The following is a 57033-nucleotide window of genomic DNA, read 5'->3' as shown; positions in this document are numbered from 1 at the left end:
AACTGGTCCGGGAGGCGCGCGCGGCGGGCGTCTACGTCCTGCTCGACACCAGCGGGGAGCCGCTGCGCCGCGGCCTTGCCGCCCGCCCCGACCTGATCAAGCCCAACGCGGCCGAGCTGGCCGGGCTGACCGGCTTCTCCGAGCCCGCCCGCGCGGCCCACGACGCCAGGCGGCGGGGCGCCCGCGGGGTGGCCGCGTCGCTCGGCGCCGACGGGATGCTCGCGGTCACCGAGGACGGCGCCTGGCGGGCCCTGCCGCCGGGCCGGCTGGCGGGCAACCCCACCGGCGCCGGCGACTCGGCGGTCGCCGGGCTGCTGTCCGGGCACGTGGAGGGGCTGCCGTGGCCGGACCGGCTGGCCCGCGCGGTCGCCCTGTCGGCGGCGACCGTGCTGGCACCGGCCGCCGGGGAGTACGACGAGGCCGGGTACGGGGAGCTGCTGCCGAAGGTGGAGGTCGTCCCGGCGGGGTAGGCGGCCGAGGCGGGCGGCCGGGCCGGGAGCGCCGGCCCCGCGGAGCGGTCCGCCTACTTCGTGACCGTGCCCTCCTTGAGCCACACCTGGTCGAGGTTGGCCCCGCAGTTGCTGTCGGCCGGGGTGCAGGACAGCGTCAGGACGTTGGCGCCCTTCTTCAGGTTCACGTAGTTGAAGGTCGTCATGTTCCACGCCTTCGCCCAGTCGGTGGCGTTGCCGTAGTTCTTGAGCTTCACCGGGTCGGTGCGCGGCTTGCCGTTCACGCCGAGGGTGAGGGTGGCGTCGGGGCCGGCGTTCGCGTAGCTGACGAAGTACGTGTAGGCGTCGTCCTTCGGCACGACCACCGTCCAGCTCACCGTGGCGCCCTGGGTGCCCATGCTGTCGACGTAGGTGCCGCCCGACGCGTTCGCGCCCGGGTGCTCGGTGCTCTTCGCGGCGCCGCCGGTCAGCGCGAGCGTGGACGCGTCGACCTTCTTCGAGTCGAACGGCGCCGGGGTCGCGGACGGCGACGCGGACTGGCTCGGCGCGGTGCTCGCGCTGGTCGCGCCGGTCGGCTTGTCGTCGGCCTGCTTCTTCTTGTCGCCCGAGCTGTTGGTCATCGCGAACGCGATGCCGATCGCGACGGCGGCGACCACCGCGACGGCCGCGATCAGCAGGCCCCTGCGGTTCGGGGCGCCGGAGCCGTCCTGGCCGCCCGGCCCACCGGCCCTGCGGCCCCCGGGCGGGCCCTGCTGCGGGTCGTACGGCGGCGGGCCGGACTGCTGCGGCTGGCCCTGCGCCTGCGGGTACTGCGCGGTCGGGCCGCCGTACTGGCCCGCGTACTGCTGCCGGCCCTGGTCGTAGCCGTACGGCGCCTGGGGCGGGTAGCCGTAACCGCCGCCCTGCTGCTGGGGCGGGGCCTGCGGCGGGTAGCCGTAGCCACCGGTCGCCGGGCGCCGCTCACCGACCCGCTGCACCTGGTGGTACGAGGTGCGGGGCACGCCGGGCTGTCCGGCCGCCGGCTGGCCGCCGGCCGGGTCGGGCTGGTCGTCGCCCTCCGACCGGTAGAGATACGCGAACGGGTCGTCGTTCTCCGGCGTGCCGTCGTTTCCGGCAGTCATCCGCTGTCCACTCCCTCGACTGTGGTATGCCAGGCACCTTACCGGCCTCGGACGACACACCTCCCACGCTCTTCGACGCGTGGGCAGGTCGGTAAGGTTCCCCTGTGAGCAGCGCCACGGGTTCCGGCCGCCCCGATCCGGGTCCGGGCCCGGATCAGGACCGCGTGCCCGGGTGGCTGCCCTGGCGGGACGCGATGGAGCTGGCACTCTACGGCCCCGGTGGATTCTTCCGCCGGGAGCGGCCCGCCGACCACTTCCGCACCTCCGTGCACGCGTCCTCGCTGTTCGCCGGCGCCGTGGCGGAACTCCTCGCCCGGGTGGACACCGCGCTCGGCCACCCCGCGGAGCTGGACTTCGTCGACATGGCGGCGGGCTCGGGCGAACTCGCCGCCGGTGTGCTGGCCGCCCTCCCGCCGTCGCTCGCGGCCCGCGTGCGCGTGCACGCCGTCGAGCGCTCCGCCCGCCCGGCCGGGCTCGACCCCCGTGTCACCTGGACCGCCGAGCCTCCCGCGGGCGCGCGCGGCCTGCTGTTCGCCAACGAATGGCTCGACAACGTTCCCCTGCCGGTCGCCGCGCCCGGCCCCGACGACCACGCCCGCTACGTCGAGGTGCGGCGGGCGGACGGCGCGGAACGCCTGGGCGCCCGGGTGAGCGGTGCGGACGCGAGGTGGCTGGAGCGGTGGTGGCCGCTGGGCGCGGGCGGCGGGCCGGACCGGCGTGCGGAGATCGGCCGCGACCGTGAGGCGGCCTGGCGGCGGGCCGTCGCCGCGCTGGCCGCGGGCCTGGCGGTGGCGGTGGACTACGGCCACACCGCGGCGGCCCGCCCGGCGCTGGGCACCCTGACGGGGTATCGCGACGGCCGCCAGGCCGTCGCCGTGCCGGACGGCTCGATGGACCTGACCGCGCACGTGGCGATGGACGCGCTCCCGGGCACCCTGACCACGCAGCGCGAGGCACTGCACGCGCTGGGGGTGCGCGGGCAGCGGCCCCCGCTCGCCCTGGCCGCGCAGGACGCGCCCGCCTATCTGCGGGCGCTGGCCGCCGCCACGGAAGCGGCCGAGCTGACCGCGAAGGGCGGCCTCGGCGACTTCCTGTGGCTCGCCACGGCCGTCGGCGCGGGGTGCGCGGACCTGCTGCGGCCGCCGGCCGCGGACTGAGCGCCGCCCGGCCCGCCGACAGGCTTCCCTGCGCGGGTCGTTCACCCTTCCTCCCTTTCTCCTCCCCGCGTTCGTCCGCCCGGTCTGCAACCGCGCAGGGCGCGACCGTCGTGTCACCCAGGGACGCGGGACGGGTCAGCAGGGGCCAGGGGGAGGCGGGGGCATGGCCGGTATCGGCATCAGGCCGCTCGGCGAGGACGACCCGAGGCGGCTCGGACCGTACCGGCTGCTGTGGCGGCTGACCACCGGCGGCATGGGGCGGATCTACCTGGCCAGGCCCCAGCGGGAGGGCCCGCTCGTCGCGGTCAAGACGCTGCTCGCGGAGGGCGTGGTCAGCGAGCCCGACCGCAAGCGCTTCGCCCGCGAGGTGGATCTGGCCCGGCGGGTGGACAGCTCCTACACCGCCCGCCTGCTCGACGCCGACGCCCGGGCCGAACGGCCCTGGATGGCCATCGACTACGTGCCCGCGCCGTCGCTGGGCGACCTGGTCCGCGCGGCGGGCCCGCTGCCGCCCGAGGCGCTGCCCTGGCTGGCGGCCGGCACCGTACAGGCCCTGCTGGCCCTGCACGACAAGGGCGTCGTGCACCGCGACGTCAAACCCCAGAACATCCTGCTGCCGCTGACCGGGCCGCTGGTCATCGACTTCGGCATCTCGCACGCGATCGACAAGACCACCACCTCGCTGACGCTGGGCACCATCGACTACACCTCGCCCGAGCAGGCGCTCGGCCGGCGCTCCACCCAGGCGTCGGACGTGTTCTCGCTGGGTGCGACCCTCTTCCACCTCGCGGTCGGCCGCGCGCCCTACCCGGAGACCGACGACGGCCCGCTGCAACGGCTGGCCCGGGTGCAGGCCGGCACCCTCGACCTGTCCGGTCTGCCGCCGGCGCTGGCCCCGCTGATCCACCCGACCCTGGCCGCGGAACCCGAGGCGCGCCCCACCCTCGGCGAACTCCTGGTGCGCTTCATCGACGAGGCCGACCGGGCGCCCGCGGCGCGCGGCGCGCAGCACCGGCTGCCGGTGCGCTGGACGGCGCTGATCGACGCGTACGAGGCGCACGGTCGGGCGCTGGACCTGGACGAGGGCGGCGCCGTCGCGATGGCCGACGAGCACACCCGCCCGCTGCCGCCGCCGGCGCCCACCCTCGTGGACACCCGGGAGCGGGCGGCCCGCCGGGAGCGGGAGGAGCAGGCCCGCCAGGCGCGCGAGCAGCGGGAGCGGGAGCTGCGCGAACTGGCCGCGGCGACACGGGCGAAGGCGGCCGAGGCCGAGCGGCAGCGGCGGGCCGAACAGGAGGCGGCGGAAGCGGCGGCCGCCGCGGAGGCGGCCCGGAAGAAGGCCGAGCGCGAGAAGGCGGAACGCGAGAAGGCCGAGCGGCGCGGAGCGGAACAGCGCCGGGCGGAGCAGCGCAGAGCCGAGGAACTGGCCGCCGAGCGGCGCGCAGCCGAGCAGAAGAAGGCCGAGCAGCGCGCGGCCGAACGCCGTGCCGCCGCGGCCAAGTCGAAGCAGGGGGAGTCCGGCTGCATGCTGCTGGCGGCCGTCGTGCTCCTCGTCGCGCTGGTGGCCTGGCATCCGTGGACCGGCCACCACGGCTCGGGCTCGACCGCCGGCGCGACGGGCAACGCGTCGGCGAACGCGTTCTCGTCCGGCGGGAGCGGCCTCTCGTCCGACGACCCGAACACCGGCAACACCGGCGCCGCCTCGGACAGCACCGGCGGCGACGACGCCGGCACCGCGTCGGACGGCGGCTCGGACGACTCGGGCGGCTCCGTCGGCAGCTCGGACGGCACGGACGGCGACACCGTCCCGGACACGACGCCTCCCGCACCCACCACCACGACCCCGCCGCCCGATCCGACCGAAGAGGCGTTCAAGGCCGTGCCGGTCGGCGACTGCCTGCCGGTCTACGACACCGGCCGCGGCGGCAGCACCATCGCGTGGAGCGCCTCCGTCCCGCCGAGCCCGGTGTCCTGCTCGGGCCAGTGGGGCGGCCTGGTCCAGGTCACCAGCCGCACCAGCGGCAGCTGCCCGAGCGGTACCGGCAAGTCGTCGTGGAGCTACTACTCCGCGTCCTCGGGCGACACCACGCGGCTGTGCCTCACCCGCGTCTTCCTCCCGCACTACTGCCTGCTCGGCACGCAGTCCGGCGACTCCATCAGCATCGGCCCGATGACGGCCGTGGACTGCACCGCGAAGCAGGTCCCGGTGCCGTACAACCAGGTCATGTGGATATCGGGCGTCTACCGGGCCCCGTCGGGCGCCTCCGCGAACAACTGCGTGCAGGGGGCGAGCGACCGGACCCGGTACTGGGCCTGGCTGGTGAACGACGGCAGCACGCTGCTGTGCACGACGATCTACCAGTCCGGCTGAGCGGAGCGGAGTGCGCCGGAGCGGATCGGCGCGGACCTGAGCGGACCGGATGCCGTGCGCCGGATGCCGTGCGCCGGACGCCGTGCGTCAGCCGGCGAGTTCGCCGAGCCCGTCGAGCACCCTGCGCTCCACCTCCGGGTCGAGCCCCACCGGCTCGCGGTCCGGCCGCTGGGGCGCCACCCCGCCGATGCCCTCCAGCCAGCGCCAGGTGTCCGCGACGGTCTCCCCGACCGGACGGCAGCGCAGGCCCGCGCCCAGCGCCTTCCGCACGTCGCCGCGGTGCAGCGTGTCGTGCAGCTCGCCCGGCGGCAGCCACACCGGCAGGTCCGTCCACGGCTCGATCCCGGCCGCCTCGACCACCTCCGGCGCCACCCAGCGCAGCGCCGCGTCCGAGCCGGTCACCCGCGCGCACGTCTCCAGCAGCTCGCCCATCGTGGTGTGCCCGGACGGGCTGACCAGGTTGTACGGCCCGCCGAGGCCCGCGGCCAGCGCGTCGAGCGTCCAGCCGGCCAGGTCCCGTACGTCGATGTACTGCAGGGCCAAATCCCGCGGCCCGGGCGCCAGTACCTCACCGCCGCGGGCGATCCGCCGCAGCCACCACGGCAGCCGCCCGATGTTCTCGTACGGCCCCAGGATCAGCCCGGCCCGCACCAGCAGCGCCGCGTCGCCGTACGCCTCCTGCGCCGCGATCTCGCCGGCCCGCTTCACGTCGGCGTAGTCGTCGCCCTTGCCGTCGACCAGCGCGCCGTGCTCGTCCAGGCCCGCGCCCGCCGGATACGCGTACACCGACCGGCTCGACACGTATCCGTACCGGCCGACCCGACCGCCCAGCACCCGGACCGCGTCCCGCACCGCCGCCGGGTCCCCCGACCACGTGTCCACCACCGCGTCCCACTCCCCCGCGGCCAGTTCCCCCAACTCCCCCTTCGCCCGGTCCCCGCGCAGGCCCCGCGCTCCCGGCGGCACCTCCCGGTTTCCCCGGTTGAACACCGTCACCCCCCACCCGCGCTCCACCGCGTCCTCGACCACGGCCCGCCCGACGAACTCCGTCCCACCCAGCACAAGTAGTTCCATCCCCCCACCCTCCCTCCACCCCGGTCCCCGTCCCAGCGAATCCGCCGACGGCGTAGCCGGTCGGGCGGCCTGAGAGGATAGGGGCATGACGGAGACGACGGTCGGGGTCGGTGGGGCGGCCGAGAGCACGGACATGGTGCTGAACATCGGGCCTCAGCATCCCTCGACGCATGGGGTGCTGCGGTTGCGGCTCGTGTTGGACGGGGAGCGGATCAGGACCGCGGAGCCGATCGTCGGGTACATGCACCGCGGCGCGGAGAAGCTCTTCGAGGCGCGGGACTACCGGCAGATCATCATGCTGGCGAACCGGCACGACTGGCTGTCGGCGTTCTCCAACGAGCTGGGCGTGGTGCTCGCGGTCGAGCGGATGCTCGGCATGGAGGTGCCCGAGCGCGCCGTGTGGCTCCGGACGCTGCTGGCCGAGCTGAACCGGGTGCTGAACCACCTGATGTTCCTCGGGTCGTATCCGCTGGAGCTGGGCGGGATCACGCCGATCTTCTACGCGTTCACCGAGCGCGAGGAGTTGCAGCATGTGATGGAGGAGGTCTCCGGCGGCCGGATGCACTACATGTTCAACCGGGTCGGCGGCCTGAAGGAGGACCTGCCGAACGGCTGGACCGGGCGGGCGCGGGCCGCGGTGGCCGGCGTGCGGTCGCGGATGGGCCGCTTCGACGACCTGGTGGTCGGCAACGAGATCTTCCGCGGCCGCACCCGCGGCGTGGGGGTGCTGTCGGCGGCCGACGTGCACGCGTACGGGGTGAGCGGGCCGATCGCCCGCGCCTCCGGCGTCGACTTCGACCTGCGGCGCGACGAACCGTACCTCGGGTACGGGGAGTTGGGCGGCGTCCTGAAGGTGGCCACCCGGACCGAGGGCGACTGCCTGGCCCGGTTCGAGGTGCTGCTGGAGCAGACCCACAACGCGCTGGCGCTGGCCGACGCCTGCCTGGACCGGCTCGCCGAACTGCCGCCCGGCCCGGTCAACCAGCGCCTGCCGAAGGTCCTCAAGGCGCCCGAGGGCCACACCTACGCCTGGACCGAGAACCCGCTCGGCCTCAACGGCTACTACCTGGTGTCCAAGGGCGAGAAGACCCCGTACCGGCTGAAGCTGCGCTCGGCGTCGTTCAACAACATCCAGGCGCTGAACGTGCTGCTGCCGGGCACGCTGGTGGCCGACATGGTCGCGATCCTCGGCTCGATGTTCTTCGTCGTCGGCGACATCGACAAGTAGCCGGTGCCCGGGCGCCGTTGCCGCCGTCCCGGCGGAGGCGGCCAGCGGGCCTCGGCGGTCAGCGCGCGGCGCCCCGCAGGTCGCTGACGTCGAGCTGCTCGGTGTCGTCGTGGGCGGTGAGGTCGATCACCTCGGCCGCGGCCGGCTCGTGGTCGGGCGTGGCGGCCGGCGCGGAAGCGGACGCGGTGACGGCCTCGGACGCGGTGACGGCCTCGGGCGCGGCGGCGGGCTCGGGCGCGGCGGCCGGCGCGGGGATCGCGGCGGGCGCGGCGAGCGGCACCGGGGCGGCCGCGGGAAGCGACTTGTGGGTGCCGAAGAAGTCGAAGCCGCCGACCGCGCGATGGGCCTGGGCGGCGGTGGAGCGGCCCGGCTGGGCGTAGGGCAGGACGGCCGCCGCGGTGGCCGCGGGCACCAGGCGGTGCTCGCGGACCGGGAGCGCCTGCGACCCCGACGCGTGCTTGCCCTGCGGCTCGTCCGCGGCCGCGGCGTCCCGGCGCCGGGCGTCCTCGACGGTGCGCTGCGCCTGCTGGGTGGCGGAGTTGCGCGCGAGGTTGCGCAGCGCGTCCGCGGCCTTGAGGTAGGCGGCGGGGCCGACCGCGGCCACCCCGGTGCCCAGCGCGATCCGGGGCGCCGTGGCGCCCTCTCGCTGGAGCCGGCGCCGCGCCTCCAGGGCCCGGGCCCGCTCGCTCTCCGCGGTGGCGTAGCGCCGCAGCAGATCGGCGTGCTCCGAGCGCAGCCGCGCCAGCTCCGACCGCTTGCCGCGCAGCTTCTTCTCCAGCCGGCCGCGGATCTCCCTGGACTCCTCCAGGTCGGTCTCCAGCTCGGCCACCCGCTCGTCGGTCTTCCACTCGTCGCGGGTCCGCAGCGCGGTCAGCTCCGCCACCTCGCGCCCGGCCGAACGGTCCCAGGTCCGCGCGAGCAGCGCCCCGGCCACCGCGACGAGCGCGATCGCCACCGCGAGCACCCGCAGCAGCTCCGTATCACCGGCGAAGATTGATATGACGGCCAGTACGGCCGCGGTGCCTGCGACGGTCAGCGGCGGCATCATCCGGTGCAGCGGCTGGGAATGGCGGTGACGTCCACGGGGCATGGCCAGAAATTTAGCGTGCGCAAGGCTTCCGTGGGGGCCCGGGGCCCTAATTTTCGGGGGGTTTGGCCGTACCGTTGCGCACGTTCGTCACCCACCGCGCACGGTCGGACACGGCACGTGCGCACGGACATATTGGATCTTGGTCACCCGGGGCCTCACGCGTCAGGACCGCCGGTCGGGGGGTCACCGCGCGGGGTGCGCGCCCGGCGCGATCGGCGGGTGCGGAACGGTCGGACGGCCGTCCGGCGGGGTGACCGGCAGGCCCGCCGCGCGCCACGCCTGGAAGCCGCCGACGAGGTCGGTCGCGCGGTGCAGGCCGAGGTCGTGCAGGGAGGCGGCCGCCAGCGACGAGGCGTAACCCTCGTTGCAGAACACGATGACGGGCAGGTCGTGGCCGGTGGCGTGCGGGAGGCGGTGCGAGCCCTCCGGGTCGAGCCGCCACTCCAGTTCGTTGCGCTCCACGATGACCGCGCCGGGCACGGTGCCGTCGCGGTCGCGCAGCGCGCCGTAGCGGATGTCCACCAGCAGCGCGCCGCCGTCGCGGGCGGCCGCGGCGGCCTCGGCCGGGGAGAGCCGGGCCAACCGGGTGCGTATGGCGGCCAGATGGTCCGCTATCGAGCGGGGAACCCCGGAAGGACCGCCCTGTGCGCCGGTCATCCGTGTCACCACTCCTCGGGGCGCTCGACGAACTCCAGCCGCAGCGTGCTGTCCTTGCGGCTGTAGCGGCGCATCAGCGGCAGCGGCGGGTAGTACGCGTGCACGGACACCGCGTGGGTGGTCTCGGACACGTTCACCACCTGGTGCACGTGCTCGCGGCCGAACGCGCGGCCCTTGCCCTCGGGCAGGACGCGGCGCCGGTCCACGCCGTCGGCGAGTTCCAGCGACCGCCAGCCCTCGGTCGGCAGCGGCACCGCCAGCGAGTGCTCGGTCAACTCGCCCGCGGCGGTGACGAAGACGCCGTACGAGCCGCCGTGGTCGTGCCAGCCGGTCTCGGCGCCGGGCGGCCAGCCGATCAGCCACGCCTCGGCCCCGCCGGGTCCTTCCAGCCGCCGCCAGGTGCGGCCTTCGGCGTCCAGCGGGAGTTCGGCCACGACGGCGGCGTCGGCGGCGATCGAGCGGGCGAAGTCGAGGAGTTCGGCGGCGGTGGGCGCCGGGGACACGGCCGGCGCGGGGGCCTGAAGTCCCTCGGCGGGAGCCGCCGGAGCGGAAGTCACCGGAGCAGAAGTCGCCGGAGCGACGGCCGTGGAGCCGGCGGAGGACACGGGAGAGGCAGCGGGAACGGCGGACATGGGTACCACCCGAAGGGAGGAATGCGCGGACGACGCGCGGGCGAACGGTGGGCCGAGGGCGCGCGTCAGCGCGCGGCCGTACACACGCAGCCCGCGTACCGGAGGAGGTCGAGATGGACCCTCCGGTGCAGAAGCAGGCGCGTGCCGTTCACGGAACGGACTGAACCATCTCCGGCCCCGCCGGTCAAGTGCGCAGATCACAGCGGTTCGGCCGCCGCGCCGGTCGAACCGGGCGGCGGCCCGGCGCACGCGGCTCGCCCGCACGGGACCGGCTCACTGGATCAGCCCAGCCGATCCACCACGAGAGTCCGCGCCGGGTCCGCCCCGCCGGACCGCCGCCGAGGACTCCGCCCCGCCGGACCGCCTGCCGGGTCCGGCTCAGCGGGAGCGCTGCGCGGGCGTGCCGTGCTGCCGGTCGTCGTCCTCGGGAAGCCGGCAGACGCGTTCCAGGAACAGCGCCGCCGCCACCACCGCGATCCCGGCCAGCACCGCCAGCCCCGCGTAGATGGCCTGCTGCCGCCGGGGGTCCATGTCGAGCTTGTACATCACCAGGAAGATCCCGGTACCGCCGTACATCCCCACCACGAGGGACGCGACCAGCGCGCTGGCCTGCCCGAAGACGACCGCGCGGGCGGCGGCGAGCGGATCGACGCCCTTCGCGCCGGGCTGCCGCTCACGCTGGGCCCGCAGCCGGGACCTTATCGACAGCGCGGTGGCGAAGAGCGCGGCGGCGATCAGCGCGAGCACGACGGGCGCGGCGAGCGGCACCCCCGGCAGCGTCCCGAAGGTGTCCCACAACTTCGCCGCCGCCCACGACAGCACACCCGCGACCACGAAGATGCCGGCCAGCGTCCTGATCCGCAGGGTCCTCACCGGGTGTCCGCCTCCACGTCATTCCACACGTTCCGGTACGCGGATACGGGATTCGCGTACGTACTCGCCGAATATGCCGGCGCAGGTCCCAACGATTATTCGGGCAGCCGCAGTTCCACGTCGCCGCGCCGCCGTACGCCGCCGTCGCCGACCGCGGCCAGCAGTTCGGCGACCGGGCCGCGGCCGGGCAGCACGGCGGCCGGCTGCACGTCGTGCCACGGCACGAGGACGAAGGCCCGCTCGTGCGCCCGCGGGTGCGGAAGGGTCAGCACCGGGTCGTCGGACACGCAGGCGTCGTACGCCACGATGTCGACGTCGATGGTGCGCGGGCCCCAGTGCTCGGTGCGCACCCGCAGGTACGCCTCCTCGATGGCGTGGGCGCGCTCCAGCAGGGAGGCCGGCGGCAGCGTGGTGCGCACCACCACGACCGCGTTGAAGTACGCCGGCTGGCTGCCCTCGGGGACGCCCCACGGCTCGGTCTCGTACACCGGGGAGACTTCCTTGACCCGCACCCCCGGGGTGTCCTCCAGGGCGTCCACGGCGCCTTGCAGGGTCTCCAGGCGGTTGCCCAGGTTGCCGCCCAGCGCGATCACCGCGGTGCGCGGGTTCTGCAGGGTGCTGTCGGCGGCGTCGACCCGGGCGGTCACCTCGGCGGGCACGGGCTGCACGGTCGGATCGGCCACCCCGAACTCAGGGGCGTGTCCGGTGCTGTCGTCGGGATTCTCCGCACTCACGGGCGCCTCCGGGTGATCGTCACGGTCACGTCGTCGAACGGCACGGTGATCGGCGCGTCCGGCTTGTGCACGGTCACCTCCACCTCCTCCACCTGAGCGTGCCCCAGGCACGTGTCGGCAATGCGCTGGGCGAGGGTTTCGATGAGGTTGACCGGCTCGCCGGAGACGACGGCCGCGACCTGTTCGGCCAGCACACCGTAGTGCACGGTACGCGTCAGGTCGTCACCGGCCGCCGCCGCGGACGTGTCCAGGCCGAGCGCGAGATCGACCACGAAGGTCTGGCCGTCCGCCCGTTCGTGGTCGAACACGCCGTGGTTGCCGCGGATGCTCAGCCCGCGCAGTGTGACCCGGTCCACGCTGCTCACTCCTCCGTACCGTCGCCGGCGCCGCGCCGGCCGCGGCCGTCCTCGCCGCCGTCGTCGCCGTGGTCGCCGTCGTCCTTGCCGTCGTCGCCGTCATCGGCCTTGGTGGTGCCGTCGCCGGCCTCTTCGCCGTGCCCGTCGGTGTCGCCACCGTCGCCGTCGTCGTTGTCGCCGCCAGCGTTGTCGTTGGCGCCGTCGTCGTCGCCGTTGGCGCCGCCGTCCAGGTCCTCGTCGTCGGCCTTCGCGGCCTCCAGGACCTCGCCGAGCACGTCCTCTATGGCGGCGTCGACGTCGTCGGCCGCGATGTCGTCGTCCTCGTCGTCGTCATCCTCCTCCGCGAGCACCGGGGAGCCGTGGTGCGCCCACAGCCGCCAGCCCTCGGAGGTGCGCCGGAAGATGTTCGTGGCAACCACCAGGCCGCCGACCAGGGCGCCCGCGGAGCCGTCCTCCTCGGCGGGGCCACCGGTGAGGATGTTCTCGGTGCAGGTCACCAGCGCGGCGTCGCCGTCGACCGCGACCTCCACGTCGGTGAGGAAGAACTGGATGTACTCCGTGTTCGCCATGATCAGCGCGTACGAGCGCATCACCTCGCGCCGCCCGCGCAGCACCGGCCAGCCGGGGTGCACCGTCGAGACGGACTCCGCGAGCGGGCCGGTCAGCACGACCGCCTCCAGCTCGTCGAGGTTGGAGTGCTCGATCGCGTCGTAGAACGCCTGGTTGGCCCGCTCGACCGCGCGCGACTCCGCGGTACGCCCCGTCACGCCTGTCCCTCGGGGGTCTCGGCGACCGCGCCGGAGCCGGCGGCCTCGATGGCGCGGGCCACCCGTACCGCGTCGGCGCTCGCCCGCACCTCGTGCACCCGCACCGCCCACGCGCCCTCGCGCGCGGCGATCGCGGTCACCGCGGCGGTCGCCGCGTCCCGTTCCCTGGCCGGCGGCGGCGCGGCCTGCGCGGTCCCGGCCAGCACCCGGCCGAGGAACCGCTTGCGGGAGGCGGCGACCAGCAGCGGGCGGCCCAGCGCGGCCAGTTCGGGCAGGTGCGCGAGCAGCGTCAGGTCGTGCTCGGCGGTCTTCGCGAAGCCCAGGCCCGGGTCGACCACGATCCGTTCGGGCGCGATGCCGCCCTCCAGCGCCCGGGTCAGCCCGGTCCGCAGCTCGGCGAGCACCTCGCCGAGCACGTCGCCGTAGACCGCGCGGTTGTTCATGTCGATGCTGCGGCCGCGCCAGTGCATCACCACGAACGGCACCGCGGCCGACGCGACCACCGGGACCATCGCCGGGTCGGCCAGGCCGCCGCTGACGTCGTTGACCAGCCGGGCGCCGGCCGCGACCGCCTGCTCGGCGACGGACGCGCGCATCGTGTCCACGCTCACCAGCACCCCGGAGGCCGCCAGCTCGCGCACCACCGGGATCACCCGGCGCAGCTCCTCCGCTTCGTCCACCCGCGCCGCGCCGGGCCGGGTGGACTCCCCACCCACGTCGACCAGGTCAGCGCCCTGCGCGACCAGGTCCAGGCCGTGCTTCACCGCCAGTTCCGGATCGAACCACTGCCCGCCGTCGGAGAACGAGTCGGGCGTGACGTTCACCACACCCATGACGGCGCAGCGATCCCACCGCGGCAGTCCGACCGGTCCGCTCCGCGCCTGTGACGTACTCATGCGCCCAGCGTACGGGTCTGTCCCTACGCCGCCGACTCGCCTCCGGGCGCCGGGCCGGGCGCTATGCCACGAACTTCCGCTCGGGGGCGTCCTCCAGGGAGGCGTAGCCGGGCTTGTGGCGGTGGGCGGGGCGGGCGGCGCGGCCGGGCAGGAAGCGCTGGAGGGCGTCGGGCAGCGGCAGCGACAGGGTGACGAAGCCCTCGGCCTGCATGATGGCGAAGCCGATCCGGGGCAGGTCGCGCGAGTTGGGGAAGACCAGGAACCGCGGCACCCACTGGGGCTGGAACTTGGCGTTGAACTTGTACAGCGACTCGATCTGGAACCAGCGGGACAGGAACACCAGCAGCCCGCGCCATCCGCGCAGCACCGGCCCGGCGCCGATCCGCTCGCCGCGGGCCAGTGCCGAGCGGAACATCGCGAAGTTCAGCGAGACGTGCTTCACGCCCAGCTCGGGCGCCTTCTGCAGGGCGGCCACGATGAGGAGTTCGTTGAGCCCGGGGTCGGCGGCGCGGTCGCGCCGCATCAGCTCCAGGGACATGCCGTCCGCCCCCCAGGGCACGAAGTGCAGGACGGCCCGCAGGTCGCCGAGTTCGGGGTGCGCGGCGTCCGCCTCGCACTCCTTGTGGGCGGTGACGACCACGCAGTCCCCGTCGGTCTCCTCGCCGAACCGGCCGAGCGCCATGGAGAAGCCGCGCTCGGTGTCGGTGCCGCGCCAGGCGTCCGCGGCGAGCCGCACCCGCTGCTTCTCCTCCTCGGTCAGCTCGTGCACCCGCCGCACCCGGCAGACGTATCCGCACCGCTCGATCCGCTTGACCATCTGCCGTACGTTCCGCATCGCCCGCCCGGCCAGCGTGAAGTCCACGACGTCCACGATCGCCTCGTCGCCGAGTTCCAGGGCGTCCAGGCCGGTCTCCCGGGTCCACACCTCGCCGCCGGTCTCGCTGCACCCGACGACGGCGGGCAGCCAGGCGTGCGCGCGGGCGAGGTCCATGTAGGACTCGATGGCGCCGGGCCACGCCTCCACGTCACCGATCGGGTCGCCGCTGGCCAGCGCCACGCCGGAGACCACCCGGTAGCAGATCGCGGCCTTGCCGCTGGGCGAGAAGACCACGGACTTGTCGCGGCGCAGCGCGAAGTGGCCGAGGGAGTCGCGGGCGCCGTGCCGGGCGAGCAGGACCCGCAGCCGCTGCTCGTCGTCCTCGCTCAGCTCGGCGACCGGGCGGGCCGGCCGCAGCACCAGGTAGGCGGTGGAGCAGGCGATGAGCAGGCCGAGGCCGCCCAGCGAGTAGCCGACCACGTCGCCGACCCGGTCGCTGGTGTAGTGCACCGGGCCGGAGAAGCCGAAGAGCCCGTAGAGCACGTGCAGGCAGCGGTCGGTGATGCCGGGGTTGCCGCGCTCGGAGGCGGGGTGGGCGCTGGTGATGACCAGGCCGAGGCAGAACGCCAGCGTGCTGAGGCCGACCAGGTTCACCACGGCCCGCCAGCGGGTGCGCGGGTCGGAGAGCGCGGTGAACTCGCCGCGGTACCTGATCAGCAGGGTGAGCAGGCCCAGCGAGACCACGGCGCCGAAGATCGAGTGCCGGTAGACGATCTGGGTGGCGGCGCCGAGCGGCAGCAGCAGTACCGCCGCCCACCAGGCGCGCTGCTTGCCCCGCTTCAGGCCGTGCGCCAGCATCAGCAGCAGGATGCCGGTGACCACCGCCGTCGCCGCCGCGAGCGAGCTGACGGTGCCCGGGAAGACCGCGGCCAGCTCGTGCATCCGCCGGTTGCGGAAGGCGGGGAACACCGCGGAGACCACGTCGAGCAGGCCGATCACGGCCGCCGCCGTACCGAAGATCTTCGGTACGGACGAGGCGTGCGGCATCAGGCGGTGGTGCGTCATGCGGGCGCGGTCAGCGGACAAGGTGCTCACAGGTTCCGGTATGAGGGACGGTTGCGCCCACTAGGACGGAATCATCCGTCTACGGGTTGCGCGCGAGTCGTGTCAATCCGCGACGATCTCTCGGCCGGGCGCGCTCGACAGCCCGCCGGTACGACCGGAAACCTTCCCCCCGGGCTGCTTCCGGTTACCCGGGCAGATCCTTCAGCTGCGCCGGATGCCTGGCTGCCCCGGTTCCCCCGAGCAGCTACCCGCGGCCGATGATCAGGCTCATCGCCTCGGAGCGCGTCGCGGGGTCCCTCAGCTGGCCGCGCACCGCCGACGTGATGGTCTTCGCCCCGGGCTTGCGCACCCCGCGCATCGTCATGCACATGTGCTCGCACTCGATGACCACGATCACCCCGCGCGGCTCCAGTATCCGCATCATCGCGTCGGCGACCTGCGTGGTCAGCCGCTCCTGCACCTGCGGGCGCCGCGCGTACACGTCCACCAGCCGCGCCAGCTTCGACAGCCCGGTGATCTTCCCGCTGCTCGCCGGGATGTACCCGATGTGGGCGACGCCGACGAAGGGCACCAGGTGGTGCTCGCAGGAGGACATCACCTCGATGTCCTTGACCAGCACCATCTCGTCGTGACCGAGGTCGAAGGTGGTGGTCAGTACGTCCTCGGGCTGCTGCCACAGCCCGGCGAATATCTCCCGGTAGGCGCGGGCCACCCGGCTCGGGGTCTCGCGCAGGCCCTCCCGGTCGGGGTCCTCGCCCACCGCGTAGAGCAGCTCACGGATCGCGGCCTCGGCCCGCTTCTCGTCGAACTCGCCGGGGATCTGGTCGCCGTCGAGCGTCACGGGGTCGGTCATGGGCCTCGCTCCTCCTGCCGGCGCCACCTGGCCGGTGCCGCCTCGCCGGTGCCGCCTTGCTGATGCGTCTTGCTGCTGCCATCGCGGCCGGTAGGGAAACGCAGCCGGTCGAAAACACGGCCGCGGCCCCAAGGCTAGAACCCTGGGGCCGCGAATCGCATTCCGGACAGTGCCCGAAACGGGGTGGATCGGTGTGATGTTCAGCTCTCCGGGCGGTCTTCCGGCAGGTCGACCGGCTCGGTGGGCTTGGTGGTGGAGACCGGCGAGGGGCCGCTTCCGTTGATCGCCTGGGCGCCGTTGGTCAGTGCCAGCTCCTTCGGGGAGAGCACCGGCGGCCGGGTGGACGGGGTCCGGCGAGCCGAACCGGTCCAGGCCGGGCGCGGCGGACGCTTGACCACCGGGGCGAAGATCTCGGCGATCTCCTCCTTGTTGAGCGTCTCCCGCTCCAGCAGCGCGAGCACGAGGTTGTCGAGGACGTCGCGGTTCTCGACGAGGATCTCCCACGCCTCGTTGTGCGCCGTCTCGATCAGCTTCTTGACCTCCTCGTCGACCAGCCCGGCGACCTCTTCCGAGTAGTCGCGCTGGTGACCCATCTCACGACCGAGGAACGGCTCCGAGTCGCTGGTGCCGAACTTGATCGCGCCGAGCCGCTCGGTCATGCCGTACTGCGTGACCATGGCGCGGGCGGTGGTGGTGGCCTTGTCGATGTCGTCCGAGGCGCCGGTGGTCGGGTCGTGGAAGACCAGTTCCTCCGCCGCCCGGCCGCCCATCATGTAGGCGAGCTGGTCGAGCATCTCGTTGCGCGACGTGGAGTACTTGTCCTCGTCGGGCAGCACCATCGTGTAACCGAGGGCACGGCCGCGGGACAGGATGGTGATCTTGTGGACCGGGTCGGAGTTCGGTGAGGCCGCCGCGACCAGGGCGTGTCCGCCCTCGTGGTAAGCGGTGGTCTTCTTCTCCTTGTCCGACATGATCCGGGTGCGCTTCTGGGGGCCGGCCACCACACGGTCGATGGCCTCGTCCAGCACGCTGTTGTCGATCACCTTCTTGTCGCTGCGCGCGGTGAGCAGCGCCGCCTCGTTGAGCACGTTGCTCAGGTCGGCACCGGTGAAGCCGGGGGTGCGGCGGGCGACGGCCATGAGGTCGACGTCCGGCGCGATCGGCTTGCCCTTCTGGTGCACGGTGAGGATCTCCAGCCGGCCGTTGAGGTCCGGCGGGTCGACCGCGATCTGCCGGTCGAACCGGCCCGGGCGCAGCAGCGCCGGGTCGAGGATGTCCGGCCGGTTCGTCGCGGCGATGAGGATCACGCCGCCCTTGACGTCGAAGCCGTCCATCTCGACGAGCAGCTGGTTGAGGGTCTGCTCGCGCTCGTCGTGACCGCCGCCGAGGCCCGCACCGCGGTGCCGGCCGACAGCGTCGATCTCGTCGACGAAGACGATCGCCGGGGCGTTCGCCTTGGCCTGCTCGAACAGGTCGCGGACCCGGGAGGCGCCGACGCCGACGAACATCTCGACGAAGTCGGAACCCGAGATCGAGTAGAACGGCACGCCGGCCTCGCCGGCCACGGCTCGCGCCAGCAGCGTCTTACCGGTGCCGGGACGGCCGTAGAGCAGCACGCCCTTGGGGATCTTGGCGCCGACGGCCTGGAACTTCGCCGGCTCCTGCAGGAACTCCTTGATCTCCTGCAGTTCCTCCACCGCCTCGTCGCAGCCCGCGACGTCGGCGAAGGTGGTCTTGGGGGTGTCCTTGGTGATCAGCTTGGCCTTGGACTTCCCGAACTGCATGACGCGCGAACCGCCGCCCTGCATCTGGTTCATCAGGAAGAGGAAGACCACCACGATCAGGACGAAGGGCAGCAGCGACAGCAGGATGCTGACGAACGCGTTCTGCTTGGACGGCGAGACGGTGTAGCCGTCGGGCAGTGCGACGCCCTTGACCTGTCCGTCCTGGATCTTCTGCAGGTTTGCGGCGATCGAGGAGCCCTGGTTGCCGATGTAGCTGGCGCGGACCTTCGAGCTGCCCTTGATCTTGTAGCCGTCCTTGAGCTGGACCTTGATGGAGTTGTCGTCCCCAGTGGTCAGCTGTGCGGAACTGGCGTGGTTGGTGTTGATCGCGTGCAGTACCTGGCCTGTGTCGACTGTCTTGTAGCCGCCGCCGGAGCCGACGACTTCCATCAACACGACCACGGCAAGGACAGCCAGCACGATCCACATGACCGGCCCACGGAAATAGCGCTTCACGTCCATCCATGCGGGGCGTAAACGCCCCGTCCCTCCTGCCGCAGTGAGGCACAGCCGCTGGTGGGCGGCGTGTGCATCCGGTGTATGACCCGATCCTTCGGACGGTACCCCAGCATTGTGACCCGAGGTTGCCGCCGACCGTTAACAATCCGGCTTTCCCCTGCTCCAACGGCGGGAAACCGACAGGGGTTCCCCGGGCCGCCGTGAGGGTGGTCTCAGTGCGGCCTCAGCCCCCGTAGACGTGCGGTGCGAGGGTGCCGACGAACGGCAGGTTGCGGTACTTCTCGGAGTAGTCCAGGCCGTAACCGACCACGAACTCGTTGGGGATGTCGAAGCCAGTGTATTTGACATCGATGCGAACCTTCGCCGCCTCGGGCTTGCGCAGCAGCGTGCAGACCTCCAGGGAGGCCGGGCCGCGCGATCCGAGGTTGCTGATCAGCCAGGAGAGGGTCAGCCCGGAGTCGATGATGTCCTCGACGATCAGGACGTGCCGTCCGGCGATGTCGGTGTCGAGGTCCTTGAGGATGCGGACCACGCCGGAGGACTTGGTGCCGGCGCCGTAGGAGGACACCGCCATCCAGTCCATGGTCACGTTGCTCGACAGGGCTCGGGCCAGGTCGGCCATCACCATGACGGCGCCCTTGAGGACACCGACGATCAGCAGGTCCTTGCCCGCGTAGTCCCGATCGATCTCGGCGGCCAGCTCCCCCAGCTTCGCGTCGATGTCTGCCTTGGCGATGAGCACCTTCTCAAGGTCGGCGCCCATGTCGGTCTCGTTCACTACGCGGTACGTCCTCAGGTCTGCGGCTCTACGACGGCGAGAACACCAGTCTGCCATCCGCCCTTCGGACGGCGACGCCGCCCGGCAGGTTGAGCGCCTTCTGCCCGCGCCAACCCGTCACCAGGCGGTCCACCTCTTCGATGTGGCGGGCGAAGAGGAAGCCGGGCGGGGACCCGGCGGCCACCGCCGCTCTGCGCAGCACCCGGCGCCGGACCGCCGCGGGCAGCCGGTGCAGCCGCGCCACGTCGAGGCTGCCGTCGTCGCCGGCCACGTCGGCCTGCGCGTCGGCGGCCCACTGGTCGAGGGCGTCGGCGTCGTCGCGCGAGAGCTGGGCGGTACGGGCCAGCGCCTGCACGACGCCCTTGCCGAGCGACTTCTCCAGCACCGGCAGCGCTTCGTGCCGGACCCGGGAGCGGGTGTACGCGGGGTCGTGGTTGTGCGGGTCCTCCCACACGGTGATGCCCTGGGCGAGGCAGCCCTGGCGGACGGTGTCGCGGTCGAGCAGCAGGAACGGCCGGCGGTAGCGGCCGCCGGTGCCGGAGACCGCGGCCATGCCGGACAGCGAGCGGGTGCCGGAACCGCGGGCGAGGCCGAGCAGCACCGTCTCCGCCTGGTCGTCCCGGGTGTGGCCGAGCAACACCGCGGCGGCGCCGCGGCGTTCGGCGACGGTGTCCAGCGCGGCGTACCGCGCGTCGCGCGCGGCGGCCTCGGGGCCGACCCGGCGACCGGTGCCGGTGCCCGCGGTGCCGACGTACGCGCCGCCGTGCGCGGCCGTGGTGGACTGCCGGCCGACGGTCACGCCGATCGCGTCGACGGGGTCGAGGCCGAGGGCACGCAGCCGCTCCACGACCTCCTGGGCGCGGCGGGCCGAGCCGCTTTGCAGGCCGTGGTCGACGGTGACGGCGCCGGCACGCATGCCGAGCCGGGGCGCTTCGAAGGCGAGGGCGGCGGCCAGCGCCATCGAATCGGCGCCGCCGCTGCACGCGGCGAGTACGAGCGGGCCGGCGGCGCCCGCGGTGGCGGTGGACGGCGCGGCGGACGCGTCGGCGGAGGCTGCGAGCACGTCGTGCAGGACGCGGCGGACCGCCAGACGTATCGCCGCGACCGTGGGGTGGGGTCCCATGTCCGGTTCCCTCCTGGGGAGGCTGGGTGGGGCGGGCAGAGCGAGAAGCCCTGCGAGACAGGTTGACGCAGGGTATTCAGATGGTGACAGAAGCCCGGGCATAACCCGAGCATCGCACGCGGCACCCCACGCCAGCGGTCCCTCGGACGGGTGAACCGGGCGCAAAACCAGCGGCCGGACCACCCTCAGCGGGGCGGCACGGCCGGTACGGGTGAGGCGGAGGGTGCGAACGGCCACGGCTCGCGGAGGCGCGGCCGGGGCTCGCGCTCCTGCGAACGAGCCCGCCCGCGTCCACGGCGGTACGGTACGGCGCCCGGCTCAGCCGTCGGTGCGGCCGTGCACCCGCGCCACCCACTCCGCGGGTTTGGCGATCTCCGCCTTGGTGGGCAGCGTGTTCGGCGAGGTCCACACGCGGTTGAAGCCGTCCATGCCGACGTCCTTGACCACGCCGCGCACGAACCGCTCGCCGTCGCGGTACTGCCGAAGCTTCGCGTCCAGGCCCAGCAGCCGGCGCAGCGCCTGGTCGAGCCGGCCCGCGCCGCTGGCGCGGCGCTGCCCGAACTTCTCCCGGATCTCCGCGACGCTCGGCACCACCTCGGGGCCCACGCCGTCCATCACGTAGTCGGCGTGCCCCTCCAGCAGCGACATCACGGCGGTCAGCCGGGTGAGGATCTCCTTCTGCGCGGGGGTCTGCACGAGGTCCACGAGGCTGCGGCCGTCGTCCGGCTCGCCGTCGGCCCCCTCCTCGCCCTCCTCGCGGTCCTTGCCCGCGCCGCTGAAGGTCTGCACCGCCTGCCGGACCCGCTCCACGACCGTGGAGGCGTCGAGTTCGGTCTCGCCGAGGAAGGACTGGATCTCGCCCTCGATGTGGTCGCGCAGCCAGGGCACGGCGGAGAACTGGGTGCGGTGGGTCTCCTCGTGCAGGCACACCCACAGCCGGAAGTCGTGCGGGTCGACGTCCAGCTCGCGCTCGACGTGCACGATGTTGGGGGCGACCAGCAGCAGCCGCCCGGCCCTGGGCTCCCCCGGGCCCGGCTGCACCGGTCCCGCGGGCATCTCCCGCGTGGCGGGGGCGAACGTCTCGTACTGGCCGAGCACCCGGGAGGACAGGAAGCTCAGCAGCATCCCGACCTCGACGCCGGTGACCTTGCCGCCCACGGTGCCCAGCATGACGCCGCCCGGGCCGCCCGGGCGGCGGGCCTGCATCTTGCCCAGCAGCGGTTTGAGCACCTCGCGGAAGCCCGCGACGTTGGCGCGGACCCAGCCGGGGCGGTCCACGATCAGCACGGGGGTGCCGTGCGGGCGGGCCCCGCCGTCGCCGTACATCCGCGTGAACGCGCTGACGTGGTTCTCCGACTCCTCCGCGTGGGTCCGCAACTCGGCCACGATCGCGCGTGCCTCGTCCCGGCTCACCTCCGGCCCGGGCCGCGTCAGCCGCTGCGCGGTCGCCACGGCGAGGTTCCAGTCGACCATCTCGCTTCCACCGATGCTCGTCATACCTTCACGGTACGTTGCCGCTCCCGCTTTGGGGGTGCCTAACGCTTCTCCGCCCCCGTTCTCGGAGCTCCGATCCGTCCGCGGGCCCCTGCGGGGTGGCCGCCTCCCCCTGCGGGGTGGCCGCCTCGCCTCGTCCGCGGGCCCGTCGTGGCCGAGCGCGCAGTTCCCCGCGCCCCTGGGTGGCGGCCCCTTGCTGTGGGCACCTACCTGCCCGCCGGACGTGGCTGGTCGCGCAGTTCCCCGCGCCCCTGAGTATGTGCGGCTGCTCCGCAGCGCACAGCAGGCCACCGGCCGGCACTCGGGAGCCAACCGCCACCGCGACGGCGGCCCCCCGAAGGGGCGCGGGGAACTGCGCGACCAGCCACAACGGGCCCGCAGACAAGAACGAGGCAGCCACCCCGCAGGGGGGCGCGGGGAACTGCGCGACCAACCACAACGAGCCCGCAGACGAGGACGAGGCAGCCACCCCGCAGGGTCAGGCGGTGGCTACGGCTGTCGCGAGGGCGTCGAGGGCGCGCTCGGTCGCGACGGGGTCGTATCCGCCCTGGGTCATGAACGAGAACGCGAGCAGCCGCCCGCCGGCGGTGACCACGGTCCCGGCGATCGTGTTGGTCCCCGTGAGCGTCCCCGTCTTCGCGTGCACCAGGCCCGCCGCAGGCGACCCGTGGAACCGCGCCGCCAGCGTCCCCGTGAAGTCCGCCACCGGCACCCCCGTGAGGATCGAGCGCAGCTCGGCGTGTTCAGGGCTCGCCGCCAGCGCCAGCAACCGCGCGAGGGTGACCGGCGCCAGCCGGTCGTCGTGGTCGAGCCCGCTCCCGTCGTGGAACGACGCCCGCGGCAGCGGCACCCCGTACCGCACCAGCGCCGCCCTGATCGCCGCCGCACCCCCCGCGAAGCTCGCCGGCCGCCCGCTCGCGATCGCGGCCTGCCGCGCCAGCGCCTCCGCGAGGTCGTTGTCGCTGTTGGTGAGCATGCGTTCCACGAGGTCGGCCAGCGGCGCCGACACGTGCGTGGCGAGCGTGGTGCCGGCCACGTTCCCCGCCGTCCCCGCGTGCTCGTGCGCGACGCCGGTCACGGTGATCCCCTGCTTGCCGAGCAGCTGCGCGAAGTCCCCCGCCGCGCTCGCCGCCGGGTCCCACGCGCGGGACGCGGGGCCGCTGCTGCTCCCGTCGAGCCGCCCCTCGTCGGCCATCAGCGCGGTGACCGGCGCGAGGTTCTCGTTGTGCCCGATGGGGTGCAGCGCCGGCCCGCTGTACAGCGACGTGTCGTATCCGAGCGCGATCTTCGTCCGCCCGGCCGCCTTCAGCGCCTTCGCGGTGTCCTCGGCGAGTTGCCCCAACTCCAGCGTGGGGTCACCGCCGCCGACCAGCACCACGTCACCCTTCCCGGTGGTCCCGGTCGCCACCACCCGCGTGGTCAGCCGCTTCTCCGGGCCGAGCAGGCCCAGCGCGGCCGTCGCGGTGGCGAGTTTGGTGGTGGACGCGGGGGTCGTCGCGGTGCCGTCCTGGTGGTCGTAGAGCACGCTGCCGCTGCTCACGTCGATCACGGCGCCGGTGCGGACCGGGCCCATGCCGTACGCCGTCAGCAGCGGGTCGAGCTTGCGGGCGAGCTCGACGGAGAGGCCGGCCGGCAGGGGCGCCGCGGAGCCGCCGACGGGCAGCAGGACGGGCGCCGCGGACGGCACGGCCCTCGATATGCCCCCGGGTCCGACCGGGGAGGCGGCCGTGGATGCGGGGCCTGGCGTGGCCTTCGGCTTCCCGCCCGGTCCGGCCCCGGCGTCCCGCGTGGCGGCGAAGTTCCGTTCCGCGGTGCGCTGCCCGCCCTGCCACGGCCCGGCCGCGGCCGCCGCCCCCGCGGCGACGACCACGCCCATCCCGGCGGATACCGCCACGACCTGCCACGTCCTGCCGAGCGGCACAGCCGACCAGCCCCTTTCGCGACCACCCCGATGCGTGGGAGACACTTAACCACCCACACTGTGTGCTGATCATTGAGGAGTAGGGCCGTGGAGTTCGACGTCACGATCGAGATCCCGAAGGGTTCACGAAACAAGTACGAGGTGGACCACGAGTCCGGTCGTATCCGCCTGGACCGCAGGCTCTTCACGTCCACGAGTTACCCCGCGGACTACGGCTTCATCGAGAACACCCTCGGCCAGGACGGCGACCCGCTGGACGCGCTGGTCATCCTGGACGAGCCGACGTTCCCCGGGTGCCTGATCACCTGCCGCGCCATCGGGATGTTCCGGATGACCGACGAGGCCGGCGGCGACGACAAGGTGCTGTGCGTGCCCGCGTCCGACCCGCGCGTGGAGCACCTGCGGGACATCCACCACGTCTCGGAGTTCGACCGCCTGGAGATCCAGCACTTCTTCGAGGTCTACAAGGACCTGGAGCCCGGCAAGTCCGTCGAGGGCGCGAACTGGGTCGGCCGCACCGAGGCCGAGGCGGAGATCGAGGAGTCCTTCCGCCGCCTGAAGGAGCACAACGGCGGTCACTGACCCCCGGTTTCCCGCACTACGGGCCCGCGGCCGTCATCGGCCGCGGGCCCGAGCCGTGCGGGTGGAGGAGGGGCCGCACGGCGGAGCGGGTCGAGCGGGACGGATCAGGCGGGGTGGGTCAACGGGGCTGCGGCTGGCGCTTGTCGGTGTACGTGCCGTCCGGCCGAGGGCCCGTACCGTCCGGCATTGAGCCCGTGCTGCCCGGCATTGAACCCGTGCCGTCCGGCATTGGGCCCGTGCTGCCCGGCCGGGGAACGGCGCCGTCCGGCAGGGAAGCCGGCCCATCCGCCGCGCCGGCCTGCTCGCCGACCTGCTCACCGACCTGCTCGCCGCGCCCGGCGGAACGCGACCGCGTGCCCCGCAGCAGCAGGGCGACGACGACCGCCGCGAGCAGGGCCACGCCCGCGCCCGCCAGCAGCGTCTGGTGGATGCCGTCCACGAAGGCGTGCCGTGCTCCGTCGGCGACCGGGCCGCCGACGCCGCTCGCCCCGGCCAGCGAGGAGCGGGCCGCGTCCGCCGCCCGCGGCGGCAGCCCGGCCGGCAGGTGCAGGTGCGTGCGGTAGCCCGCGCTGAGCAGGCTCCCGAGGACCGCGATGCCGAGCGCCCCGCCCAGTTCGCGCGACAGGTCGTTCATCGCCGAGCCGACGTTCTGCAGCGCCCGCGGCAGCGCGTCCGTGATCTCGGTGGTCGCCGGCGTCATCGCCAGGCCCATCCCGGCCCCGAGCGGGACCAGTCCGGCGACGACCAGCCAGTACGGGCTGTCGGTGCCCAGCCGTGAGAGGACCGCCATCGCGACCGCCACCAGCACCAGCCCCACCACCCACGGCCGCCGCACGCCGACCCGGGCCACCAGCCGCGGGGTCAGCCGGGTGGCGGGCACCAGCGCGCCGGCCAGCGGCAGCACGCTCACCGCGGCCACCAACGGGCTGTCCCCACGGACCAGTTGCAGATACTGCATGGCCACGAAGATGAAGCCGAAGAAGACGAAGAACTGCAGCGTGACCGACACCGAGCCCGCCGAGAACCGCCGGTTGCGGAACAGCCTCGGGTCCAACAGCGGCTGCTCCCGGCGCAGTTCCCATCCGACGAAGGCGGCGAGCACCAGCACGCCGAGAGCGATGCCGCCGAGGGTGAGCGGGTCGGCCCAGCCGCGGGTGGGCGCCTCGATCACCGAGTAGACGAGGGCGAGCAGGCCGAGCACCGCGATCAGCGCGCCCACCGCGTCGAGCCGAGGCCGCTCCGCCTCCGCCGACTCCGGTACGAAAGCCAGCGTGCCAACCGCGGCGACCGCCGCGAGCACCACGTTGAGCAGGAACACCGAGCGCCACGACCACTCCTGGAGCAGCAGGCCCGACGTCAGCAGGCCGACGACGGCGCTCGCGCCGGCCACCGCGGTCCACGCGCTCACCGCCTTCGTCCGCTGCTCACGCGGGAAGGTGCTGGTGATGGTGGACAGCGTCGCCGGCATCACCAGCGCCGCGCCCACCCCCAACAGGCCCCGCAGCGCGATGAGTTCGTCGGCGTCCTTGGTGAACACGGCCAGCACCGACCCCACGGCGAAGAGCACGAGACCGGCCACCAGCGCCCGCCGCCGCCCGAACCGGTCGCCCAACGCCCCCGCGGGCAGCAGCAATGAGGCGAACGCGAGGCTGTAGGCGTCCACGACCCACGACAACTGCGTCTGGCTCGCGTGGGTTTCGCGGGCCAGGCTGGGCAGCGCGACGTTCAGCGAGGCCATCGCCGAGACCACCGCGCCGAGCGCGAGGCACGTGACGAACAGGACCACACCGTGCCGGACGGCCGGGCCGGCCGGTGAGTCGGGGTGAGCGGGGCGGGCGGGTTCGGCGGGTGGGGTGCCGCTCCGCGAGTCCACGGTGCGCATGGGAGCCTCCTCCTACGGAATGTCGCTGTCCTGCTCACGGTCCCGCCCGGAGTCGGCCACTCGCCATGCTGATGAATTCCGGCCGCCGGTCGTACGGGGCTCCTGTCCGGTGCACCGCCCGAATCCGCCGGCCCTGATGAATTCCCGGGGCCGGCCGCCCCGCTACCCGGACGACCGCCGCTTACGGGTGGGCGGGCCCTGAAGGGCGAGCCGCAGGGAGGGGCCGAAGTGCCGGACGATGTCGTCCACCGACATGGACGCGATCGGCTCCAGGCGCAGCACGTACCGCGTCATGATGATGCCCGCCATCTGCGCGCCGAACGCCATCGCCCGCGCCTGGGCGTGCGCCCCGCCGATACGTTCGGCGATCCGGCCGAACACCTCGCGTTCGAGCATCTCCCGCAGGAGCGCGGCGAGTGCCTCGTCGGCCGCCGCGCTGCGGACCATCGCCTCCAGGGCGGGCCGGGTGTCGGAGGAGTCCCAGATGGTCACCAAGGCGCGCAGCGCCCGCAGGCTGAACGTGGCGGGGTCGCCGTCGAGCACCCGCGTCAGCACGTCCGCCGGGTTCGCCACCAGTGCCATCGCCGCGCCGAACAGCCCCCGCTTGGAGCCGAAGTAGTAGCTGATCAGGGCGACGTCCACGCCGGCTTCGTCAGCGATCGCCCGCAGGGTCACCGCCTGGTAGCCGTGTTCGAGGAACTTCTGCCGCGCGACGGCGAGGATGGCGCCGCGCGTGTCCGAAGCCCCCGGCCGGCGCCCCCGCCGGGGCGGTTCATCTGTCACCGTCCCCACGCTAGCGCCGTGGCCCAGGCTCCGTAGCGACCCCGTACTGACGCCGCACGGGCGCCGCACGGGCGTCGTGCGGGCGTCGTGCGGGCGCCTGCTGAACGGGCCTGCGCCGTACGGGTCTCAGCGGTCGCGGCGCAGCCTCAGCGCTTCCGCGGCGCGGGTCTTCACCTCGCCGGTGCCGATTTTCTGCGCTGTGCGCAGGTGGCGTCGGGCCTGCTCGGCGTCGATGAGGATGATGCCGAGGTGGAAGTGGGCGAGGGCGCAGACCGCGGGGTCGGCGGCGGCGGTTCCCTCTTCGAGCAGCGGCACCGCCTCGTCGGCGCGCTCCTCTTCGAGCAGCGAGACAGCGAGGTCGACCGCGGCCTTGGGCGCGTACCCGGGGTGCCCGGAGGCGTGCACCTGTTCCAAGTAGTGCCGGGACTCGGCGAGTTGCTCGGGGCTGTCGCCGGTCTCCCGGAGCAGCCCGGCGAGGTTGAACGCGGCGTGCAGCGCGGTCTTCTGCTGCGGGCTGTCGATGGCGGCGCGGTAACGCTTGATGGCGGCTTCCTGGTTGCCGGATCGTTCGAGGAGCAGGGCGAGTTCGAGTTCGGCCCGGGCGGTGACGACCGGCACGCCGCATCCCATCGCGGCCTGGAGCATCCGGCCGGCCTCGTCGAGGTCGTCCGTGGCCAGGGCCATCCCGGCGAGCTGGATCGCGGCCAGGCCCGCGCTGATGGCCCGCGGCAGGCCCATCGCCAGCCGGTAGTTCGCGTCGGCGTCTCCCCGCTTGCCGCGCGCCTCCATGGCCATGCCGCGCACGAGGAAGACCTCGGCGGCGACGTCCAGGTCGGAGAAGCCGTCCAGCGGTTTGAGGCGCTTGACCGCCTGCCGGGACTCGCCCTCGGCGAGGTGGATCAGCGCGGTGACGAGTTCCCCGGCCACCCGCACGTCGGCCTCGCCGGAGCCCCCGGCACGTACGGCGACGGCGGCGGCGTGCTCCCGGGCGTCCACGTCGAGGTAGGCGCGGGCGAGTTCCATCGCGCCGTCGAAGTCGAGCACCAGGTCCTGGCTGGTCAGGATGTCCACGGGGTCGGGGAGCCCCACCCACGAAGCGCCGCCCTGGCCCGGTTGCCGCGTGCCGTCCGCCATGTCCGCCTCCACGCTCGCCTCAACTCGAATTCAGGCAGCCGAACTTAGCGAACCCCCTGCCGGTCCGGCTGCCCCGTCGCCGGTCGCCGGCTCCGCCGAATTCCGATGAACTCCGGCTCATTTGCCACCGTTTGAACCTCGCCAACCGACATCACGGGCGTTATCCGTCCGCACCACGAAAACCCGCACACCAGGAAAGGCACTTCCCGCCACAGGGGTTTCTCCCGTATCCGTACGACCAATTGGACCCACCCGACGCATGCCGCCGCGACTTGCTTACGGAGCAGGCGGCGGACCGCTAGTCTCAGCCGCCCGGAGTTCTTCGTTCACGCATGTCACCAGGGAGACAAGACACCATGACGCACGACGTGCCGCCGCCCCCCGGCTCGCCGGCCCCGCCGCCGCACGCGGGTGGACCGTCCGGGGGTTCATTCGACCCCGCTTCGGTCAACCGGCTCGACTGGGCGATTCTCGGGATCGGGTTCATCGTCCTCATCTTCTCGTTCTTCGACTACTACTCCTGGGATTTCGGCGCGTACGGCGTGCACCTCGGAAGTGTGAGTTGGAGCGCCTGGCACTTCGACCACGGGCTGTTCATAGCCTGGTTCGCGATGGTGCTGACGGTGCTCGGCGCCGGCGCGCTGGCCGCGAGCCTCTTCGCCCCGCAGATCCAACTGCCCACCCCGGCCAGGGCGCTGACCTTCCTGGGCTTCGGCATCGGCTTCGTGCTCTACGTGATCGCGATCTTCGCGCACTCCGACTTCGGCCCGGCCGGCGGCCACGGCTTCAGCTTCTGGGTCAGCCTGATCCTCGCGGGCGTCGGCGCGGTCATCGCGCTGCTGCGGGCGCAGCAGACCGGCACCGAGCTGCCCGGCCCGCTCGGCAACCTGCCGCGGATCGGCCAGTAGCCGGGCCCGGCCCGGCAGCGCTCTTCGCGAAAGTGCCGCCGCTCCCACCGTGCGGGTGGGGGGCGGCGGCATTTTCGTGCCTACGGCGCACCGTTGACTGGAGAGGAACCGCTCAACGGTGCACCAGGGAATTGAAGGCCGCCCGGATGTTCGCCTTGCTCGGGTCCACGTACTGGTCCGAGGACGGGCCGGTGTCGATGCCGTCGTACTCGGTGTACGCCAGCGTCTCGGGGCAGCTCTTGCCGCTGATCTCCACCGTCCTGTGGGTGACGAGGCGACCGGTGCGCAGTTCGTACACCTTCACCGGGATCGCGATCTTGTGGAAGGTCACGTCCTCCGGAAAGGCGCTGTAGATACCGCCCTTGTACGGGCAGGTCTGCACGGAGGGACCGTCCTTGTCGTCGCCCGCGCAGACGACGAGGGTGGCGTCGGAGGCGTCGGTGGCCTGCCAGCCGCCCGGGAGTTTGTCGGTGTAGGTGGAATTGCCGAAGAACAGCGCCTTGTTGGTGCCCTTGTGGCGCGCGGGGGCGCCGCTGTAGCGCGCGGGCGTCGAGCAGTACTGCGGCGCCGAATCGCCCGACGTGTCGAGCAGGTTCTCGACGTGGTCCAGCTCGATCGCCAACTGGGCTTTCCTGACACCGGCTTTGGCGTTGGCTGCTTTCGCGTCGTGCGGGTACTGGGCGAGGACCTGCTGGTAACGGGTCTTCGCCTTCGCCCAGTCGTTGCCGTCCATCAGGCTGTCGCCGCAGCCGAGCAGCGCGTCGGGCGCCGTCTTCCGGACCACGGCGGAGGCCCGGTCGAGCGTGCTGCCGTCCGGCTTGCGCGTACGCAGCCAGTCGGTGACGGCTGCGGTGTGGCAGGCGTTCTTGGTGGGCAGGCCGTCGAGGAATCCGTCGAGCACCGAGTCGACCATCGGCTGGTGGCCGGGCAGGTCAGTGAGGACCGAGGACAGGCCGTCGAAGCCGGCCCCCAACGCCTTGCTGTCGCCGCTCAGCCCGGTGGCCAGGTCGGACCTGGCCACCGCCAGCCGCCGGCACGCCGTCACGGTCTTCTCACCGCGCTTGGTGAGCGGGGAGTCGGCCAGCCGCGGGCCGACCCACACGCTGTGCTGCGCGCTCACCGCCTTGGCGCAGTCGCCGCTGTGCCGCGCGCTGGTGACCGTCCCCTCCGCGTGGGAGGCGTCGACCCGCAGCAGCCCCACGACCACCAGCACGGGGACGGCGACGCCGAGCGCGACCAGCCGCTGCGTCCGGATGCCGCTGATCCGCCAGCCGCTCAGCGGTCCGGGGCGCCGGCCCGTACTCACCCCTCCACCCGCGGCCCCTCTCGCGGCCCCGCCCGCAGCCGCCCCCGCGGCCCCGTCCCCCGCCCCGCCCGTACGCCGCCGCAGCCGTCCGCCCGCCAGGAACCAGCCGTGCGCGATCATCAGCACCCACCACCCGACGACCACCCCCTCGCACCACACCGTCCGGAAGGCGACGCCGAGCAGGATCAGCAGCACGAAGGTGACCAGCGCGGTGAGTACGGCGAGGCCGCGCCGCCGCAGCATCAGGTAGCCGATGCCCAGGAACGAGGCGTTGGCCAGCGCGACGGCGAGCGGATCGCGGACCGGGCGGTCCGGCGGCTCGGCTCCAAGGACGACGACCTCGGGCGGGTAGTACATCGTGATCCCCTCAAAACGTCCTACTGGCAACGGCGTTGACCGCTGCCGCAGATTGTCCGCACCGTCCTCGGGACGGGTCCCACCGTCACGGCGCGCGACATGACGCGCCCGTGGCGGAAGGGACTTCGGGACAACACGCCGCTACGGCGCCGTGCTCGAAGCGGCGCCGTAGGGCGGTGGACGACCCGGCCGGCCGGATCTCGTCCGGTCGGCCGGTTCGGCCGATCGGGACACGTCTCCCCGGTGGACGTGTCCCCTCGGCCAGAGTGGGGCTCCCGCGCGGCCGTGGGCTAGCGAGTTTCCGCAGGAGGAAAACGTCCCGCGAGGAAGTCCTCGAACGTGCCCACGCCGACGTTCCGTTCCGGCGCCAGGTGCCCGCCCGCCCGGAAGGAACGGTACGTGCGGCCCGCCAGCGGGACCTTGAGCAGGGGGCGGCGGCGCCCGCTCGCGCGCAGGTAGGCGCGGGCCAGGTCGGCGAAGGTCCGCACCTCAGGTCCGCCCATGTCCGGTACCCGGCCGGCCGGTTCGCCCGCCGCGAGCTCGGCCAGCCGTACGGCGACCTCGCCGCTGTCGATCGGCTGGTCGACCAGGCCGACCGGGACCGGCATGACCGGCAGTTTCGCGAAGGCCGACAGCACCTGGAGCACCAGGTCGTGGAACTGCGTCGTGCGCAGGACGGTCCAGCCGAGCCCCGACTCCTCGATCAGCCGCTCGACGGCGAGCTTGCTGCGGTAGTAGCCGAACTGCACCTGGTCGACGCCGACGATCGAGATGTACACCAGGTGCCGCACCTCGGCGGCCCGCGCCGCCTCGATCAGGTGGCCGGCCGCCTCCTCGTCGCCCCCGCGCGGGTTGGACGCGCAGTGCACCACGGTGTCCGCGCCCGTGAGCGCTTCGACCAGACCCGCGCCGCCCTTGCGCAGGTCGATGGCGTACGGCGGCGGCGCGTGCCGGCTGAGCACCCGCACCTCGCCGCCGCCGGCCCGCAGCCGCTCCACGACCAGCCGCCCGAGCGTCCCGGTGCCCCCGGTCACCATCGTCGTCTTCCCCGTCACCGTCATCCCGCTCGCCGTCCCTCCGCCGGGGGCACCCCCTACCGGAGCGCCCGTCACCCCCTCAGAACCGCCCGGCCCCCGCAAACGTGACAACGCCCCGGGCAGCTCGCAAGAGCACCAGTGCGGCCAACGGGCGTCGGATACGTTGAGGACCAGAGGGTGTCGCGTACACAGGGGCAGGGGGCTCACGATGGTGAAGCGCCGGTGGCGGGCCCTGGGCGCCGTAGCCGCGATCGCCGTAGTGCTGAGCGGATGCTCCTCCGGCGACCACAAGGACGAACCGACACCCACACCACCCCGGAGCGAGGCCCAACTCCGCCAGCAGGCACAGGCGAAGCTCACAAAGTCGTCCCAGGTGAAAATGCACTGGACCGGCACCGTGAACAAGAACATGCGGATCATGAAGACGGAACCCCACTTCAAGGACGCCCACGCCTACGTCCTCGAGGCAGCCTGCGCCGGGACCGGGGCCGTGTGGTTCGCCTGGGAGATGAATGCCCCCGATCCCGCCATCATGCCGGACGTGTACTGCGACGGCGACGTCCTGCGGTTCCCCTTCACGGGCAACAAACTTGAGAACTTCTTCTTCGCCAAGGAGTTCACCGACGTCCCGACCGGCGTCCTCGCCTGGCAGGTCATCCCCGCCACCCACTGACCACGAGCCGGCCGCACCACCCGGAGCGACCTACGCCGTCGTCGCCAACTGGCGCTGCACGAAGGACAGTTTCTCCGGGTTCAGGACGGACCAGACGCCGGATATGGCGTCGTCGCGGACGTCCAGGGCGATGACGGTGTAGAGGTGGCCGCTGACCCGGACGACCAGGGCCGGCGCGCCGTTGGCCTCGACGATGTCGACCGCGAGGGCGCCGGTGAACTTGCGGACGGTGCCGGAGATGAAGCGGACGACCTTCTCCCGGCCCAGGATCGGGCGCCGTGCGGAGCTGACCTTGCCGCCGCCGTCGCTCCACCAGGTGACGTCCTCGGCGAGGAGCCGTTCGAGGCGGGCGAGGTCGCCCTCGCGTGCGGCCGTGACGAAGGACTCGACGAGTTCGCGCTGCCGCTCGACCGCGGGCGTGAAGCGGGTCTCCTGTGTGGCCACGCGCTTCACCGCCCTGCGGTACACCTGGCGGCAGTTGGCCTCAGTGAGTTCCAGCACGCCGGCGAGGTCCCGGTGGCTGTAGCCGAACGCCTCGCGCAGCACGTACACCGCGCGCTCGGTCGGGGTCAGCCGCTCCAGCAGCACCAGCATCGCGGTGGACACGGCGTCACGCTGCTCCGCGGACTCCAGCGGGCCGAGCGCGCCGTCCCGCGTCATCACCGGTTCCGGCAGCCACGGCCCGACGTACCGCTCGCGCCGGGCGCGGGCGGAGGTGAGCCGGTTCACGCAGAGGTTGGTGACGACCTTGGCCAGCCACGCCCCCGGCTGCTCGATCGCCTCCCGGTCCGCGCGGCTCCACCGCAGGTACGCGTCCTGCACCGCGTCCTCCGCCTCCTCGGCGGACCCGAGCAGCCGGTAGGCCAGCCCGAACATCCTCCGGCGGTGCTCCGTGAACTCCTCGGCGGTCCCTGACGTCACGCCGCTCAGCGTCCCACATCGCGCTCAACTCGCGGTGGGCCGCAGAACGGCGAGGAGGCCGGTGACGCGGTGGTCGGCGTCGGGGGCCTGCCATTCCGCGGTGAGGTGGGCGCGGAGGGCGGGGTCGGCCGGGGCGGCGGAGTTCGGGTCGAGGGCGCGGACGAGGTGGAGGGTGTGGGCGGCGTACGCCGGGATCTCGACGGCGAGTTCGGTGCCGTCGGGACCGTGGGAGACGGTGGTGGCGACGGCGTCCACGGGCAGCGCGGGGCCGTTGAGGGTCGGGACCACCGTGGGGTCGGGCGTGTCGGAGGCGGACTGCGCCTGCGGCTCGGCCCGGTCCTGGATCAACGCGAGCAACTGCGCCTGGAGCACCGGGTCGTGGGTCCCGTCGTACACCCAGCGGTGCCCGAGCACGCCGTGCTCGGTGGTGCCGATCAGCGCGTGGTCGGCACCGTCGAGCGACTCGGCGCGATACGTCAACGGTACGAGGTAGGCGCGCGGTTCGTCCTCGCCCGAGGTGTCGGTGACCACCAGGAACTCGATGCCCACCTCGCCCTCGGGGTCGTCGAGCCGGAACCCGCCGGACTTGCCGAGTTCGGGCGCCCGCCCGGTACCGACGTACCACGGTTGCGCCGCCAGCCAGGGCGCGACGAGTTCCAGCTTGCCGGGGACCAGCGTGGTCTTGTGGATGACAGCCATTGCCTCAGCTCATCCGAAAACGCCCCAGCAGGTCAAGGCGGCGCACGCCGTGGCGCAAGCGGACACGCGGTGGTCCGCTTGCGCCACGGGGGACGAACCGGTTCGGCGGTTCAGACGGTGGGGAACTCGTCGGCGCGCACCGCGCCCACGAAGGACGCCCACGCGTCCGCGGAGAACGCCAGCGCGGGTCCGTGCGGGTCCTTCGAGTCGCGGACCGGCACCACGCCGGTGAAGCCGTCGGCGACCTCGACGCAGTCGCCCCCGTTGCCGTTGCTGTACGACGACTTGCGCCAGGCGGCGCCGCTCAGGTCCTTGGCAGCGATGAACATGACGTGTGCTCCTCCAGTACGGTGCGAAGCAGGTCCAGGGACCCCTCAGGAGTCATCGCGAGGTCCCTGAACTGATCGTAGGTCAACCGCAGTTGCTCCGCCTCCTCCGCGTCCTCGATGACGTCGCCGCTGAGACTGCCCTCCACGTAGGCGATGTTGCGCCCGCTGGGCAGCCACAGCATGCTCAGCGAGCCGCCGAACATGAAGTGCGGACCGGCGCTGAACGGCACGACGTGCAGCGAGACATGCCGCAGCCCGGCTGCCTCGATGAGCCGTTCGAGCTGCTCGGTCCACGCGTCGTGGTCCTTGAGCCCGCTGCGGAGCGCCGACTCGTGGATCAGCCCGCGGTAGTCGAGCAGGTTCGTCTTCCCGAACAGCCGGGCCTGCCGGGCCATCCGCTCCTGCACCCGCCGGTTCACCTCCGCCAGGGAAGCCGACAGGTCGGAACTCAGCAGCGACGCGGCGTACCGCTCGGTCTGCAACAGCCCGGGGATCAGGCCGGCCACGAACTGCTGCATGTTCCTGGCCTCGGCCTCGACGTCCATGAAGCCCTCGTACCGGCCCTGCTTCTTCTCCCGCTTGGCGAGCTTCCACAGGTCGGCGAGCAGGTCACCGGTGCCGTAGAACCTGTCGAGCACCTTGGGGACGTCCGACGAGCCCAGCCGCTCGCCGTTCTCCAGCCGGTGCAGGTACGACTGCTCGTACCTGGTCTGCTCGCCGAGCTGCACCAACGTCAGACCCGCACGCTCCCGCAGCTTCGCCAGTTCCTTCGCGTAGATCCGCCGTGCCGAAGGCCCCTGCGCACCAGCCGCGTTGCTGTCGCTGTCGTTCATGGGGGTTCCATTCCCTTCCAGTTGTCGGAAAGCCATGTCAAGAGCCCGCCCGCGCACGGCAGTCGAGTCTCCGACCTGGCCTTCTTCCTCCGAGTCGATCTCTGACGGCTCGCCACATTGCCTGCGGGCATAGGCAAATAAGCCCCTTTGCCCGGACAAAGGCTCACCTGAAACCGATCGTAGGGTCTGACACCCACTCATGTTCACGGAATGTCAGTAATCGCTCACAAAGTGCTGAACTTCGATCACCTCTGCCCCCATCCGCCCCGCCCGTCGGGCACATGCACTCTCCGGCGCCTCGTGCGATGTGAGCTTCACAACGCGGTGCCGCCATTGCTCCGGGCGTCGGGTGTCCCTACCTTCTTGGCCATCTGACGCGAAACACGGGGGCCGTTCGAGATGTCCGGACAGATGGTCGACAACCCGCGGCGCGCCTGGCTCCAGACGTTGCTGTCCACCATGGACGCGACCCTGGACGCCATGCGGCCCGTACTCGACCAGCCCGCCGCCGACTTCGGCAGCGGCAAGGCGTGGATCGGGACGGACGCGGCGACGAAGTTCCAGGCCGAGATCACGGGTCGCAGGAACTCCGTCCACACCCTGACCAACGGACTGCGGGACGTCGTCGCCGACGCGCTGCGAGCCGAGCCGCTGAAGGTCACGGAGAGCCAGGCCCGGCAGATGCGGATGGACCACCAGCACGACTGGTGACGCATCGCCGCGGCCCTGGCCCCAACACCATGTCCCGGGGGGAAGATGACCAAGATCGCAGCCGTGGACGTCGCGGTACTCGCCCAAGCCATCCAGCAGATGGACACCGGCGCACAGGCGCTGTCCACCCACTGCGCCTCGCTCAGCGGCCAGTTCGCCAAGTACGGGCTCGACACCGAGAACCTGCGCAAGCTCAGCGCCATCGCCTCCTGGACCCGCGACCAACTTGCCGACCTGCGCCGGCGACACGCGCTCGCCGTGCACATCGGCGCAGGGGGCGACCACGTCCAGGTCCCGGAACCGATCTCCGTCGCGGCGGCCGACGCCTACCTCTTCCAGCAGGCGACGAAGGACCACGACGCGGCCGGCCTCGCCCTGGTGAAGAGCGATCTGAGCGAGAACCTGAACGACCCCGCCTTCCTCAAGGCGTACGCCGACGCGTCCCCCGACGACATCACCGCCTTCCAGGGTCTGCCGGCGGTCGAGGCGGACAAGCTCAACCGCTTACGGCTGGCGGAGTGCCTGAAGGCGACGGACTGCCCGCAGCAGTTGAAGGACCTGTCGGCGTACATCAACGACCCGCTGCACCCCACGACGTTCCTCCTCGGGTTCGACACCAAAGGGAAGGGCCACGTGGCGCTGTCGTTCGGCAACCCGGACAAGGCGGCGAACACGGCCGTGTACGTCCCCGGAACCGGCGCGCACGGCAGCAGTGGCGACATGGACCGCTCGTTGACCCTGTTCAACTCCGCCAACACCCAGAAGCCCGGCTCGACCGCCTCCGTCTACTGGCTCGGCTATGACGCGCCGGGGTGGAGCGTCCCCGGCCCGGCGTCGCAGAGCTTCGCCGACAACGGCGCCCCGAAACTGACCGCGTTCGTCCGGTCGTTGCAGGCCGATCACTCCGGCCCCGGTCACCTCACGGTGGTCGGGCACAGCTACGGCACCACCCTCGTGGGCGACGCTTGCGCCCACTTCGGCATGCGGCCCGACGATGTCGTCCTCGTCGGCTCGCCGGGCGTCACGGCCGGAAAGGCGTCACAGCTCGGCATCGGGTCCGACCACGTCTGGGCGAGCAAGAAGAAGTTCGATCCCGTCCCAGCGATCGGCCTGCCACTCGACCCGCTGCACTGGTTCGACGACCACAGCGACCGGTTCGGCAACGACCCGACGTCCACGGAGTTCGGAGGGAAGACCTTCGACTCCGGCTCCGGAAGCGGGGTGAAGCACGCGCACAGCGAGTACTGGGACGCGGGGCCTTCACTGGACAACATGACCGACATCGTGACCGGGCAGACCGACAAGGTCAGCTCGATGCCGACCGAGGACAAGTCCGGTCCGCTGCCCAACTTCGCCGATGTCGTGGTCGATCCCGTCGTGGGGTTCCAGCAACTGACCGGCGCCGGACTGCAGAACGCCGGCCATGCGATCGGAGGGTACTGGGGACGGCCGCTGGAAGACACCGGAGACGCCCTCCATGAGATCGGCCAGGCCCAGAACGACCTCATAGGCTCGGTCACCGACCTCGTCTCCGGCGATCCGGGCGGGACACTCGACGACCTCAAGGACAGCGGTGACTCCCTCGTGGACAGTGGAAAGAACCTCGTCCACGCCGTGACCGACTTCCTCTAGCAGCAGGAGCGATGATCAGAACCACACGCGCGAGCAGCATGGCCGCGATGCCGGCCGCCGCCCTGCTCCTCACCCTCACCAGTGCCTGCGGCGCGGCGCACTCGGGCGATGTCCAACCCGACGCCGTCGAGAAGAAGGCCCGCACGCTCCTCCAGCAGACCCTCGACGCCCTCCACCCCACCGTCGGCACTCCCGGAACCACCGCCTACAGCGACCGTTGGACCCAGTGCGCCACCGAGACGCCCGGCCAGCACCGCTTCCGGTACGTCTACGGGCTGGCGCTCGCGGTGCCCCAGGCGAAGGCGAAGGCCGTGATGCGGGCCGCCAACGCGTACTTCACCAAGCAGGGCTACACGGTGAACTACTCCGACGCCCCGGACAAGCGCACGACCGCCGGCCTGCCGAAGTCCGAATGGACCGTGGGGCTCGGGGTCCAGAGCGCGGAGAGCATCGTGCTGGAGGTCAACTCCGGCTGTGTCTTCACCCGGCACGACCCCAAGACGAAGGCTTGATCCGGCCGTTCGCAATTGCGCTCGGGTGGTACGCCAAAACGGCCCGCCGGGTAATTCCGGCGGGCCGTCGGGAACTTACGTCGATCAGTTGAGCGGAATGTCGAAGTTCTTCGCGGTGATGTTCGTGCCGTTCGATGCCTTCGCGGCGAGCCGCTTGTAGCGCAGCACCAGCTTCGTCGTGTCCTTGGTCGGAGTGAACACGACCCAGCCGGTGGTGGTCTTGCCGGTCTCGGCGTCGGGCAGCGGCGGGTAGCCGGCGGCCTTGATCTCGTCGTCGAGGATCGTGGTGCTCGCCTGGTCGATCCCGTTGGACATACCCGTGAGGTAGAAGGAGTCGGCGCCGAAGGTGTCGTAGTACTTGCTGCTGGCGGTCACCTTCACGTTGACCAGGACGACCTTCTCGTCCGCGAGGGCCGAGTACTTGCTCTTGGACGCGGCCGACGGCTGGTACCCGCTCACGTACTTGAGCACGGTCGCCTTCTCGCCCATCACGTCGTCGGTGAACGACTTGTTCACCGTGACCGGGCTGCCGGACGACCCGCCGTTCCCGCCGTCGGTCGTCGCGGACGCGCTCGTGGTGGGCGCGGCGCTGGTGGTGGTCGGCGCGGCGGCCGAGGTCGAGGGCGTGGAGCCCGCGTCGTCGGACGAGCTGGAGTCGTCGTTGCACGCGGTGAGCAGCGCGCCGCCGACGAGTATCGCGGCAATGACCGGAAGACTGGGATGAACCCGAACACGCATGATGTACTACCCCGTTTCGAATGCGCGCGCATCGAAATCGGCCCCCATTGCCTCCCCCGAAGTCGCCGCATTCACTTGAATACTGACAACAGCTGGCCACTATACACGGGGCCAACCGCCCCTTTAGCGACCGCGTTTATGCCGATTGGTACGGATTTCCCGGCCGCCGGTGACGGCCCGCTCCGCGGATAGCCGCGTGGCCGCCGCGTGCACCGAACGCAGGGCCAGCATCAGGAAACCGATGTCGTCCACGTAGATCGGATCGGGCAGCAGATCCACCGGCCAGATCAGATACGCGATCGAGCCCCAGAACATGGCCTTGGTCGACAGCGGCATCCCGGTCGCTTTCAACATCCGTCGCGCCCGCACCAGTTTGAGCAGCGTCCGCACCGCGATCACGGCCGTGACCACTCCCACGACCACCACGGCGGCGACCAGCCATCCCACTTCCGCCCGATCCACCACCCACCATCTCCCTCCACATTCGAGGCACCATTCCTCCCCCTCGCGTGCCCCGAATCTCCCCGAACCCGCTTTCGAAAGGCCCTAGTCGGCCGACGAGGCAGGGGTGGCCGCGGGCTCGGGAAGGGCAGGCGCCGGAGCGAGCTCGATCGTGCGGGCGCCCTCGTGGAAGGCGGCGAAGGACTGCGTCCAGGGTTCGGTGTCGGGCCAGTGATAGCCGACTTCCCCGTCGGTGGGGCGATAGTCCGCGGTGTAGAGGGTGCCGAACCCCTCGTCGTACTCCCGCCGGTGCAGCGGCGGGCGCAGCATCGTGGCGACGGGGGTGTCAGGACCGGCGGCGCGGATCGCCGCGACCCGGGCGAGCGTGCGGCTGCCGGCCTCCTGCTCGGGCGAGACGGGCGCGGCGAGTTGGTGGTTGGCGGCGCACGCCACCGGGTCGGGGTCGACGGTGAGCGGGATGTCCGGGCCGACCTGGACGGTGACGGCGCGGTCCGGGTCCGTGAGCGTGACGTTCTGCGGGATGCAGATGGGCAGGCCGCGCAGGCACTCGACGGCCTCGTCCACCGTGGTGCACGTCTCCAGTACGTAGCGCAGCGCGATCAGGATGGACAGGCCAGGACCGTGCACGAAGCGGCCGCCGAAGGTGAGGGAGACGGCGAGGCCCGCGTCGTTCATCCCGTCGAGCAGCCCCCACGCGCCATCCTGCATCCCGATCACCGGGCGCAGGAAGTGCGAGCGGACGATGCTGCCTTCGCACGCCTCGGGCGGGAAGTCGTAGTTGCGCAGCAGCCGTCCGGGGCGGGCGGTCTGCGTGCAGCCGCTCCAGAACGGTTTCGCCGCCGCGTGCGTCAACAGCGTCTCGCCGGCGGCCATCTCCGGCACCTGCGCGGCCAACCGCTCCAGCACCGGCAGGAGTTCGGGCATGTGCCGTGCGAACAGCTCCTTCGCCCGCACCGCTCCCTCCGGCGTCCGGCCCTCGTCCGCCAGCCACTTGGCCGGGTCGCTCTCCTTCGCGACCTCCCGCACCCGCGCCGCCCAGCGCCCGTCCCCACCGTCACCGACGTCCACGGCCTTGAACGTCTTCTCGACCCGGCCCGCATGATCCAGCATGGCATCCCCCTGCCCTCGGCACTTCGCCAACGCCCCCATGGTAGAGGGATTTCGCCATGTCGGCATTTGTTCGCCATTACGGGCACGCCTTGTGCCAGGAGCGCGCGAATCCCCCCTGGCCACTGGTGATTTGACAAGCAATTCACAGCCAAGCAGGATCGGAAGCCAATCACACGGGGAACATTTTTTCGTCGATCACGCTTGGCCTGCGCCGGCCCGCCACGGAATCAGCCATTCCGCTCGGCGACGCGCCCTCGCATCGGTCCAACGTGCGCTCTCGCGCCTCTTTCACGCGATCCCACTTCACGGGTCGAGTGAACGCCGGACCGCAGGCGTAGCGGTCGATCGCAGATGGAAACACTTCCCTTCGGATGCGGATCATCTCATTCCGGATGAAAGAAGACTGCTTTGCGAAGAAGCCATATCGGTCGTGCGGCCGTCGCCGCGGCAGGACTGCTCGTGGGCCTTGCGGCCCTGCTGCCCTCAGCACAGGCAGACGAGGCCCACGGCGGTCAGCCGGCCACGGCCGCGGCCACCGACCCGAACGCGACCACGACCACGACCGCGACCTCGACCGCGACCGCGACGGGCAGCTGGCAGGAAGTGAACGTCGGCACCACGCCGGCCAAGATGCACGCCTTCCACGACGTCGTGTCGACGGTGTCGGGCGATGTGCTGGCCACCGACCCGGGGCAGGACATCCGCTGCTGGAACGGCACGGGCTGGGAGGTCGTGCCCAAGCCCGGAATTCCGCAGATGCACAACAGCGACTACATCGCCTCCCTCGGCGGCATCTCCTGTTCGGATTTCTACATCTACGACCAGGAGTCCCTGAGCGCCGACACCGCTCCGGGGCGGTGGCACTGGAACGGCACCACGTGGCAGCACACCCTCACCGGTGACACCTATCCCTCCATGCGTTTCCAGGCATTCGCCGCGAACGACATGTGGGACTTCAGCTACCACTACGCGCACCACTTCGACGGCACCTCGTGGAACACCGTCGCCCTGCCCGACACGGTGTCGAGCCCGGATATCGTGACGGGCACCTCGGGCAAGGACCTGTGGCTCATGGGTTCGTCGAACACGTCGCCCTTCGGCCCGCTCGCCTACCACTGGAACGGCACCAAGTGGGTCCAGTCCACGCTGCCGTCGACCTGGACGTCGAAGAACAGCGAGCAGTCCGCGGTGACGGTGTCCTCAAACGAGGTGTACGTCTTCGACTTCACGACGGCCAACGGCTACCTGCGCTGGGACGGCACGACCTGGCACAAGGAGAACACCGGCGTCTCCCTCCCCGCGGTCTCCGACTACACCAGCGGGGCCGCGTACTCCGGGGGAACCGTCTGGCTCAGCGTCGCCGAGACCGTCCTGCGCCTGGACAACGGCGTGTGGACGAAGTCGCCGCTGCCCGCGGTCTCCGACCCGTCGCCGATCGACGTCCGCGCGATCGCCGCGGACCCGCGCACCGGCACGGTGATCGCCGGCGGTGGCGCGGGCGGCGAGCAGGCGCCCCGACCGGTCCTGCTCCAGTACCAGAACTGACGAACCGCACGCCCGCGCCGCGATTCCGCGACCGCGCGTCAGCACCACCCGGGGCCGTGCGTCCGCGACAGCGGGCACACGGCCCCTCCGGCGTCCAGCCCCCGCCGCTCTCCAACCGGCCGTGTTCTAGAGGGAGTTCACCCTGCTCCGAGCCGCCGCCGGGCGGAACCGCTCGACCGACCACAGCAGGAACGCCACCACCGTCAGGGCGGCGCCCATCACGGTGACGCCGGTCCAGCCCCACGCGGAGTGGACCGCGCCGGTCGCGGCGGACGCGGCGGCACCACCGAGGAAGACGGTGGTCATGTAGACGGAGTTGACGCGGGCGCGGGCGTCGGGCCGCAGGGCGTAGATGTCGCGCTGACTGAGCACTTGGTGGCCCTGGACGGCGAAGTCCAGCAGCACGCCGCCGATCGCGAGCAGCACGAGGTTGTCGACACCGAACCCCGCCACGACCATGGCCACCAGGCCGAGCAGGATCGCCACGGCCCGGCCGGGCACCCCGCGCCCGGCGTCGCCGAGCCGCCCGGCGACCGGTGCGGAGGCCGCCCCGGCCGCGCCGACCAGCGCGAAGACCGCGATGCCGTTCTGCGACATGTGATGCCGGTCGGCGAGTTCGTACGCCACCGCCGTCCAGTACGCGGTGAACGCGCCGAACATGCACGCCTGCGTCAACGCCCGCCGCACCAGCACCGGTTCGCTGCGCGCGAGGCCGGCCACCGAGGCGAGCAGGGTGCCGTAGCGGGCGGAGTGGTCGGGCTTGCGGACCGGCAGCACCTTCAGCAGCGCCAGCGAGGTGAGCAGCATGACGACGGCGGAGATGGCGTAGATGCTGCGCCAACCCCACGCGGCGGCGGCGAAGCTGGCGACGGAACGGGCCAGCATGATGCCCAGCAACAGCCCGCTCATCACCTGCCCGACCAGCCGCCCGCGCGATTCGGCCGGCGCGAGGTGCGCGGCGAGCGGGATCAGGATCTGCGCCACCACGGAGGTGACGCCGATCAGCACCGACACCGCGAGGAAGACCCAGAAGTCCGGGGCGAACGCGGCCACCGCCAGCGCGACCGCGGTGATCAGCAGCGTGCGGGAGGCCAGCCGCCGGTTCTCCAGGAGGTCGCCGAGCGGAATCAGCAGGGCCAGGCCGAGCGCGTAACCGATCTGGGTGGCGGTCACCACGACGGTGGCGGTGCCCTTGCTCACGTCGAAGGAGTTGCTGAGCAGGCCGAGCAGGGGTTGCGCGTAGTAGAGGTTCGCGACGCTGGCGCCGCACGCGAAGGCGAGGGTGATGATCACCCAGCGCAGCGCCCGCCCCGGCTCGGCGGTGGCCCCGGCTATGGGCACCGGTTCGGGTTCGGACTCGGTCAGGGCTGCGTCGGCGGCGTGGGCGGCATGGGCGGCAGACGGGGACGGGCCGCTGGTCGTCATACGGGGGCTCTCCGGTGCTCGGTTATTACTGAACGCTTCGTTCAGTTTGAGGCAACGGCGATCCGGAGCCGGCTATTCCCTCCCGCCGGCGGCGATCCCCGCGAACACCTGCCGCACGGTCCGCTCCGCGAACTCCTCGTCCAGCGGCTCATGGTCGAACAGCAGCCGGAAGTACACCGGCGCGAAGATCAGGTCGAGCGTCGCCGGGATGTCGAGGTCCGCCCGCAACTCCCCCGTACGCATGCCCTCCCGCAGGACCTCGGCCGTCACCGCGCGGCGCGGGGACAGCCACTGCTCGCGCAGCGCCTGCGCGATCTCCGGGTCGGACTGCGCGTCCGCGGCGAGCGCGCGCATCAGCGGGCCCGCCGGGCTCCGCGTGAACAGCCGCACCGCGGCCACCGCGATGACCCGCAGCGCCTCCGCGGCCGGGGCTCCCTCGGGAAGCGTCCACGAATCCGCCGCGCGGAGCATGAAGCCCTCCAGGGCCACCGCGCCGCGCGACGGCCACCACTTGTACACCGTCGCCTTGCCGACACCCGCGCGCGCGGCGATGGCCTCCATCGTCGCCGCCTTCAGCCCGCCTTCCATCATCAGGTCGCCCGCCGCCGCCAGGATCGCCGCTTTGCGCTTCTCGCTGCGAGGCCGGCCGGTCCGCCCCGGGTGCCCCAGCTCCTCCACGTCCATCCGGCCGCCCTCCACCCTTACTGAACGCCACGTTCACCGAGCGTACGGCAACCCGCCGCCACGGTTCCCGTCCGTGCGGAAGGAGCCGCACCTACGCGGGGGCGCGGCCGACCCACCACCGACAGGTGGCCCCGAACCGAGAGAACGCACCACCCCGGAGGGGCAGGGGCACCCTCAGAACCCGCGGGTACGTTTCGCGGCGCGGCGGGGAGCGGAAGCCCCGGGCGCACGGAGCGCGAGCCGGGCGACCTCGTTGCCGAGATTGACCCCGATCGCGAGGGCGAGCGCGAGCGCGGCCGCCTTCGTGAGCTGGCTGAGCGCGGCGGACTGGTGGTGCTGGGTGAGCGCGAGCAGCCCGAAGTAGGTCGCGGAACCGGGCAGGAGCGGCCCGATGGCGGCGGTGACGTAAGGAAGGACGGAGACGAAGCGGTAGCGGGCCATGAGCTGCCCGAAGAGCCCGACCAACCCCGCGGCCGCGGCGGTCGCGGCGACCTGGTTGCCGCCCGCCCGCTGATGGAGCACCCCGAAGACGGTCCAGGCGACGCCCCCGTTGAGCGTGGCGACCAGCAGCACCTTCCGCTCGCACTGGAGCAGGACCGCGAACGCCAGCGTGAGCACCATCGCGGCGGGCAGCTGCACCCACGGCCGGTCGTACGCCCGCAGCGCCTGGTCCGGGTTGAGCCGCGCCCCGGAGTGGACCCCCGCGTAGAGGACGAGGGTGACCCCGATCACGATGCCGACGATGAGGTAGACCACTTCGAGCAGCCGGGCGGAGGCGGTGATGTAGAACCCGGTGAGGCCGTCCTGGACGGCGGCGACCAGCGCCCGCCCGGGCAGCAGCGCGAAGAGCCCACCGGTGATCACCGCCGAGGACTGCACGTTGGTCGCGCCCGGTATCCAGTGGCCGTACTGCCCGACCAGCACGCCCATCGCGGCGGCGGGCATCGCGGCGACCGCGAACTGGTAGAACTCCGGCAGCCCCCGCGCGGCCAGCAGCCACGCCAGCCGGTCGCCGAGCATCGCGGCGAGCGCGGCCAGTACGAAGATCAGCGGACCGCCGCCGACCAGCACGCTCGCCGCCCCCGCCAGCAGCCCGGCCGCGCCGGTGAGCACCCACGAGCTGTACGGGTGCCGGTTGCGGCGGATGTCGGCGAGGCTGCGGTACGCCTCCTCCAGCGTCACCTCGTGCGCGGTGATCCCGTCGACGAGGTGGAAGACGGCCGCCAGCCGGGTGTAGTCCGTGCCCCGCCGGCGCACCGTACGGCTCATCGTGTGCGGCGTCTCGGTCAGCGACGGCTGGTACGAGATGCCCAGCAGCGTGAAGGTCACGGTCGGCTCCACCCGGGCCAGCCCGTACGCGAAGGCCACCCCGAACATCGCCGCCTCGACGTCCTCGGCGCCCTCGCCGCCGGCCAGCAGCAGCTCCCCGATCCGCAGGGTGAGGTCGAGCACGCGCGGCACCGAACCGCCGCTCGCCGTGCCCGCCGCCCCCGGCCGGTCCGCGGGCGGTGCGGGCCGCTCGGTCGACGGCAGCCGCAGCATCGCCCGCATCCGGTCCTGCCACAGTCCGCCTTCGGGCGGCAGCGTGATCACGGGTATGCCGTCGGCGGGCGTCAGCGCGGCCCCGAGATCGACGGGGCCGGGGTCGGTCTCAGGGCCTTCCGGCCCTTTCGGCCCTTCCGACTGTCCCGGCCCTTCCGGCTGTCCCGGCTGTCCCGGTTCTCCCGGCCCTTCCGGTGACCCGCCGGACGGGCCCCGCTGCTCCTCGCCCAAGGCGTCAGCGCTTCGTCGCGCGGTGCCGCCCACCGCGGGAGGCGGTGGCGGCGATCGACTCGGCACCCAGGTCGGCGGCCGGCGCGGCCCCGTCGCCGGTCTCCAGGCCGGCACCCGTGCCCGTGCCCGTACCGGCACCCTCACCCGCGGCGGACTTCTTGCGCGAGCGCAGGAACTCGATGGCGACCGGGACCACGGAGACGAGCACCACGAGGACGAGAATCGCCTCGATGTTGTCGCGGACGAACGCGATCTGTCCGAGCCAGTACCCCAGCAGGGTGACGCCGGCGCCCCACAGCGTCCCGCCGATGATGTTGAAAGTCGCGAAGGTGCGGTAGTTCATCCGGCTGACGCCGGCCACGATCGGGGTGAAGGTCCGCACGATGGGCACGAAGCAGGCCATCACGATCGCCTTCGGCCCGTGCCGCTCGAAGAAGGCGTGCGCCTTCTCGATGTTCTCCATCTTGAACAGCCGGGACTCCGGCCGGGAGAAGAGCGAGGGGCCGACCTTGCGGCCGAACCAGTACCCGGTCTGCTCCCCCACCACCGCCGCCACCGCGATCAGCGCCGCGACCACGGCCAGCGGCTGGTGCAGGGTGCCGGACGCGACGAGCAGCCCGGTGGTGAACAGCAGGGAGTCACCGGGCAGGAAGAAGCCGATCAGCAGTCCGGACTCGGCGAACACGACCAACAGCACGCCCCACAGGCCGTAGGTGTTGATCAGATGGTTCGGGTCGAGCCAGCTCGGGCCGAGCGCGAGGTTCGTCACGAGTCAAAAGTATCAATCCAGTGTTGATACAAGCGTTCCGCAACCTACGAGTAGTGCACTACCGTCTGCGCAGCGTCAACCACGCATCTTCGCAAGTCTGGCAAGTCACGCAGGCCACACACGTCACACCCAACCGGCACCTGTGTGGCGCCTGTGAGCAAAACCTCCCCCCACGTGCCCCGTCACCGTGCCCGAACTACCTGGCGGCTCCCGTTATGACTCGCGCCATCACTCTGCACGAAGTTTCCAAGTACTACCCGAAGCAGCCGTCGCCGGCCGTGGACCGGTTCTCGCTGGACATCGCACCTGGTGAGTTCCTGGTGCTGCTCGGCCCCTCGGGCTGCGGAAAATCGACCGTCCTGCGGATGATCGCCGGCCTGGAGGACATCACCACCGGCGAGCTGCTGCTCGACGGCGAGTACTCCAACGACCTGGCTCCGGGCGACCGGAAGATGGCCATGGTCTTCCAGAACTTCGCTCTCTACCCGAGCATGACCAGCCGGGAGAACATCGGCTTCCCGCTGCGCTTCGAGATGCCCGGCGAGGAGCCCGGGCCCCGGGTGGACGAGACCGCCCGCATCCTCGGGATCGAGGAGATCCTGGACCGCTACCCCGGGCAGCTGTCCGGCGGTGAGCGCCAGCGCGTCGCGATGGGCCGGGCGATCTCCCGGCACCCCTCGGTCTTCCTGATGGACGAGCCGCTGTCGAACCTCGACGCGAAGCTGCGCGCGCACCTGCGCGCCGAGATCGCCCGCCTCACCCACGGCATGGGCGTCACCACGGTCTACGTCACCCACGACCAGGCCGAGGCGATGTCGCTCGGCGACCGGGTGGCGATCATGCGCAGCGGGGTGCTCCAGCAGCTCAGCAGCCCCCGTGACGCGTATCACCTGCCGGAGAACGTGTTCGTGGCCGCGTTCGTCGGCACCCCCAGGATCAACCTGCTCCAGGCGACCGTGATCGCTCCACTCAGCGGAGGGATGTGGATCGACTTCGGCCGCCAGCGACTGGGCCTGCCCGAGCCGCTCAGCTACGACCACCAGATGCTGCGCATCCAGCAGGGCCGGCCGATCATCGTCGGCCTGCGCTCGGAGGCGGTACGGATCGCCCAGCCCAGCCAGGCGCACTCCGGCGAGGTCGTGATCAGCGGGATCGTCGAGCATGTGGAGTACCAGGGCCATGAGTCGCTGGTGCACCTCAACACGGGGTCGCGGCCCGCGGTGGTGCCCGAGCTGGAGGCGCCCCGGCCCGCACCCGCGCCCAGGACCGGCAGCCGCCGCGCCGCGAACGGTTCCGGCGGCGGGGGTGGCGGCATCGGCAAGCTGGCGCAGAAGGCGGCCAGGCGCATCCAGGCGTCGATACCGGCGCGCGACGGTGCGGGGGACGGGGTACCGCCCCGGCCCAGCCAAGCGCCGGCTGCCGTGATCGACCGGCCCGCGGGGTCTCCGGAGACCCAGACCGGCGATCTCGTGGTCCGCACCGGCCCTGACATCCGCGTACGCCGCGGGGACCGGGTGCCTCTCCTGGTCGACCTCGCGCACCTCTACGTCTTCGACCGCGACGGCAACCGCATCTGCCCGGCCCCGGCGCAGCAGCCACGGCTGGAGTAGGGCGGGCCCCTGCGGGGTGGCCGCCCCTGACCCCCCGGGGTGCCCCTCCCCTCCCCGTCCCGGGACCACCCCTCGGTGGGTGGGCGGATGGGGGTACCTCCCGGGCGAAACCCTGAGGGGCGCAGTTCCCCGCGCCCCTGGGTGGGTGCCCCCTGCGGTGCGTGCTTGCCCGCCCGCCGGTGGTGGGCTTGTCGCGCAGTTCCCCGCGCCCCTGGGTGGGTGCCCCCTGCGGTGCGTACTTGCCCGCCCGCCGGTGGTGGGCTTGTCGCGCAGTTCCCCGCGCCCCTGGATATGTGCGGCTCCTCCGCAGCACCCGGCCACCCCGGGAACGGAGCAACCCGCACCCAACAACGACGAGCAACCCCAACAGGGGCGCGGGGAACTGCGCGCCCCATCACAGACGGACCGACCGACAAACACGCACCGCAAGGGGCACCCACCCAGGGGCGCGGAGAACGGAGCGAGCAACCGGGCACCGGGGGCACCCGGGGACGAAACGGCACCCGTGCGGCGGGGATGGGGGGACGTAAGGAGGGGTTCACCGGGGGTTCATGGGGGCGCCCTAACGTCCACATGGTGACGACGACCCGCGGGCATTGGTTCAAGCCACGTCATAAGGGCGCCCTGGGGCCGCAGGGAGGGGCCGTGGCGGCGAAGGGGAAGCCGGAACCGGCGCCGGAGAAAGCGGAATCCGCGGCCTCGGGAGTTCCGTGGGCCCCGGTCACCGTGGTGGAGTGCCTGCGGGCGTGCGCGCGGATGTGCGGCACGCTGACCGCGGTACGAGGCGGCAGCCCCCACCCGGAGCTGGCGAAGCACCTGATCCACCTGCCGTCACCCGACGAGCTGGGCCCGGACACCCCGGTGTCCCCCGCGGTGACGGACGACCTGCTCGACGCCCTCGTGGCGGCGGGCGAAGCCGCGGTGGCGGCCGGCGAGGAGGGCCACCGCCTCGCCCTGACCATCACGGAAACGGTCCTGCCGCTGCGTGAGGAATCCCGCCCGGCCTGGCGCCTGCGGGCCCGCGCCCTCGAAGCGGTGGGCGACTCGGCGGCCGCCCTCACGGCGTACGACCGCTGCGTGGAACTCGCCGGCCACGACGTCCACGCCCGTACCCGCGCCGCGGCACTGCGCGCGGCGCTCCCCGAACAACGCGCGCTCGCCGCCCTCCTCCCGGGCGCCGACAGCACGGCCGGAAACGTACCGGCCCTGGAAGCCGCCGCGTTGCGCCACATCGACGAACAACTCGCCGCCGTGCAGGCGCACTCGGCCACCCTCCCCCGGGTGATCGCCCTGTACGCGGACCAGCGCCGGCACCGCCTGCGCGCCCCGATTCCCGACCCGACCTACGGCGGCACCGGCTGGCTCGACCTCGGCGGCCTCCGCAACCGGATCAGCGGCCGCTCGATCTGCCTGGTCGCCAACTCCGGCACCGTCAGGGACGGTTCGCTGGGCGAGCTGATCGACTCCTACGACCTGGTGCTCCGCTTCACCTCCTACGTGATCGAGCCGGCCGCGACCGGCACCCGCACCGACATCCATGTCACCGGGCACCGGAAGGTCTTCAACTGGGACCGCCCGGTCACCACCCGGCTGGTCCTCGGCGACAACGCGGCGGCCTGGCGCACCGACATCCGCGCCCGCCTGGTGCCCGGCGCGCAGCGCCACACCGGCGACGAGTCGCTGCGCGCCCCCGTAAGGGGCATCGGCCGGCTCGGCGCGGACACCTGGCCGCACCCGCCGACCTGCTCGTTCGAGGCGATGTGGCTGATCGACTTCCTCGACGTCAGCCCGCGCCTCGACCTGATCGGCTTCGACTTCCACCAGACGTCCCCCTACCGCCTGCCGGACGCGATACCGGTCCCGGTCGCCTCCGCCGAGGCGAACTCCAGCCAGAAAGCATGGGTCATGGAACGCGCCAGAAACGTCGCAGGCCCGGTGATCTCGCTGCGATGAGCACCACCCCCCACGACCGCGAACCGGCAGGACCCGAAGGACCCGCGGGGCCCGAAGCCCGTTCAGCCGCCGCACCCGAGGCCCCCGCGCCCGCCCCCTCCGCCGCCGCGCTCACCGGCAAGCGGCGGATCGCCTTCGCCGCGTGGGTGGACGCCGACCGGCTGCCCGGCCTGCTGGCGCTGCTGCGCAGCCTCGCGCTGACCAACCAGACCGTGTGCGAGGACTTCCTCGTCCTGCACGACGGGCTGCCCGAGGGCGCCGCCGCCCGCATCGCGGCCCTGCACCCGCGCGCCCAACTCCGTTGCGTGCAGCCCGAGTCGGCGGCCCGTCTCGCGTCGTACGCGAAGGCCGCGGGCGGCACGGCCGAGCCGGGCGAGTACGGCGTGCTGGAGGCGTTCCGGGTCCGCGACCACGACACCGTGATCGTGTTGGACACCGCGCGGGTGGCGTGCGGCCCGCTCGGCCGGCTGCTCACGCTGCGCCGCGGCCTGGCGGCGGCACCGTACCGGGCGGGCGAGGACGGGCCGGGCACGGATGTGCTGGTGCTCCAGCGAGAGCACCTGACGGACGCGTTCTGCGCCCGGCTGGACGCGGTGGCGCTCGACGGCGGCCACCCGCGCGGGCGGGCCGCGGCGGGGGTGCTGGCGGCAGCGCTGGACGGGGAGTTCGTGCCGCTGGACATCGACGGGGTGTTCACGACGGTGGACCAGGACCCGGGTGAACCCGGCGCAGTATCAAGGGAGTTCGGGGCAACCGAGGACGCGGACGAGGCGGAAGCCGGTTTCCGGGCGGAGTTCATGGCGCTGCCGGGCGCCGCGCACCATGACCTGCTCGTGCACTTCGGCACCCCGCACACCGCCAGGACCGGCGACGTCGGCTGCGCCCGCCGGGTCGCGGCCTCGCACATCGCCGCGGGCGAGTACCAGGACGCGGTGGACCTGCTCGGTTCGGTGCGCATCCCGGCGGACGACGCGTGGCCGCACGAGGTCTACGGCCAGGCGCTGATGAGCGTCTCCCGCGACGACGAGGCGCGGGCGCACCTGCGGCTGGCCACCGCCTCCCCCAACTGGGCGCCGCCCGCCTTCGCCCGGCTGGCCCAGATCGCCTGGGTGCGCGGAGACGACGACGCCGCACGGGAGTTGGCGCTCGCCGGGCTCGACGCGGACCCGACCCACCGGCCGTGCCGGCAGATGCTGCTGCGGACCGCCGCCGGCGACGGCCCCGCCGGGCAGTCCGACGCGCCCGAACCCGTCGACCGGCGCGAGCAGTTGGCGCATGTCGCGTTCTACATGCCGCAGCAGGGCAACGCGGGCGACAAGGTGCTGCCCGAGGCCGTACGGCTCGCGTTCGGCCCCGACGCGGGCCCGCGCCGCTGGCACTCCGTCCACGCCCACCGGCTCTTCGACGAGGCCGCGCTGGAACGGGTCAACTCCCGGCGCGGGCTGGTGATCGGCGGCGGCGGGCTGTTCCTGCCCGACACCATGCCCAACGGCAACAGCGCCTGGCAGTGGAACGTCCCCGACGACCTGCTGGAGCGGATCGAGGTGCCCATCGCGGTCTACGCGGTCGGCTTCAACGTCTTCGACGGCCAGTCCTACCGGCACGACCGGTTCCGCACGGCGCTGCGCCGGCTCGCCGAGCGGGCGGTCTTCTTCGGCCTGCGCAACCACGGCTCCATCGCGCAGGTGCGCCGCCTGCTGCCGCCCGAACTCCACGACAAGGTGCGCTTCCAGCCCTGCCCCACCACGGTCACCCGCCACCTGGTCCCCGGCTGGACCGACCCCGAGCGACGTGACGAGACCATCCTGCTCAACGCCGCGTACGACCGCGCGGGGCTGCGCTTCGGCCACGACTACGGCCACTTCCTCGCCGAACTCGCCACCTCCATACGGACATTGGGCGCCCACGCCGAAGTACGCTGCGTCGCCCACACGGTCGAGGACGAGCGGATCGCGTACGACCTGCGGCGCGAGCACGGCGTCACGATGCCCGTCGTACCCATGTACGACTTCGACAACGACCAGATCCGCGCGACCTATGCCCGTACCAAGCTGGTGATCGGCATGCGCGGACACGCCGGGATGGTCCCGTTCGGCTGCGGCACCCCCGTCATCAGTCTCATCTCCCACCCCAAGATGGCGTATTTCCTCGCGGACATCGAACGCCCCGAGTGGGGTGTGTCCGTCCACGACCGCGACCTCTCCGCGCACCTCACCGACCGCGCGACCGCGCTCCTCCTCAACCACGATGCGGCTGTCGCCGACGTCCACGAACGCCAGCGCATGCTGTGGGGGGTAACCCAATCCAACGCGGCCACCCTCCGCACCCTCGGGTTCTAACCACCCCTAAGTGGGTGCCCCTGCGGGGTGGCTGCCTCGCCCTCGCCTGACCGCCGGCTCTGGCTGAGCGCGCAGTTCCCCGCGCCCCTGGGTGGGTGCCCCCTGCGGTGCGTACTTGCCCGCCCGCCGGTGGTGGGCTTGTCGCGCAGTTCCCCGCGCCCCTGGGTGGGTGCGGCTCCTCCGCAGCACCCAGCCACCCCGGGAACGGGGCAACCCGCACCCAACAACGACGAGCAACCCCAACAGGGGCGCGGGGAACTGCGCGAGCAACCGGGCACCGGGCGGCACCCGGGGACGAACCGGCACCCCCACGGCGGGAAACCGAAGGGGCGCGGGGAACTGCGCGAGCAACCGGCCACCGGGCGGCACCCGGGGACGAAACGGCACCCCCACGGCGGGGAGCCGTAAGGACACCGCATCCTGTTGAGAGGGAGGGTCCCGGGGCGGGAAGGAGAGGGGCACCCGGGGGGTCAGGGGCGGCCACTCCGCAGGAGGTACGTGCGGGATGCACGGGCTAAGCTGAGGGGATGACCGAATCCACCGCCGGAGAGCAGATCGCCGAGGACTTCGGGGACATCGTCCGCCGGGAATCGCGCGCCGTGGTCTACGGCGAACTCACCGCGGGCCTGGGCCCGGCCCTGGACGAGGCCACCTACCCCGTGCTGAGCGGCCTCGCCAGGGGCGGCCCCCGCAGCGCCGCCCGCCTGGGCCACGCCATCGGTCTGGACCGCTCCGTGGTCAGCCGGCACGCCGACCGGCTCCAAGGCGCGGGCCTGCTCCGGCGCGAACCCGACCCCTCCGACCGCCGCGCCAGCCTGCTCGTCCTGACCGCCGAGGGCGAGCGCGTCGTGGCCCGGATGCGCGCCCGTCTGGCCGAGCGGTTCGACGCCTACCTCGCGCACTGGCCGCCCGCCGAGGCCGAGGCGTTCGCCCGCGCCCTGCACCGCTTCACCCAGGAAGCCCTGCTTCCACGGGAGTCGTAGGGCCTGCGGGCCGCGCGGATAGCCCGTAACGTCGTGCGCGTACGGCGGTAGGACCGTACGGGCCGGACGGCCCGACCGGTCACCGCTCCGCTGCCGGGAAGGTCCCCCGCATGTCGTTGCACAAAGGTTCGGGCTCCCCCCACGAGGTCTCCGTCAATCCGTTCTACCTCGGCGCCGCCGATCCGATCGGCGCCATGCAGACCGCCCCGCCCAAGCACCGCCTGCCGGACGGTCCGATGACGCCCACCGCGGCGTACCAGCTCGTGCACGACGAGCTGATGCTCGACGGCAACTCCCGGCTCAACCTCGCCACGTTCGTGACCACGTGGATGGAGCCGCAGGCCAACGTGCTGATGGCCGAGTGCGTCGACAAGAACATGATCGACAAGGACGAGTACCCGCGCACGGCCGAGCTGGAGCGGCGCTGCGTGTCGATGCTCGCCGACCTGTGGAACGCCCCCGACCCCGGCTCGGTCGTCGGCTGCTCGACCACCGGTTCCTCCGAAGCCTGCATGCTCGCCGGGATGGCGCTCAAGCGCCGCTGGTCCAAGCGCACCCCGGGCTACCCGGCCACCGCCCGGCCGAACCTGGTGATGGGTGCCAACGTCCAGGTGTGCTGGGAGAAGTTCTGCACCTTCTGGGAGGTCGAACCGCGGCTCGCTCCGATGAGCGGCGACCGGCTGCACCTGGACGCCGAGGCCGCGCTGGCGCTGTGCGACGAGAACACCATCGGCGTGGTGGCGATCCTCGGCTCCACCTTCGACGGGTCGTACGAACCGGTCGCCGAGATCTGCGCGGCCCTGGACGACTACGAGCAGCGCACCGGCACCCACATCCCGGTCCACGTGGACGGCGCCTCCGGCGGCATGATCGCGCCGTTCCTCGACCCGGACCTGGAGTGGGACTTCCGGCTGCCGCGGGTCGCCTCGATCAACACCTCCGGCCACAAGTACGGGCTGGTCTACCCCGGCGTCGGCTGGGCGCTGTGGCGCGACACCGAGGCGCTGCCGGAGGAGCTGGTCTTCCGGGTGAACTACCTCGGCGGCGACATGCCCACCTTCGCGCTGAACTTCTCCCGCCCGGGCGCCCAAGTGGTCGCGCAGTACTACTCCTTCCTGCGGCTGGGCCACGACGGCTACCGCGCGGTGCAGCAGTCCAGCCGGGACGTGGCCACCACCGTCGCGAAGCGCTTCGAGTCGCTGGACGACTTCCGGCTCATCACCAGGGGCGACCAGCTCCCGGTGTTCGCGGTCACCACCACGCCGGAGGTGACGGCGTACGACGTGTTCGACGTCTCGCGGCGGCTGCGCGAACGCGGCTGGCTGGTGCCCGCGTACACCTACCCGGCGAACCGGCAGGACCTGGCGGTGCTGCGGGTGGTGTGCCGCAACGGCTTCTCCGAGGACCTGGCCGACCTGCTGATGGACGACGTGGCCTCGCTGCTGCCCGAACTGCGCCGCCAGGCGCACCCGTTGAACCGCCCCGAGTCGGTGGCCACCGCGTTCCACCACTGAGCGGAGCCGCTCCCCCACACGAAAGGGACATCGTCATGGCTGACCACACGTACCGCGTCACGGAGATCGTCGGCACCTCGACCGAGGGCGTCGACGCCGCCGTCCGCAACGGCGTCCGGCGCGCCTCGCGCACTCTGCGCGGTCTGGACTGGTTCGAGATCACCCAGGTGCGCGGGCACATCGTCGACGGCGAGATCGACCACTACCAGGTCGGCCTGAAGGTGGGCTTCCGCCTGGAGGACGCGGAGTAGCCCGGCGGATCGTTTCCCCCGCCCGTCTCCCCTGCCGTCTCCCCGCCTGTCTCGGCGCCCGTATCCGTATCCGTCTCCGCGCCGATTTCCCTCGCGCCCCCGTACCGCGCCGCGTTGCGCCGTACGGGGGCGTTTGCCCGTACGGCCGCTGCCCGTTCGGCGCAACATCTCTCGCCAAGACCGACAATCCGGCAAATCCTTTTGTCATGAAGGCAGGTTTTCGCCCGGTTCGTGCGGTTGGGCCGCATACTCGGCCGGGTGGGCCCGCCGTGGACGCCGACGCATTCTCGGGAGCCCGCCATGAGCCAATCCACCGCAGCCACCCCGCCTCCCGGATCGAACCCGCCAGGCTCCACCGGCGGCCGCGACCCCCGCGACGACTCGCGCAGCGCCTGGGCGGCCGGCGGCGCCGTCTTCGCCGGGCTGATGCTGATGATCAACGGCGTGCTGGCGATCCTCGAAGGAATCGTCGGCATCGCCAAGGACTCCGTCTACGTGCGCACCCGCGGCGACTACGTCTACAAGTTCGACGTGACCGCGTGGGGCTGGATTCACCTGGTCCTGGGCGTCATCGCCCTGCTGGTCGGCTACTTCCTGCTGCGGGGCCTGGCGTGGGCACGGTTCATCGGCATCTTCATCGCCGGCCTGAACCTGATCGCGAACTTCATGTTCCTGCCCTACCAGCCGATCTGGGCGATCATCATGATCGCGATCGACACGTTCGTGATCTGGGCGCTGGCCACCTACCACCCGCGGAAGCTGCCGTACGGGAGCGCGCTGTGAACCCCAACGTGCTGTCCCCCAGCCTCGACCAACTGCGGCGCTGCACCATCGCGGTGGACATCGGCGCCGCCCGCACCCGGGTCCACCTGCGCGGCAGCGGCCTCGTGGTCGACGAGCCCAGCGTCGCCGCGGTGGACATCCGCACCGGGGCGCTGATCGCCGTCGGCAGGCAGGCGGAGACGATGTCCGGCCGCACCCCCGACCACATCCGGGTGGCCCGCCCGGTGGCCGGCGGCGCGGTCGTCGACATCGAGATGGCCCAGCGGATGCTGCGGCACGTCCTCGGCGACAAGCTCGGCCGGCGCTGGCTGCGGCTGCGCGGCACCCCCGTGATGCGCGCGGCGGTGTGCATGCCGCACGGCAGCGCCCCGATCGCCCGCCGCGCCGCCGTCGAGACGATGTACGGGCTCGGCGCGCGCCGGGTGGAGATGGTGGACACGCTGATCTCCGCGGCGGTCGGCTGCGGGCTGCCCGTGGAGCACCCCGAGGCCACGATGATCGTGGTGTGCGGGGCGGGGACGACCCAGGTCGCGGTGCTCTCGCTCGGCTCCATCGTGGCCGCGGAGACCGTACCGGTCGGCGGCGACGCGATCGACCGGGCGGTGGTGGACCACCTGCGCAGCAACCACGCGCTGATGCTGCCGAGCCAGGCGGTGCGGCCGCTGCACAAGGTGCTCGGCACGGCCGAGTCCGGCGGCACCACCACCACCGAGGTCTACGGGCGGGACGTGGCCAGCGGGCTGGCCCGCTCGGTCCTGGTCGAGACCGAGGTGGTGCGCAGCGCGATGCGCACCCCGCTCAACGCGGTGCTCGACGCCATCACGAACGTGCTGCGCCGCTGCGCCCCCGACCTCGTCTCCGACCTGGCCGACCGCGGGATCATGCTGGCCGGCGGCAGCGCGCACATGCCCGGGCTCGACCTCATGCTCCGCGAGGCCACGAACATGCCGGTGAACGTGGCGCCCAACCCCGACACGGTCGCCGTCCGCGGGCTCGGCGCGATGATCGAGGGGAAGGTCAGGCCGATGGTGCTCAGCCCGCTCACCGCGTGAGGCGGCCGGCTCGACCCACAGGCGGCCCCGGAGCTCTCGGCTCC

General features: G+C 72.4%; 51 protein-coding genes and 2 pseudogenes (1 of these 53 only partly in view). 20 read left to right on the top strand and 33 right to left on the bottom strand.

Annotation, left to right across the window (positions count from 1 at the left end; translation table 11 throughout):
- On the top strand, positions 1-470 hold the 3' portion of the coding sequence (locus tag AB0399_RS25335) for a 1-phosphofructokinase family hexose kinase (RefSeq protein WP_329368163.1). The gene continues 466 nt to the left of window position 1, outside the view; 470 of the gene's 936 nt are visible here — the last part of the coding sequence; the start codon falls outside the window, past its left edge; it ends in the stop codon at positions 468-470.
- A gap of 53 nt (positions 471-523) precedes the next feature.
- Here AB0399_RS25335 and AB0399_RS25330 read toward each other — a convergent pair whose 3' ends face one another.
- Positions 524-1570: a hypothetical protein gene (locus AB0399_RS25330; RefSeq protein WP_366412897.1), complete on the bottom strand. Its 1047-nt coding sequence runs from the start codon at positions 1568-1570 to the stop codon at positions 524-526.
- Positions 1571-1764: 194 nt separating this feature from the next.
- On the opposite strand from AB0399_RS25330, the gene AB0399_RS25325 reads away from it, so the two are divergent.
- Both AB0399_RS25325 and AB0399_RS25320 read left to right on the top strand, forming a co-directional pair.
- Complete coding sequence (locus AB0399_RS25325; protein ID WP_366412901.1) at positions 1765-2727, top strand: SAM-dependent methyltransferase; 963 nt, start codon at positions 1765-1767, stop codon at positions 2725-2727.
- Between the two features lie 163 nt (positions 2728-2890).
- Positions 2891-5098, top strand: a complete 2208-nt coding sequence (locus AB0399_RS25320; RefSeq protein ID WP_366412896.1) for a serine/threonine-protein kinase — start codon at positions 2891-2893, stop codon at positions 5096-5098.
- An 87-nt stretch (positions 5099-5185) separates the two neighbouring features.
- Here the strand turns inward: AB0399_RS25320 and AB0399_RS25315 are convergent, their stop codons facing one another.
- A complete protein-coding gene (locus tag AB0399_RS25315; protein ID WP_366412895.1) occupies positions 5186-6172 on the bottom strand; it encodes an NAD-dependent epimerase/dehydratase family protein in 987 nt (328 codons plus the stop codon).
- An 85-nt stretch (positions 6173-6257) separates the two neighbouring features.
- Between AB0399_RS25315 and AB0399_RS25310 the strand changes: the two genes are divergently transcribed.
- A complete protein-coding gene (locus AB0399_RS25310) occupies positions 6258-7400 on the top strand; it encodes an NADH-quinone oxidoreductase subunit D (RefSeq protein WP_366412894.1) in 1143 nt (380 codons plus the stop codon).
- 58 nt (positions 7401-7458) lie between these two features.
- Here the strand turns inward: AB0399_RS25310 and AB0399_RS25305 are convergent, their stop codons facing one another.
- The 15 genes and pseudogenes from AB0399_RS25305 to dacB form a co-directional block, all read right to left on the bottom strand.
- Positions 7459-8490 (bottom strand): hypothetical protein, encoded by a 1032-nt coding sequence (locus AB0399_RS25305; protein ID WP_366412893.1) that lies wholly within the window; start codon positions 8488-8490, stop codon positions 7459-7461.
- Positions 8491-8673: 183 nt separating this feature from the next.
- A complete protein-coding gene (locus tag AB0399_RS25300; protein WP_366412892.1) occupies positions 8674-9147 on the bottom strand; it encodes a rhodanese-like domain-containing protein in 474 nt (157 codons plus the stop codon).
- Between the two features lie 5 nt (positions 9148-9152).
- Positions 9153-9704: a cysteine dioxygenase gene (locus AB0399_RS25295; protein ID WP_366412891.1), complete on the bottom strand. Its 552-nt coding sequence runs from the start codon at positions 9702-9704 to the stop codon at positions 9153-9155.
- A gap of 453 nt (positions 9705-10157) precedes the next feature.
- Positions 10158-10652, bottom strand: a complete 495-nt coding sequence (locus AB0399_RS25290; protein WP_328465264.1) for a DUF3180 domain-containing protein — start codon at positions 10650-10652, stop codon at positions 10158-10160.
- A 95-nt stretch (positions 10653-10747) separates the two neighbouring features.
- A complete protein-coding gene (gene folK / locus AB0399_RS25285) occupies positions 10748-11386 on the bottom strand; it encodes a 2-amino-4-hydroxy-6-hydroxymethyldihydropteridine diphosphokinase (RefSeq protein ID WP_329368147.1) in 639 nt (212 codons plus the stop codon).
- The gene (gene folB / locus AB0399_RS25280) at positions 11383-11742 is read right to left on the bottom strand and encodes a dihydroneopterin aldolase (protein WP_328465268.1); all 360 of its coding nucleotides are present in this window, start codon (positions 11740-11742) and stop codon (positions 11383-11385) included. The genes folK and folB overlap by 4 nt, the downstream gene beginning before the upstream one ends.
- A gap of 311 nt (positions 11743-12053) precedes the next feature.
- Positions 12054-12509 (bottom strand): annotated as a pseudogene (locus tag AB0399_RS25275) (nuclear transport factor 2 family protein); the annotation flags it as partial.
- Positions 12506-13405, bottom strand: a complete 900-nt coding sequence (gene folP / locus AB0399_RS25270; protein WP_328465270.1) for a dihydropteroate synthase — start codon at positions 13403-13405, stop codon at positions 12506-12508. The gene folP and the pseudogene AB0399_RS25275, both read right to left, overlap by 4 nt.
- A 61-nt stretch (positions 13406-13466) precedes the next feature.
- Positions 13467-15287, bottom strand: coding sequence for a phosphatidylglycerol lysyltransferase domain-containing protein (locus AB0399_RS25265; RefSeq protein ID WP_366412890.1), 1821 nt, complete (start codon positions 15285-15287; stop codon positions 13467-13469).
- A 244-nt stretch (positions 15288-15531) separates the two neighbouring features.
- Positions 15532-16140, bottom strand: coding sequence for a GTP cyclohydrolase I FolE (folE, locus tag AB0399_RS25260; RefSeq protein WP_329368141.1), 609 nt, complete (start codon positions 16138-16140; stop codon positions 15532-15534).
- Between the two features lie 200 nt (positions 16141-16340).
- Positions 16341-18386, bottom strand: a complete 2046-nt coding sequence (ftsH, locus tag AB0399_RS25255; protein WP_329368139.1) for an ATP-dependent zinc metalloprotease FtsH — start codon at positions 18384-18386, stop codon at positions 16341-16343.
- A 220-nt stretch (positions 18387-18606) separates the two neighbouring features.
- Positions 18607-19161 (bottom strand): hypoxanthine phosphoribosyltransferase, encoded by a 555-nt coding sequence (gene hpt, locus AB0399_RS25250; protein ID WP_328465278.1) that lies wholly within the window; start codon positions 19159-19161, stop codon positions 18607-18609.
- A gap of 28 nt (positions 19162-19189) precedes the next feature.
- Complete coding sequence (gene tilS / locus AB0399_RS25245) at positions 19190-20284, bottom strand: tRNA lysidine(34) synthetase TilS (RefSeq protein ID WP_328465280.1); 1095 nt, start codon at positions 20282-20284, stop codon at positions 19190-19192.
- A gap of 318 nt (positions 20285-20602) precedes the next feature.
- Positions 20603-21781 carry a zinc-dependent metalloprotease gene (locus AB0399_RS25240; RefSeq protein WP_329368136.1) on the bottom strand — a complete coding sequence of 393 codons (1179 nt, stop codon included), beginning with the start codon at positions 21779-21781 and terminating at the stop codon, positions 20603-20605.
- Between the two features lie 475 nt (positions 21782-22256).
- A complete protein-coding gene (dacB, locus tag AB0399_RS25235; protein WP_366412889.1) occupies positions 22257-23672 on the bottom strand; it encodes a D-alanyl-D-alanine carboxypeptidase/D-alanyl-D-alanine-endopeptidase in 1416 nt (471 codons plus the stop codon).
- Positions 23673-23786: 114 nt separating this feature from the next.
- On the opposite strand from dacB, the gene AB0399_RS25230 reads away from it, so the two are divergent.
- On the top strand, positions 23787-24281 hold the full coding sequence (locus tag AB0399_RS25230; protein ID WP_328465286.1) for an inorganic diphosphatase: 495 nt from the start codon (positions 23787-23789) through the stop codon (positions 24279-24281).
- A gap of 118 nt (positions 24282-24399) precedes the next feature.
- Here AB0399_RS25230 and AB0399_RS25225 read toward each other — a convergent pair whose 3' ends face one another.
- The 3 genes from AB0399_RS25225 to AB0399_RS25215 form a co-directional block, all read right to left on the bottom strand.
- Positions 24400-26163, bottom strand: coding sequence for an MFS transporter (locus AB0399_RS25225; protein WP_366412888.1), 1764 nt, complete (start codon positions 26161-26163; stop codon positions 24400-24402).
- Between the two features lie 162 nt (positions 26164-26325).
- Entirely contained in the window at positions 26326-26946 is a 621-nt protein-coding gene (locus AB0399_RS25220) for a TetR family transcriptional regulator (protein WP_329368127.1), read from the bottom strand.
- 126 nt (positions 26947-27072) lie between these two features.
- Entirely contained in the window at positions 27073-28080 is a 1008-nt protein-coding gene (locus tag AB0399_RS25215) for a hypothetical protein (protein WP_366412887.1), read from the bottom strand.
- A gap of 356 nt (positions 28081-28436) precedes the next feature.
- On the opposite strand from AB0399_RS25215, the gene AB0399_RS25210 reads away from it, so the two are divergent.
- Positions 28437-28988: a hypothetical protein gene (locus AB0399_RS25210; RefSeq protein ID WP_328465294.1), complete on the top strand. Its 552-nt coding sequence runs from the start codon at positions 28437-28439 to the stop codon at positions 28986-28988.
- A 112-nt stretch (positions 28989-29100) separates the two neighbouring features.
- Here the strand turns inward: AB0399_RS25210 and AB0399_RS25205 are convergent, their stop codons facing one another.
- A complete protein-coding gene (locus tag AB0399_RS25205) occupies positions 29101-30651 on the bottom strand; it encodes a hypothetical protein (RefSeq protein WP_366412886.1) in 1551 nt (516 codons plus the stop codon).
- Between the two features lie 290 nt (positions 30652-30941).
- The gene (locus AB0399_RS25200) at positions 30942-31712 is read right to left on the bottom strand and encodes an NAD(P)H-binding protein (protein ID WP_366412885.1); all 771 of its coding nucleotides are present in this window, start codon (positions 31710-31712) and stop codon (positions 30942-30944) included.
- A 184-nt stretch (positions 31713-31896) separates the two neighbouring features.
- On the opposite strand from AB0399_RS25200, the gene AB0399_RS25195 reads away from it, so the two are divergent.
- Complete coding sequence (locus AB0399_RS25195) at positions 31897-32361, top strand: hypothetical protein (RefSeq protein WP_366412884.1); 465 nt, start codon at positions 31897-31899, stop codon at positions 32359-32361.
- Between the two features lie 30 nt (positions 32362-32391).
- On the opposite strand, the gene AB0399_RS25190 is transcribed toward AB0399_RS25195, so the two are convergent.
- The 4 genes from AB0399_RS25190 to AB0399_RS25175 all read right to left on the bottom strand — a co-directional run bounded on the left by AB0399_RS25190 (position 32392) and on the right by AB0399_RS25175 (position 35143).
- Complete coding sequence (locus AB0399_RS25190) at positions 32392-33282, bottom strand: RNA polymerase sigma-70 factor (RefSeq protein WP_329368119.1); 891 nt, start codon at positions 33280-33282, stop codon at positions 32392-32394.
- 24 nt (positions 33283-33306) lie between these two features.
- A complete protein-coding gene (locus tag AB0399_RS25185) occupies positions 33307-33981 on the bottom strand; it encodes a 1,4-alpha-glucan branching protein (protein WP_366412883.1) in 675 nt (224 codons plus the stop codon).
- Between the two features lie 110 nt (positions 33982-34091).
- Complete coding sequence (locus AB0399_RS25180; RefSeq protein WP_366412882.1) at positions 34092-34310, bottom strand: DUF397 domain-containing protein; 219 nt, start codon at positions 34308-34310, stop codon at positions 34092-34094.
- Positions 34286-35143, bottom strand: coding sequence for a helix-turn-helix transcriptional regulator (locus AB0399_RS25175; protein ID WP_366412881.1), 858 nt, complete (start codon positions 35141-35143; stop codon positions 34286-34288). The genes AB0399_RS25180 and AB0399_RS25175 overlap by 25 nt, the downstream gene beginning before the upstream one ends.
- A 399-nt stretch (positions 35144-35542) precedes the next feature.
- Between AB0399_RS25175 and AB0399_RS25170 the strand changes: the two genes are divergently transcribed.
- The 3 genes from AB0399_RS25170 to AB0399_RS25160 are packed head-to-tail and all read left to right on the top strand — an operon-like array spanning position 35543 to position 37998.
- On the top strand, positions 35543-35854 hold the full coding sequence (locus AB0399_RS25170) for a hypothetical protein (protein WP_366412880.1): 312 nt from the start codon (positions 35543-35545) through the stop codon (positions 35852-35854).
- A 45-nt stretch (positions 35855-35899) separates the two neighbouring features.
- Positions 35900-37486, top strand: coding sequence for an alpha/beta hydrolase (locus AB0399_RS25165; RefSeq protein ID WP_366412879.1), 1587 nt, complete (start codon positions 35900-35902; stop codon positions 37484-37486).
- 11 nt (positions 37487-37497) lie between these two features.
- Positions 37498-37998: a hypothetical protein gene (locus AB0399_RS25160; protein WP_366412878.1), complete on the top strand. Its 501-nt coding sequence runs from the start codon at positions 37498-37500 to the stop codon at positions 37996-37998.
- A gap of 84 nt (positions 37999-38082) precedes the next feature.
- Here the strand turns inward: AB0399_RS25160 and AB0399_RS25155 are convergent, their stop codons facing one another.
- Entirely contained in the window at positions 38083-38514 is a 432-nt protein-coding gene (locus tag AB0399_RS25155; RefSeq protein ID WP_329368105.1) for a hypothetical protein, read from the bottom strand.
- On the opposite strand from AB0399_RS25155, the gene AB0399_RS25150 reads away from it, so the two are divergent.
- The gene (locus AB0399_RS25150) at positions 38498-38722 is read left to right on the top strand and encodes a hypothetical protein (protein ID WP_366412877.1); all 225 of its coding nucleotides are present in this window, start codon (positions 38498-38500) and stop codon (positions 38720-38722) included. The two genes, AB0399_RS25155 and AB0399_RS25150, sit on opposite strands and share 17 nt — an antisense overlap.
- Before the next feature lie 137 nt (positions 38723-38859).
- Here AB0399_RS25150 and AB0399_RS25145 read toward each other — a convergent pair whose 3' ends face one another.
- Together AB0399_RS25145 and AB0399_RS25140 are read right to left on the bottom strand one after the other, a co-directional pair.
- Positions 38860-39201 (bottom strand): YkvA family protein, encoded by a 342-nt coding sequence (locus AB0399_RS25145; protein ID WP_328465322.1) that lies wholly within the window; start codon positions 39199-39201, stop codon positions 38860-38862.
- Positions 39202-39282: 81 nt separating this feature from the next.
- Positions 39283-40308: a C45 family peptidase gene (locus AB0399_RS25140; RefSeq protein ID WP_366412876.1), complete on the bottom strand. Its 1026-nt coding sequence runs from the start codon at positions 40306-40308 to the stop codon at positions 39283-39285.
- A 408-nt stretch (positions 40309-40716) separates the two neighbouring features.
- Between AB0399_RS25140 and AB0399_RS25135 the strand changes: the two genes are divergently transcribed.
- Positions 40717-41853: a hypothetical protein gene (locus AB0399_RS25135; protein WP_366412875.1), complete on the top strand. Its 1137-nt coding sequence runs from the start codon at positions 40717-40719 to the stop codon at positions 41851-41853.
- A 126-nt stretch (positions 41854-41979) separates the two neighbouring features.
- Here AB0399_RS25135 and AB0399_RS25130 read toward each other — a convergent pair whose 3' ends face one another.
- From AB0399_RS25130 to AB0399_RS25115, 4 genes and pseudogenes are all read right to left on the bottom strand, one after another.
- On the bottom strand, positions 41980-43278 hold the full coding sequence (locus tag AB0399_RS25130) for an MFS transporter (RefSeq protein ID WP_366412874.1): 1299 nt from the start codon (positions 43276-43278) through the stop codon (positions 41980-41982).
- Between the two features lie 72 nt (positions 43279-43350).
- Positions 43351-43962, bottom strand: a complete 612-nt coding sequence (locus tag AB0399_RS25125; protein ID WP_329368094.1) for a TetR/AcrR family transcriptional regulator — start codon at positions 43960-43962, stop codon at positions 43351-43353.
- A 174-nt stretch (positions 43963-44136) separates the two neighbouring features.
- A pseudogene (locus AB0399_RS25120) lies at positions 44137-45582 on the bottom strand (threonine/serine exporter family protein); the annotation flags it as partial.
- A 157-nt stretch (positions 45583-45739) separates the two neighbouring features.
- A complete protein-coding gene (locus AB0399_RS25115) occupies positions 45740-46504 on the bottom strand; it encodes a VTT domain-containing protein (protein ID WP_329368092.1) in 765 nt (254 codons plus the stop codon).
- Positions 46505-46719: 215 nt separating this feature from the next.
- On the opposite strand from AB0399_RS25115, the gene AB0399_RS25110 reads away from it, so the two are divergent.
- From AB0399_RS25110 to AB0399_RS25075, 8 genes are all read left to right on the top strand, one after another.
- The gene (locus tag AB0399_RS25110) at positions 46720-48114 is read left to right on the top strand and encodes an ABC transporter ATP-binding protein (RefSeq protein WP_329368090.1); all 1395 of its coding nucleotides are present in this window, start codon (positions 46720-46722) and stop codon (positions 48112-48114) included.
- 645 nt (positions 48115-48759) lie between these two features.
- On the top strand, positions 48760-50067 hold the full coding sequence (locus AB0399_RS25105; RefSeq protein ID WP_366412873.1) for a hypothetical protein: 1308 nt from the start codon (positions 48760-48762) through the stop codon (positions 50065-50067).
- Complete coding sequence (locus AB0399_RS25100) at positions 50064-52406, top strand: polysaccharide pyruvyl transferase family protein (RefSeq protein ID WP_366412872.1); 2343 nt, start codon at positions 50064-50066, stop codon at positions 52404-52406. The genes AB0399_RS25105 and AB0399_RS25100 overlap by 4 nt, the downstream gene beginning before the upstream one ends.
- Positions 52407-52933: 527 nt before the next feature.
- Positions 52934-53389, top strand: coding sequence for a MarR family winged helix-turn-helix transcriptional regulator (locus AB0399_RS25095; protein WP_328465342.1), 456 nt, complete (start codon positions 52934-52936; stop codon positions 53387-53389).
- A gap of 110 nt (positions 53390-53499) precedes the next feature.
- Complete coding sequence (locus AB0399_RS25090) at positions 53500-54903, top strand: glutamate decarboxylase (protein WP_329368086.1); 1404 nt, start codon at positions 53500-53502, stop codon at positions 54901-54903.
- 35 nt (positions 54904-54938) lie between these two features.
- The gene (locus AB0399_RS25085) at positions 54939-55154 is read left to right on the top strand and encodes a dodecin (RefSeq protein WP_328465346.1); all 216 of its coding nucleotides are present in this window, start codon (positions 54939-54941) and stop codon (positions 55152-55154) included.
- 300 nt (positions 55155-55454) lie between these two features.
- Positions 55455-55937, top strand: coding sequence for a hypothetical protein (locus tag AB0399_RS25080; protein ID WP_329368082.1), 483 nt, complete (start codon positions 55455-55457; stop codon positions 55935-55937).
- Positions 55938-55948: 11 nt separating this feature from the next.
- Positions 55949-56989 (top strand): rod shape-determining protein, encoded by a 1041-nt coding sequence (locus tag AB0399_RS25075; protein ID WP_329374204.1) that lies wholly within the window; start codon positions 55949-55951, stop codon positions 56987-56989.
- Positions 56990-57033 lie beyond the last annotated feature (44 nt).

It is taken from the genome of Streptomyces sp. NPDC088194, from assembly GCF_040702025.1.
In the GTDB taxonomy this organism is placed as follows: domain Bacteria; phylum Actinomycetota; class Actinomycetes; order Streptomycetales; family Streptomycetaceae; genus Actinacidiphila.
Note: the sequence above shows the minus strand (reverse complement) of the source record. Positions and strands in the feature narration are given on the sequence as shown.

Coding starts and splice junctions, on each gene's coding strand:
- AB0399_RS25100 (WP_366412872.1), top strand. CDS start 50,064: ATGAGCACCACCCCCCACGACCGCGAACCGGCAGGACCCGAAGGACCC.
- AB0399_RS25205 (WP_366412886.1), bottom strand. CDS start 30,651: ATGTACTACCCGCCCGAGGTCGTCGTCCTTGGAGCCGAGCCGCCGGAC.
- AB0399_RS25315 (WP_366412895.1), bottom strand. CDS start 6,172: ATGGAACTACTTGTGCTGGGTGGGACGGAGTTCGTCGGGCGGGCCGTG.
- AB0399_RS25090 (WP_329368086.1), top strand. CDS start 53,500: ATGTCGTTGCACAAAGGTTCGGGCTCCCCCCACGAGGTCTCCGTCAAT.
- tilS (WP_328465280.1), bottom strand. CDS start 20,284: ATGGGACCCCACCCCACGGTCGCGGCGATACGTCTGGCGGTCCGCCGC.
- AB0399_RS25300 (WP_366412892.1), bottom strand. CDS start 9,147: ATGACCGGCGCACAGGGCGGTCCTTCCGGGGTTCCCCGCTCGATAGCG.
- AB0399_RS25305 (WP_366412893.1), bottom strand. CDS start 8,490: ATGCCCCGTGGACGTCACCGCCATTCCCAGCCGCTGCACCGGATGATG.
- AB0399_RS25225 (WP_366412888.1), bottom strand. CDS start 26,163: ATGCGCACCGTGGACTCGCGGAGCGGCACCCCACCCGCCGAACCCGCC.
- AB0399_RS25195 (WP_366412884.1), top strand. CDS start 31,897: ATGGTGAAGCGCCGGTGGCGGGCCCTGGGCGCCGTAGCCGCGATCGCC.
- AB0399_RS25185 (WP_366412883.1), bottom strand. CDS start 33,981: ATGGCTGTCATCCACAAGACCACGCTGGTCCCCGGCAAGCTGGAACTC.
- AB0399_RS25215 (WP_366412887.1), bottom strand. CDS start 28,080: ATGGCGGACGGCACGCGGCAACCGGGCCAGGGCGGCGCTTCGTGGGTG.
- AB0399_RS25080 (WP_329368082.1), top strand. CDS start 55,455: ATGAGCCAATCCACCGCAGCCACCCCGCCTCCCGGATCGAACCCGCCA.
- AB0399_RS25200 (WP_366412885.1), bottom strand. CDS start 31,712: ATGACGGTGACGGGGAAGACGACGATGGTGACCGGGGGCACCGGGACG.
- AB0399_RS25325 (WP_366412901.1), top strand. CDS start 1,765: ATGGAGCTGGCACTCTACGGCCCCGGTGGATTCTTCCGCCGGGAGCGG.
- AB0399_RS25110 (WP_329368090.1), top strand. CDS start 46,720: ATGACTCGCGCCATCACTCTGCACGAAGTTTCCAAGTACTACCCGAAG.
- AB0399_RS25180 (WP_366412882.1), bottom strand. CDS start 34,310: ATGTTCATCGCTGCCAAGGACCTGAGCGGCGCCGCCTGGCGCAAGTCG.
- AB0399_RS25125 (WP_329368094.1), bottom strand. CDS start 43,962: ATGGACGTGGAGGAGCTGGGGCACCCGGGGCGGACCGGCCGGCCTCGC.
- AB0399_RS25130 (WP_366412874.1), bottom strand. CDS start 43,278: ATGACGACCAGCGGCCCGTCCCCGTCTGCCGCCCATGCCGCCCACGCC.
- AB0399_RS25210 (WP_328465294.1), top strand. CDS start 28,437: ATGACGCACGACGTGCCGCCGCCCCCCGGCTCGCCGGCCCCGCCGCCG.
- AB0399_RS25320 (WP_366412896.1), top strand. CDS start 2,891: ATGGCCGGTATCGGCATCAGGCCGCTCGGCGAGGACGACCCGAGGCGG.
- AB0399_RS25085 (WP_328465346.1), top strand. CDS start 54,939: ATGGCTGACCACACGTACCGCGTCACGGAGATCGTCGGCACCTCGACC.
- AB0399_RS25175 (WP_366412881.1), bottom strand. CDS start 35,143: ATGAACGACAGCGACAGCAACGCGGCTGGTGCGCAGGGGCCTTCGGCA.
- folE (WP_329368141.1), bottom strand. CDS start 16,140: ATGACCGACCCCGTGACGCTCGACGGCGACCAGATCCCCGGCGAGTTC.
- AB0399_RS25165 (WP_366412879.1), top strand. CDS start 35,900: ATGACCAAGATCGCAGCCGTGGACGTCGCGGTACTCGCCCAAGCCATC.
- AB0399_RS25160 (WP_366412878.1), top strand. CDS start 37,498: ATGATCAGAACCACACGCGCGAGCAGCATGGCCGCGATGCCGGCCGCC.
- AB0399_RS25265 (WP_366412890.1), bottom strand. CDS start 15,287: ATGACGCACCACCGCCTGATGCCGCACGCCTCGTCCGTACCGAAGATC.
- AB0399_RS25330 (WP_366412897.1), bottom strand. CDS start 1,570: ATGACTGCCGGAAACGACGGCACGCCGGAGAACGACGACCCGTTCGCG.
- ftsH (WP_329368139.1), bottom strand. CDS start 18,386: ATGGACGTGAAGCGCTATTTCCGTGGGCCGGTCATGTGGATCGTGCTG.
- AB0399_RS25095 (WP_328465342.1), top strand. CDS start 52,934: ATGACCGAATCCACCGCCGGAGAGCAGATCGCCGAGGACTTCGGGGAC.
- AB0399_RS25310 (WP_366412894.1), top strand. CDS start 6,258: ATGACGGAGACGACGGTCGGGGTCGGTGGGGCGGCCGAGAGCACGGAC.
- folP (WP_328465270.1), bottom strand. CDS start 13,405: ATGAGTACGTCACAGGCGCGGAGCGGACCGGTCGGACTGCCGCGGTGG.
- AB0399_RS25140 (WP_366412876.1), bottom strand. CDS start 40,308: ATGCTGGATCATGCGGGCCGGGTCGAGAAGACGTTCAAGGCCGTGGAC.
- AB0399_RS25240 (WP_329368136.1), bottom strand. CDS start 21,781: ATGACGAGCATCGGTGGAAGCGAGATGGTCGACTGGAACCTCGCCGTG.
- AB0399_RS25170 (WP_366412880.1), top strand. CDS start 35,543: ATGTCCGGACAGATGGTCGACAACCCGCGGCGCGCCTGGCTCCAGACG.